Consider the following 57,671-nt stretch of genomic DNA (forward strand, 5'->3'; position numbering starts at 1 on the left):
AATTGCCAAACGCGTACTTAGCGATTTGCCAGCCGTCAATTCGCTAGGCGACCAGGTGCCTTTCAATTGCCCGGGCTGTGGTGGCGTGCTATGGAAAGTGGACAAAGGCCCCTTGACACGCTACCGCTGTCACACAGGTCATGCCTATACTGCGCAAGCCTTGATCGCCGAGCAGACCTTAAAGATCGAAGAGACGATGTGGACAGCCCTTCGGATGTTTGAAGAAAGGAGAAATCTTTTGACCACGTTTGCTAAGGAACAGTCCGGGGCAATCAAGAGATCGGCGCTCGAAAGGGCAGAACTGTCCCAGGTACATATTGACCGGATTAAAGCAATCCTGCTTGCTGATGACAAGGGAACTGCTCAGGGCACACCCACTTAACTAATCTCAAAAACGTCGGGTAATTCTTGAGACTTACTTCTGTTCCCGAGCAAATCAATTTGCATGGGAACCCTGTGCGTAGAATGAAACCAGGAGCTTGAAATGTTGACGGACCTTAACAGAAAGTTGTTTTCTCATGCACTCTGGCAGGATTTTACAATTGATTAGTAAACGCTAAATGGAAAACGGACCAATTCTATATGTAGGGGGAGATGAAGATGACCGGTACCTGGTCAAAGATGCGCTCGAATCAATTGGTCGAACTAGCAAAGTGATCAACTTTGACAATGGACAGGCGCTAATTGATTATCTTAATAGCTGCAAGGAAAGGCCCTTTATAATACTATGCGATTTGTACCTTCCGCAAATGACCGGTCTAGAATTAAAGGAAGTTATTAATGCTGATGACAATTTGAAGCGAAGGACAATCCCATTTATATTTCTTTCTGAATCAGTAAATCCTAAGGATGTCGATGATGCATACATGTCACTGGTTCAAGGCTTTTATGTAAAAGCCACTACTTACGAAGCCTTGAAAAATCAGCTTCGGGCTATATGCGAATACTGGGAACTTGCTACTTTACCTGGTGAAAAGGTGTAGTTTTCTTGAATACAAGATTAAATCTTTCTATCAGGTTTAATCTATACTTTGTTTTTATAATCAAAGGACGAAAGTACAGTTCTTGACTTTTTGTTTACGATGGCAAAGTTGTAATCAGTACATGACAGAAACAGATGTATTCTGGAAAGCAATACAACTTGGCGCAGTGAATTATTTTGCAAACAATCACTTTGGATGGTTTGCTGGACAATCCCGCAATTTACTGTTTGGTACATCAATTTATTAAAATAAAGATAGTTGGCACAAAAATTTAAGATCACTTTAATCATTTAACAATCACGTCGGTAGACAACATGGGCTACTTTATGAGTAATAAACCATTTGCTATTATGCCTGCCATGTAGGATAATTGTTTTGGTGCCAGTTTCTTGTTCAGTCCCCGCCTTTACAACAGCGACTTTATGGGAAATGTTGCCAACAATGATTCAGATAAGCTTTTTCAAGGACCAGGCGAAATGCGCGCCGTTTGTCGGGCGTTTGACTGGTCACATACTGTTTTAAGGGCCAGCAGGCATTGGCCACAATTCCTTCGAGCATCGGTTCAATTAGTATTAGCTTCCCCTTTTCCCGCCGTCATTCTCTGGGGAAAAGAGCTAATTCAAATATATAATGATGGCTACCGAGAGCTGATGGACGATAAACACCCATTAGGACTTGGCCAGCCCACCCAGCAGTGCTGGCCTGAGGTATGGCATATCAATGAGCCCATTTACAAGCGGGTGTGGCAGGGTGAATCCTTTCGTTTTGATGACGCACTATACCCGATTAATCGTTCCGGTCACTTGCAAGACGCTCTGTTCACCCTCGCATATAGCCCGATATTTTTAGATTCAGGTGAAGTTGGTGGTATCTTGGTGACGGTACTGGAAACAACACGCCAGGTACAAGAGAAGAAAGATGATAAGCAGGCATATGCAGATAGTGAACAGCGGTTTGCCCACTTAGTTGCAGCTACCTCAGAAATCGTTTACATGATGAGCCCTGACTGGCGGCAGATGGTCCAGTTGATAGGAAAAGATTACTTGACCAACACCGCTTCGCCCAAAGGAAACTGGCTGGAAGAATACATTCCGCAGACTGAGCGCGAGCGCGTCCAGGCAATCATTCAACAGTCCATCGAGGGAAAGACGCCCTTCGAAGCTGAACACCAGGTTTTTCGTCGGGACGGATCTGTGGGCTGGATTTTTTCCCGGGCTATCCCCATTTTTAATGATGCAGGCGACATCCATCAATGGTTGGGGGCAGCTAGTGATGTTACTGAGCGAAGACAGGCAGAACAGCGGTACCGTACGCTATTTAACTCAATTGATGAAGGTTTCTGCTTATTAGAACGTGTTGACACCAATCAAATAGATTTTCGCTACATGGAAGCCAACCAGGCCTTTTCCAAACATACAGGGGTGGGAGCAGTAGTTGGTAAAACGATCAGGGAAGCCTTCCCAAAAGCTCCCCATGAAGCTTATGCCCTTTACGAGGAGGTCTGGCAAACTGGCCAATCGGTACGTACCATCCTGGATATAAAAAGTATTGACCGCATTATTGAGCTATTTGCATTTCGTGTTGAGCAAGGTGCAAACAGGCAGTTAGCGGTCATATTCAAAGATGTTACTGAAAATAGGCGTCATCAAATGCATCAGACCCTCTTAGCCGATGTAAGCCAAGAGCTGGCCAATTTAGATAATGCCGACAAAACGATGGAAGTACTTGGTAGCAAAATTGCTAACCATTTCGGGAATTCTAGAATCGCCTTCAGCCAGGTAGGCAAGCAGGGCATTACCGTAGAATATGATTGGCATCAGCCAAACTTATTGAGTATGCGGGGCATATACCCGGTCGAACTTTTTTTGACAAAAGATTTCCACCAGGCTTGTGGTGAAGGTAAGATGCATGTTATTGGTAATACTGATTTGGATTCTGGCGCCAATGAACAATTAATGACAGAGATGAATGTCGTCTCACTTGTTAACATTCCATTACCGCGGCAGGGACGTTGTCACTTTTGTATGACAGTGATGGATAAAGCACCCCGTCACTGGCGTGAGGATGAAATTAATTTGATGCGTGAGCTTGCCGAACGCATCTGGGCACGACTCGAACGCATGCAGGATGAAGAAGCCTTGCGACAGGCGGAGAAGCGTCTAAGGCTTGCCACGGAAGCTGCCGATATGGCGACCTGGGAGTGGCAATTGGATACCAACCAGATTTATTGGAACGAAGAGCATTTCAGGATATTTGGTCTCGAACCCCAAAGCGGGCCAGTCAAACCCGAGCTGTTCTTTGGGCACGTTCACCCTGATGACCGTGAGCGCATAGGTGCCCAGCTGCAAGCAGCCCTTGATAAGGACGAGTTATTTGATGCGGAGTTTTGCGCCGTGCTACAAGATGGTTCTACCCACTGGATGAGTGGCTACGGGCGTGTGATGGAGAAAGTGGATGACCAGCCTGTCCTAATGAGTGGGGTCATGTATGACATTACTGCCCGCCGCCAGGCAGAACAAGCCCTTAGTGAATCCGAAGAACGCTTTCGTGCTTTTGTGACGTCAACCTCGGATGCAGTATACCAGATGAGCCCTGACTGGCAGCAGATACACCATTTGGTAGATAAGTCATTTCTTTTGGATACAGCAACAAAGAGCTCCAGCTGGTTGCAAAAATATATACCAGTAGAAGACCATCCCTTTGTACAGGAGGCTATCAACAAAGCGATCGATAGCAAGGCACCTTTTGAGTTAGAGCACCGTGTCATTTTGGCTGGAGGGGACATAGGCTGGACATTCTCGCGCGCGATCCCCAAGCTTGACCACCGGGGTCAGATCATTGGATGGTTTGGAACTGCCAGTGATATAACCGGTATCAAGCACTCCCAGCAGGCTCAGCGCGAATCTGAATTGCAATACCAAATTTTGTTCGATTCAATTGACGAAGGCTTTTGTGTCATTGAAGTACTCTTTGATCAGCAAGGAAAGGCGATCGATTACATTGTTTTGCAAGCCAACCCTGCACTTGTCCGGCAGACCGGGCTCGTTGGTGTTGTCGGGAAGACGATGCGAGAGCTGGCCCCAGCCCATGAAGAGTTCTGGTATGAAACCTATGGGCGTATTGCCAAGACAGGCCAGCCGGCCCGTTTCGAGCATGAGGCGGCCGCCTTAGGGTACTTCTATGATGTTTATGCATTCCCTATTGGCCCGGCTGGTCAAAACCAGGTTGCTGTTTTGTTTAATGACATCATGGATAGAAAGAAAACCCAGCAAACCCTGCAGGCAAGCCAGGCCCGCCTGGCTGCTATTTTCCAAAGTTTGCCTGTGGCGGTTGGAGAATTTGACCATGACGGCAAGGTTGTAATTGCCAACAAGGTGATGGACCGCTATCTACCCAATGGACTTATGCCCTCCATGGATGAAACCCGTCATGATCGCTGGCTTGCGTATAATGCAGATGGTACCCGCCTAGAGCGTAGTAATTTCCCTGGTGCCCGGGCCCTTCGTGGAGAGCGGGTACTTCCACCCGTTGAAATGCAATATCGACAGGAGGATGGCAGTGTGATATGGACGCATGTGGCAGCAGTGCCTCTGGTTAACAACCACGGCAAGGTTACCGGTCAAGTCACCATCATTACGGATATAGATGAACTGAAATCGGCTGAAAGTGCACTGCAGCAGGCTGACCGGCGCAAGGACGAGTTCCTGGCCATGTTGGCCCATGAGCTAAGAAACCCCATGTCTACAATACGAAACGGGTTGTCGGTGCTGTCCCTGACGGGCGTAGGTACAGATCCCGTTACAGAGCAGACCGTTACTTTAATGGAGCGCCAGGTAAACCACCTGGTGCGATTAGTGGATGATCTGCTTGATGTAAGCCGCATTACCCAAAATAAAATAGAGCTTAAAAAGGAGTATATTGAACTGGGGAGGCTGGTATCTGATGCGGTTATGGCGATTGGTGGCCAGTATGCATCGGTGGGCAAGCAATTGCACCTGACACCTTTTACAGAACGTCTATACGTCCAAGGCGATATCACACGGTTAAGCCAGGTAGTCACTAATCTTTTGACAAATGGCCTTCGCTATACAGGTGAGCAGGGACAGGTTTGGATAAGTTTGACCAAGCAAGAGGGTCATGCATTGATCCGGGTTGCAGATAACGGAATTGGACTTACAAAAGAGCAGCTTAGCTCGATTTTTGATCTATTTGTACAAGCTGACAATTCGCTGGCCCGTTCGCAGGGGGGATTAGGCATCGGTCTTACCCTGGTGCAGCGCCTGGTAAAGATGCACGGCGGGCATGTAGAGGCGCGCAGCAATGGATTAGCCCAGGGAAGCGAGTTTTTGATCTACTTGCCGATGGAAGATAGACCATCAAGCGCCAAAGGTATAACTGGTATTAGCAGTGGCCAGCAGCTGCGCGGGCAGCGGGTCCTGGTTATTGATGATAACGTCGATGCTACCATACTGGTTACACTACTTTTACAGTTAAAAGGGTTTGAGGTAGAGAGTCGTAAAAGTGGCTTGGAAGGGATTAGAGCGGCCGAAACAATAATGCCAGCCGTAATCCTATGCGACATTGGCATGCCAGAGATGGATGGCTATCAAACAGCAAAAATGATCCGCCAGCAGCCCTGGGGCAAAAACATTCCGCTGATTGCCCTGACAGGCTATGGTCAGCAGGAAGACAAGCAGCTAGCCCAAAATGCGGGCTTTGATAGCCACCTTATTAAGCCGGTTGATGTGAAAGAACTTATCTTATTGATCGATGAACTTACAAGCAAAAATGGTTAGAGTTCTTTGTTACCAGCAATATTATATCAGTTGAGAAAGTGTTAGGTAGGTATGATTGAAGCTTATGGCGATTAATAGATGTAATATTTGCTAGAACGTTGATTATGTCATAAACGAATGTAACCCACTTTGCTTAGTGCCATGGTAGATCAAAAATTACTAGGTTATACACACTTTTTTCCAGTATTTAATCAAACATCAGAATAGTAAGGGGTTATGAATAAAAAAGGACCTATTGTAATTATAGAAGATGACATGGACGATCAGGATATCCTGTCGGAAATCTTCAACGAATTGAATTATAAGAATGAGCTGGTCTTCTTTGGGGATGGTGTACAAGCCTTGGAGTACCTGACAAATATAGATATTGAACCTTTTCTTGTCCTTTCTGACATAAACATGCCCAAATTAAATGGGATGGAATTATATGAGAAAATTCATAATAATGAAGACTTGAGATTAAAATCCATCCCATATCTTTTCTTTTCTACAAGTGCCGAACAAAAGTATGTCATCGATGCGTATTCCAGGTCGATTCAAGGATTCTTTATCAAACCCAGTAATTATGATAGATTAAAAAAAATGATAGTAAAAATTGTAGAGTACTGGCACGAATGTGAATCACCCAACTATATCAAAAATGCTCAATAGTGAAAAAATGTAGGGAAGGTACTGGAATGAATATTACAACAATGGAAACAATGAATGGCACCGAATGGCTACCAGGCGATACCGGGACTGAAATACAGAAATTTTGGAAGGAATTTTAGGAAAATCCTGCTGAAATGACCGGCCTGCAATTACTTATCGATTTGCAACCTGCTATTAAAAATGGCTCCCACTCTTGGCGTCCGATCTCTGAGAACGGGATAACATTCACACAAGAAAGTAGTGATATTAGCGGTGTAAAATTGGTTACAAGTCTAGCTTGTTTCCCCTGTCAAGTGAAGCACACATATGGTTTGAACATGCCATGGGTGAGCAACGTAATTTGGTTTAAAGGTGCTTCAATCTCGCGTGCAGCTTTTTTGCTGCCTGTCTGGGAAATCAATAAAAGTTTGCTGTAAGAAGTGCTGATGGATCGATAATTGCTAGGTAAGCCTACTTTCAACAGATCCGGCACTAATTACTAATTTATGGCATTTATAGACAACGTATTACAAGCCCCATCATACGGGTGGTCTGACCAAGCGGGTGAGCTAATCAAACCAAAGGCAAGTCAGATCTTCGAGGAGTTTTTTAGAAGGCTGAATGTCTTCACAGACCGCCGAAACTGGCTCCCGCTAATGAGTTGGGTAAAAGTACTGTGCATGGTGCCCCTGTTGATGCTATTTATATTTGAGTTTTTTAGCTTGCCTTTACTAGCCGCAGCATTCATATACAGTATGATCATTATGGGAACGCATGGCACAATCTGGCATCACAGATATTGTACCCATGGGGCGTATAAGTTTAGCAGCAAGTTCTGGCGCTTTGCTACGCAGAACTTAACCGTGAGCATGATTCCCGAAGAGATCTATGTGGTCTCCCATCACGTTCACCATGCCAAATCAGACCAGCCTGGCGATCCTTATAATGCGCAGGCTGGGTTTCTATATTGTTTTCTGGCCGATGTCAACCATCAGCCTATTGCCAAAGATTTGAGCTCGGCAGACTACAACCGTGTTAAACTGTTGATGAAACATACAGGTGTAAAAGCCAACAGCTACGCACAATACCTCAAATGGGGATCTTATGTTAATCCTGGGCGTGCGCTGGCAGCATGGGCGATCAATTGGTCGTTTTGGTACGGAGCTTTTTATCTGGCAGGGGGGCATGCACTGGCATGCTGTCTTTTTGGTGCCGCAGGTTTCTGGGCTGTAGGGGTGCGGACCTTTAACTATGAGGGACATGGAAAAGGCAAAAAGGTGCAAGTGGATGGTGTAGACTTTAACAAAAAAGACAATTCTATTAATCAAATCTGGCCGGGCATCGTCGCTGGTGAATGGCATAACAACCATCACTTGTACCCTAAGAGTGCACGCAGCGGCTTTCAACCGCATCAGATTGATTTGGCCTGGTACTATATTAAGTTTATGCACCGGATTGGTGCTGTAAGTACTTACAGAGATTCAAAAAAGGATTTTCTCAAACAGCACCATGGGCCTTACCAGGAAAGTCAACAACAAATTTGACAAGAACTGGCAGGTGCGATAGGCTGACAACATCGATTACTCCGCCATAAACTTACCGAAGCATTGCCTCTATAAATCTCTCACTGTGACCAACACAAATGTGGTAGTTAACGAATGCTTGATCTCAACCGGCCATTTCGGCCAAAACAATAAAGATTATGAAAAGCCTTGCTGATACAACAGAATTAATGGAAAATACGATTAGTATGTTGATGGGTAGCGATGCGACGGTTATGACCGGGCCTGCAATAGCAATCACTGATCAGTGGATTCTGCTACTTTCCGAAAGTGAAACTACGGCTGATATTGCCGCACAACTGCAAGAGCTGAAAAATTTGATTCAAACGGATCCTGATAATTCGGAAAGCATTACTGGTCAATTGACCGCAATCGCTGAAAATGTTTTATTGATCGCGCCGGAAATCGGCGCAGAAGGAGAAATGCCGTCACTGCTGGCAGCTTTGGCAACCGCATTGCGGTCAGTTTCCGGCACGATTGACGAAGAATGAATACTCGCATTTAATACTCTAAAAACAGATTTGAATATGGACAATAATAAGGTAAAACAAATACATGATTTTGGCCAGAGCATCTGGTTGGATTTCATTGACCGCTGGCATTATTGCCATCGGGACAGCCATCAGCGAGGGAATTAATGTGAATGTTACCTTGCTTTTCAGCCTTAAACGTTATGAAGCAGTCGTGGAAGCATTATATTTCAGGACTGGAAAAAAGGGATCAACAGGGCCTGCCCATTAACCAAATTTCTTCTGTTGCCAGCTTCTTTTTGAGCCGTATCGACATCTTAGTAGATCCGTTTTTAGAAAAAAATGCGCTGAGCGATCTGTGCGGGCAAGTTGCCATTGCATCTGCGAAAACAGCCTACCAGATCTACAAAAGACTGTTCAGCTCTGAGCGTTGGAAAAAGTTAGCTGAAAAAGGTGCAGTCGCGCAGCGGTTGCTGTGGGCGAGTACCAGCAGTAAGGATCCTGCTTTCAAAGACACCCGGTATGTGGAAGCACTCATCGGACCAGACACGGTCAATACCATTCCGCTGCAAACGTTGGAAGCATTTCGCGACCACGGCAATCCGGCAAGCCGCCTGGAAGAAAACTTGGACAAAGCAGCATCTATTTTGGAAAAAATAAAGGTCGGCGGGATTGATATGGAAGCTGTGGCTGTCCAGCTCGAAAATGAGGGAATAGACAAGTTCACCGAGCCTTTCCAGAAACTGCTGGATGCAATTGATAACCAGAAAGAACAAGCAGGAGTTTAATCTAAGATTAATCTCCGTCGCAGTATGCCTGCTCATTCCTGAATGTCGGGTTATGATCAGGCATATTTATAGAATCGCTTCCTAAAACCTGTGTTCCAAAACGTTTCAGACCAACTATATGGGCCTCTAAGGCAATCAGTAGTATCAGCTTTTCAAGGTAAGCCAACCCAAATTTAGCAGCGGTCTGTTTTACCGTCCGAGCAATGTCAGAATAATTTACATAGCAGATCTTAGTAAACCAATGGTGCTCGATCTGATAATTTAACCACCGATATACTAGTCTAGCCATTTATTATCAGGGATCAAAGAATGTGACAAATTGACAATGCGCTTTGTATTATCGCAATCTATGTTGAGTTATAAATTATATCTGTGGAGCATATCACAAGAATGTTCAATCGCCAAGCTGCGATATCTTAGCTCGATCCATTGCTTTCTGTCGTGCAATGCGGAGTGCCCAATTAAAAACCGACCCGCTCTTACTATCATACGAACGTATATTTTGCCAGAATTCGATGAAAGTCTCATGCAGAACTTGTTGGGCTATTATTTGGTCCGGGATTATGTTGCAAATAATACCATACAGCCCAGGGGAGGAATAATCATAAAAATACTCAAATGCAGTTCGCTGATTGGCTTTAAGCGCGAACACCAACTGCTGCTGGGTGAAGTTAATTTCATCGCGCATATTAATTTTGAATGTCCTTGTATTTACTAAAACAACTATGCCATTGTTTGTAATGTATTGAAATACAAATATTTGTGTTAAACTTGGTTTGTTGCTTTACACACTAAGTGTTGAACGCCATGGCGTAAAAAGGGATGATTATAAATTCACTGGTATCAATTGCCAGGTGCATGTTTCTAAAAAGGGCGATGGGCTGATACAATCACTTGATAAGCTCTATCCAGCACAGCCCACTATGGTTTTCCTGAACATGAATATGCCTTTGAAAAACGGCTTGGAATCGCTGCAAAAAATCCGTCAATCCTTTGCCTATCAATCCCCAGTCTTTCTGCTTTCCACATCAACGAGCACAAGCGCAATTGATACGGTGTGTAAATTACGAGCAATCGGATTCTGTGAAACGGCACAGTTTTCGAAAATTCAATATTCTTTTTTGTGAAAGCTGACTTTGCAATGCTCCTTACTCTGACAGGTGCGGAGCATTTGTTTTCCAAATAGGCCTACATTGCTCAAACGGTAGTGTTCTTTGCCAATCAAAGCGATTTTTTATAGCCAATAATTTTTCAATAGAAACTTATAAATTAACTGGGCAGCGCACATCTTTTCCAGTATTGCATAATTATTATGATAGTGTCAAATAATTCATCAAGAGAATTCCGCTTCACAAAAAACCATTTACAGATGAGCTGTATGCATTGATCACATTTCTTTGATCGATAGCGAATTTTGCTACACCGAAAGTGACTAAAATGGATAGTGTCAGTAAACGATTGCGAGAATAATAATTTAGACAGCTTGTCTGAAAACTAAATTAGCAAAGGGCGTATATCAACGTCCGTTTATTTAAGAGAATGAGGTGAATTGTTAATCTGGAGTATAGCAAATTATTATAAGATGTCCTGTCATCTAGTATAAGTAGCTGGTTTGTAATTTGCGCTTATCAGCAGATCACGTCCGGCTGTCTTACACTTATGGTTAATAAGTGGTAGCTACAATATAGATGTCCCGTCCGGAATGTTTTTGGTTTTGCCGGAAATCTTCTTGATTGCGTCGTCAAGTTCGTTTGCTGCAATAAGCAGATAATCAAGCAACGTTTGCCGTTCGTCAATGTAGGTGTCTGCGTCTGTGATCATCGGAACAAGCCCCATAATCCTGGCAAGGGGAGCCCTTACAACATGTGATTGTATCTGTGCTATTTCTTGAAGTTTTGCATTTTGCTCTTCAATCGCATGGATGTAATTGTACCTTTCGGTCATATCTGTTGCGATGACAATTTTTGTAGCTTTACCGTGATAGCTGAGCATGTTACTGCGGGTTTCAACCCACATCAGCGAGCCATCTTTTTTCCTATGTGTGAACATTTCATGGATAAACAAACCCGGCACATTTGCCTTTTCATTTTCCATGACCATCTGCATGCTTCCAGAGTCTTGGCGAAAGAAGATATCCTTAATTGTCATGTTCCGGAACTCAATCAGGCTATATCCGTAAACGCTTATTGCAGCTTCATTCACGTCCAGGAATTGCAGTGTTTCCGAATCGAAAACCCACATGGGCAATGGGCTCAAATTAAAGAGCTCACCGTAATTCCGCTCTGATTCTTCTAGGGCTAATACCGTCTGCTTTCGTTCTGTAATGTCCTTGAAATAGACTGAAAGTACGTTTGTCGACGGATAAGCGCTTACTTCGTACCATTTTCCCAATGGTAAATAAAAATCTTCGAAATGAACGGCCCTTTGGGTGTCAATGGCTTGCTGATACATGATGTTCGACTGAGAGCCAATAGCATCAGAAAATACATCCCATAGGTGGTAGCCCACGGTTTGGGCTTTTGTTTTGCCTAATACTTTTTCCGCCGTTTTGTTCCAGTAACTGATAGTCCAGTTCTGGTCTATCGCAAAAAACGCATCGCCGATACTTTCAAGAATAATATTCTTTTCTTCGTACAATCTCCGTACTTCAAGTTCGGCGGTTTTAATATTGGTTATATCCTGTAAACTTCCGTAAATACGGAGACATACACCCTGAATGCACTCCGACTGTCCGATGATGCGGATCCACCGAGATTCCCTTCGGCAGTGACCATCTGCACTTCAAGATCAAAGGCTGTGCTATCTTCCCTGGCCTGCTGGTAAGCTTCGGTAACGGCGTTGCGTGAGAACCCTTCCTTGAAAAAACTCAGTGCGTGATCAACAGTGGGAATATAGTCTGGCCCTACGTCGTGGATCTGCCTGGTCATATTGGACCAAAATATCCGGTTGTTCACCAGATCGGTATCATATATCCCAATCTTAGCAAGTATTGATGTACTGTCCAGCCGTTCTTCAAGCGCCTTTTTATCCGTAATATCAGAGGAAATGCCAATGATACCTGTTATTTTCTGGTGCTGATCATAAATAGGCGAATTGGTAATTGCAGCAGGAAAATGCCTTCCGTTTTTATGCTGGGCCTTGAATTCACCCGTCCATGCCCGACCTGCTTTCAGGACAGCCATTATTTCTCTGGCGTTATCCCGGGATTCGATAGAGGGGATTAGGTTCATGATATTGGCATGCATTGCTTCATGAGCAGTCCACCCATAAATTTGCTCGGCAGCCTTGTTCCAAAAAATGACTTGACCTTTCAGGTCCGTGGCAATGGCGGCCTGTCCGATGGTATCTAACAAGTTAGCCTGAAAAGCCTTCTCCCTGAGTGCTGTGCCGTTTTGATTCGATAAAAGGTCCGCCGCTTTTTTTTCGCTAACGGCCAACCCATCTATAAAGGCCTGCTTCTCTTGCTCGTGTTGAGAGTTCTTCAATGCCAGGCGGATAGCAATAGGGAGCCTGCCTAGCCGATCTTTAAGAATATAGTCATCCGCGCCTTTGCTGACCAGCTCAATGGCCGACTCCTCGGACAACTCCGATGCAATTATTATCATTGGAATCCTTTTACTATACTTACCACAAGCATGTAATGCTTCTTGGCAACTAAAAGAGGAAATTGGATGGCCTGCGAGGATAATGTTTACAGATAAGTCTTCTAACGCAGTTTTGAACCCCGCCTGTGAAACAACCACCAACAGTTGATAGTTAATGCTATCATATGTTAAAATCTCCCTGATACGTTGCGCATCCGTTGGATCGGTTTCAAAATATAAAATTTGTACAGGGTCATCCATTTCTTACACCAACTTGCCGCGTTAACGTAGTTTATCAACCTGGGGGCATTTAAAATTTCTAAACACTCAGGTTGTAATATAGCATTATTATTTGGTGTTTGAACGGATTATGGCTCGTGCCATAATTTGAAGAATTACTGAACATTATCATAAATTTTTCATCCAACTTCAAAACATAAAAAACACATGTAGGGAGAAAGTGGACAACTTTATAAAAATGAAATTATTGCAAAATGCGGATTGCTATTTAATACAGTAGTATACTTTATAGATTTTGTTTATGCCAAAATCCTATGAAATTAATCGGTGGTTTTTCCGTACTCCGGCATTCGACTGCCATGCCGTTACAAGTTGACCAAAAACACCAGACAATTGGTACAGATTAGTAGTTCATGAAATCTAATTACTGTATACTAGGCGAATTGACCTTAAACTGTACTATCAGTGATTTGTAGGTATCTCGATTACGAACGAATGGCAGACAAACTTGTAGTTTTGATGCTTCGAGAAATCTGAGCTTTGAAACTGAATTCCATGGGAAGATGTTGGATGCACGCCCGGATTAACATAAAGAAACGAAAGATTTGGACTGATGAACTTACCAACACGGGTCTGACATATTATTCAAACAGGCATTTTCATACTTAACTTTACGGTCCTTTGTAACGATTAGCCAGCAAGAACGAATTCATGGATGTGATGAGTTGTTTGCTAATCTCCAATGCAGCATTATATCTCACGTAGATACCTGTATTTTGACTGAGGTAATATTTGGAGTGTAACTGTACCGACATTTGCTGGAAACGCTTGAAGATCGTATCTTTGAACAAGAGAAAAGATGTTCTAAATGTAACTTTCAAATTGAGAGGCAAATTCGGGACTGCTGCATTTCATGGGATTGTAAGTATTTGAAAATAAATCGGTTACTGTTAGGGTTCGACTCCCTGCATCTCCACTTCAACAAGTTTCAAAACATCAAAACGCCCGTAGATAAATGATTTACGGGTGTTTTATGTGATGCTAAATCTCTCAAATCTTTCAACGTCTAACAAAAGCAAAGGGACGAATTCAAGCCCGAAGGCCCGGGAGCGCAGGAGAGCGGGCTCATCATTAAACCTCCTTCCACAACTCCTCTAGCCCTACAGCACTGAGGTTGATGAAGCCACATTTTGCAGATTCCGAAGTGGTCATATTGTTGATCGCCTCACGGAACGGCGTGCCTTTGACGGCAGAAAAATCTTTGATCAATATTTGGATCAGGAAAATCAGATCCCGCTTTTCGTAACCTTTTTGGTATGCTTCTCTGATGCTGGTTCTCAGCTGAGAGCTGAGCTCTTCCACCTTGGCAAACAAGGCTTCATTTTGACAGGGTTGCTTTTTTACTTCAACAGGTTCAGCGGTTTCTTCCGGCTGACTTGCATGTGGTTTGCTTATTGGCGGCGGCTTTTCTGGCCGCTCCCAGAACCGGGATTTTGAATTGAGCAGTGCCCTGATGTCCCGCCGGTAATATCGGATGCTGATGGTTACATAGTAGATCACCACTGCGGCACCCACTGCAAGAAAGTAGCCTGTCCAGGATAAATGCGTTGCCATAACTCGTGTTGTTTTAAGGTTGCTGCTGCATCGATTACCTGACAAAACAACACTCAAAACCAAGGCTCTTCAAGTACAACTTTTTCTTGTACCCATGCCGCTACCATTGTACCCCAATGATTATCAATCATATATAAAACGAAATTGTGACAAGCCTCACCAAAATTCATGAAGAATGCTCAAATGTCCGACAGAGTTTCTTGTATCAATGATGCCACAAAGTTAGGCACGGGGGCTGCGGGGCGTAGTGGAAATTCCGGCATAAACACCGGGGCGCGTAGCCCGGCATGAATGCCTGTCTGCCCACCGGCCTTCCTTTATTCCGTTGCTTCCACTACTAACTTGACCAGTGCCAGAATGAAGCGCCATAATTCATTCAATCACTTCAAAATCAAGATAATTATGGAAAGCTTCGCGAATGTCTCAAACTTGTATCAGGTAGCAGAAATTGAGCTGATCTACAAAACCAAAGTGCAGGCACTCAGCATCCTAAAATAGCATCGTCGACAGATGCATACAATGTGCTGATGCAAAGCTGGAACCCTGACAGACTTGAATTTATTGAAGAGTTCAAGATATTGCTATTGAACAATGCCAGCCGCGTGCCAGGTATTTTTGAAGTTTCCAAAGGTGGGATTTCAGGCGCAAATGCTGATGTAAGGATTGTTTTTGCAGCAGCTTTGAAAGCCAGTGGAACAGGGATTATCCTGGCATATAAAATCATCGCTGTGTGTAACTTGTCAGGTTAGGCTACTGAGAATTTGAGATTAGCGAGTGAGTTTAACCTCACTGGCAGTCATTAGTTAAACTGATCTATTTCATATTAACTCATAGCATACTTTTATCCTTGTCGCGTAAGTGTCGACTTTGTGCTTGATTAAATATTGTGTTATGCTTTTTCAACTGATCTTTGATTGCCGGTTCATCAAGAATTAAACTTGCTTTATTGATGTAGGAAAAATAGTTAGTATTATGCTCCTTGTCTTGTTCATACTTTACAAATGAGAAGGAGGAGTCAATATCCTTTCTTAGTCTAGTTCCTCGTATAGTTTCGTCAGCTTTCCGAAGATTTAGTTGGCTATATTTTCGTCGAAGCCGACGACGGAAAATTACTGGCTTTTCACTATCACTCGAAATTTGTATCTTCTTAGCTCTTCGACATTTCCTTTTAACTGAAAAGATCATTCTTCGATAAAACTTAGCCAAATTAGCAGATTTTACAAGTGTCATGTATCCATAGAATTCAAAGCCCAAATAGGCCAACGGTTTGTCTATTGTACATTTATCTTCACTAATATGTATACAGGATATCCTTTCTTTGGTAGGACTGATTGTAATTTTTCTAAATAGGTATTCCTCGGTTTTTGCCGTACTAATTTCAACTAGGCTCGCCATGATAGAATTTGTTACAAAATCCGTAACCTCTTTCTTGTGTTCTGGCTGGCAAATTATCATTATATCATCAGAATATCGACGATAAAATCCGTTAAGCTTTGTAACGATGTTTTGTAGAATGCTTTTGTCGAAGTTGAGTAAATAGAGATTTGCTAAAACAGCACTTATTGGCAACCCTTGCGGAATTCCAACGGTTTTTCCGTCCTTTCTAAATGGATTTTTGTACACTCTAATTTCTTTTCGACGTATTGCGTCTTTCAACGCGCTGGTTGATTCATAAAAAGCTTCTCGTCCAGTATTCTTTCTAATGCTTGCTAGTTTTTTTTCATCAAATCCAGTCTTCTTTTTTCCTCTTGTCCAACTTTCGCGTAACTCGTCCTTCAATATATATCGTATGTCAGTTGATGCTTTGAAAACATTATAATGAGCAGCGTTAAGCCTAGGCACGTCTAATAAGTTGCGCCAGCTTTTCTTTAATTCATCATGGTCGATTTCGTTAAAAAAGCTTTTGATGTCAAACATCAAGACAGAACACCCGTTATTTGCTCTCTCCGTGATTTCTTTGAATGCCTCGTTTGCAAAGTGGATAGTACTTTTTCCTTTGCTTAACAGATCAGATGGGTCAATTGGAATTTTTCGGTAGGCGGTTATACACTCACTCAATCCCGGAAATTTTGTTAATTCATTTTCGTAAAGTTCCTGGAGAACCGAGGCGTAGTAACCGAATATTAAAGAGTCAATGTGTGTGGAATAATGAAGTGGCCTTAATTTGGCGCTTCGCTTTACTTCACCTTTAATTAAGTGAGCATGTCCCCGGATTTTTGGAAAAATTGGAGATTTTTTAAACTTTCTCTCTTTTATGACGGAATGAACAAGGGGAAAGAACGCATGTTTTTCAACATACAGAGGACTGGTAACTTGCGAGTATATTTTGTAAATATTTTTGCCAACATTAAGCTTTGGCGTAATATGTATGTATCCTCTACTTCGTAACCAAGACGGTCTATCTTTATAAAGATCTATCATAAAAAGGCTCTGCATGCCCGGCGTAACGGACTTTGCTTGACAAACATACTTGCTTTCGCAATGGTCAGTACCCAATAACTGAGTCACGCAATATATTTCAATTCAATACTTAAATTAACAAGTAAACTCACAACAACATTTACCATGATATTGCTTATTCAAATAATAATTCGTATATTAGAAGTGTGCATGAATTGCATCCTTGAAGAGATAATAGCTCACTCACTGTTTATCCTACAATCGATTGTAGGAGGAATGGTGAAGCTCTTAACGGGTCAAGAAGAGCAAATTCAATACAATCTCCCGCCTGTTATTCTATTTCAAATAATCAGTGAGTCCAATTCTAAATAGAAGTTGGCACTTTTCGACCAATTCCAAATGTCTGTCGTCCTCAGGCAGCAGAGCCTTTACAAATCTACATCATTTTGTACTAAATCAATAATCATATATTTGATATCGGAATATTTGATAGTAGTTGCAATGCTTTTAATTATAATAATAGTTATGTTAGCGTATATTCTTGCTGGACCAGGAATTCGTACGTCATAACTATTGTACAATGTCGTTTAATAAATATGCTCTTGGTGACATAATTTCCCTAAATGCACATCCCTACACTACTACACTTTTAAACTCGATCATAAGTGGCGATGCAACAATGCTACCACCTCTCATGGTTATAGTTGAAGCTTTTATATCACGCAAAAAGGTTGAAAATTCCATAAAGTATAAATGTCTTTGGTTCTCATCGAAATCTCAGAAGTTCTCTGACGGTCTGTTTTTTGAGGATGAACTTCATTTAATAGAAGCACGTGGTAATTCTGTATGTCCCGCATTCTTGCAACGAGGTGATTCTGTGTTTTTTAGAACTCTAACTCTTGAAACATTTAAAAAGAAGTCGTCTCAGAGTTTTGATGATTATAATTTACGTGATGGAAGTGGTTCAGTACATGTGTCTGCTCTCCTGTCTTTTACATCGCCGATTTTGCAAGTTACTGAAGTAGTCGGCTCCAAGGAGCCTCGTCCTTCAATTGACAAGAAATCTGGTGAAATTTTGAGTGTTGCTTCCAAGTCACTTGTGAAATGTCGATTCTATGATTCGTCCGGCGATCGATTTGCTGTGGCAGATATTCCAATTGAGGCATTGGAGGTAGTGGACATTGTCCCTACCCAAGCCCTAGAGGAGGTTAGCAGAGCAATCATTGAATCTTATTCAATGTATTATAAATCTCACTATGTGAAAACGATCATTCGGCCTATTGCTCTTATTTATCGGAATGGACGCTACTATGTAAGAGCGGAAGATTATGTAAAATCTAAAATTTTGGAATTTGATGTCGATTCTGTTACAACCTTTGTTACTATTAGAAATCCATATTCTCAGGAGTTACCATCATTTAATTTAGCGGCGCAGCCACTCTCCGGTAATCCAGATTACATTCAAAAAGAATATGTTGATGCTATAAAACAAGCAACCGATGCAGGTTTATACCTGAGAATTAAGTACAAGAATAGAAATGAAGAGATTACTGAAAGGGCAATTAGGGAATGTCAGGTATTAAGTGTCAGGGTTGGGGAGCAAGATGTATTATATCTGACTGCTTATTGCTGTCTTAGAAATGCAATGAGATCCTTTCGACTGGCTCGAGTCCAATCTGTGAAAATTATCAAACTAGATTTAAGCCTCAACGCTGTTGTTTGACATAATTCCACGGCACATAGCGGTGGAATCGCATATAGTACGACTTTGGGAGCTCAATCAGCATGAATCGAGTTAGATCAACTTAGTCTCTTGCTGCATTTAATTGTTACGAAATTTGGCATATCCTTACTTCCCCCCAATCAACCTCTCCAACCGCCCCATCATCTCATCCTTCTCCTTCAACATCCGCTCATATAAAGCAATCTTCTCATCATGAAGCTGAATCATTTTGTCGATCGGGTGAATTGTAGAATTATTGAAAACCGAGGCTGGTTGAACACAATTATCGAAAGTGTTATTTGATATAATGTTGATAGCCTGTTGTTCATCAAAATTCCGAATCGCTTCTGCTGGAATTTTCAAAATTGCCGCAACCTGTTCCAAAATATCCGAATCGATCTGTTCCTTTTGTTCTAGGAGAGAAACTTTTTGCTGGTTCCAGTCTTCGCCTAGCTCGATAGCGAGCGCTTCCTGTTTTACGGCCAGCATCTCCCTGAAACGCTTCAAGTTACGGCCTTCATGTATCTTCGGATCGGAGGTAGTATGTGCCATGTGGAAAGGGTGTTTGGTTAAAAAAGGCAATTTATATAAATCTCCCGGGAAGTGCTCGGATATCTTACATGCATTGCAATGTATGTTACCGCGGCGATGGTGTTGCGTACTGTCCGAAAGAGTGAGTGTTTTGCAAAGAACTAAAATGCAAGATTTTTACCACACTCTTAACATTAACAAAATGGACACACAACTGCTGACGCATAGTCCACACTCAGACATTGATTCCGAAGACTCGGTGTCGGCCGACCGTCTCTATCGCGCCTGCGGCCGGAAAGTTAAAGATCTTCTCAGCCAAAGTGACGCCGAGACTTGGATCGAAGACCTTTGGGATGTGTATACGAGCTTCACCTTTTTCAGCCAGGAAGCCGGTTATGCTCCGAGAGGTCACAACAGGTTTGTTTCTTTCAAAGGGCTGGTATTTTTCTTCCAGGATGTTGGAAAGATGAAAGCTTAACTTTTTATGGAAAGGCAATCGGCTCTAAGCCGGTTGCCTTCCTTTTAAATCCTCAGTTGGCAGCCAATACGTAGTTGTACAAGGTATTTTTGTCTTCGTAGACAATCGTGAAAGAGTCATTATCATACCTTGTAACACGATATCGTATCTCTTTGCCTTTGTTTAGTTTGCCAATAACATAGAACAGTTTCCCATCCACAGCGACGTCACTAAGCTCAAAATTTCCTCGGAATGAAATTTCAGAAGCGTCTTTTGCATTACTGTAAAGTGTGATTTTTTCTCGGCCTTCAAACTTCTTCTTTCCGGAAATGAGTTTATCAAATCCGGACTTTTCTGGCAAAATATTTGAATAAGCTACGCCTGAAAGGCTGGTTTCCGCCGCTTTACTTACCCAATACCCATGTTGGGCACCTGCCGAATTTAGCTGCGTCATATATACGATGTTCGCACCCATCATAGCGGCTTGAATTTTTAGTTTCTTGAAGGCCCGGTCTTTTATGCGTTCCATCCCAGTCATTGTAGTGCCGCCCTGTGCCTTAGCGCTAACATCACCAAGTTTATACAAACCTTTAACTTCACCTTCAACTTGGGATATGGACACCAATTCCCAATCTTTAATACTATTGACTTTTTTGAAATTGGTGGTTTCGGAAAAGACTTGAACCCTTCCTGATTTGAACACAATCTTTTGGATCGAGTTCTTAAAGATGCTGTTAGCAATATCTTCTTTTGGGTAGGTGAACTTTACCGCGTCGACACCGACTTCTTTGATTTCAACCGCTAGCTTCTCATTAGCGAGGTAAATAGTGTCTAGTTGAGCGAGACAAACTGATGTGATGAAGGAAAGAAGGATGGTAAATCTGATTTTCATAAAGATTAAAACTGATGGATAGGTTATAAGTGGTAACAAAGATAGATAGTTACTGGAATTAGTGAGAAAATCCGAACACATTCAGCGCGGCAAACAAATCCTCGTCAAAAACCACTTCCGGCCCGGCACTTTTCTTTTTCATATTCATAGCCTTCTCCACCTTTCGCCCGTACATTTCAAATGCCGAGGCAGGGTTCCGCACGTCGCATATAACCAGGTAATGAAGCTTTGCGGTCACTAAGTCGGCGGCAATGCCTCGTACATTTCAATAATCTGTGCCAGCTTCTTCCGCGAATACTTGTAAGACTCTTCAGTGGAATAGAATGCGGCACCCGTGTTGAACATTCCTGGACTGGATGGAAACCTGCTTCTCCGGCAGCTTGACGTAAATGGTGGGCTTCTCCGGTCCGGCCGGCGTGAAAAAGGGCACAGAGTCGCAGAATCTTCAAGTCAAGAATCTACAAAACAAAAAACAGTAATATGCCTGGTCTATCGCTATTTAGGCTATAATGTTAGTTTTGTGTTTTCTTTTTTATTGGCAAATTTGTACTAGACATTGCTTTATGCCGATTAGGTCCACCTCACTTTTTCACTACACTACTGGCGGTCTTCCTGCCATTAAGGGAATTTTGGAAACGGGTTTCCGAATATCTTACAACAAAGAAATAAACCCCCAAATTATTGGCCATTTTGGCAACAGCGATGGCTTGGGAATGGTGTTCGCGCCGGGAAATGTGGGTGTAAATTATCAGGGCATCAGGTATCAACATATTCCAATGGTATGCTTCTGTGATATAAGATTATCGGCTATTTCCGATCATTTAAAAACTTATGGGTTTGATGCAGGAGATAATATAAAACGTGCTTATGCTATTGGACTTACAAAAACATGGGGTCAGAAAAATGGCCTTAATCCAATACTGTACTTGGTGCCAGGAAGCGATTTGTCAACACAGATGGCTTCTGCTATTCAATATGCACCGGGAAATTATGATCAATTTGAGAATGGTAGACAGGCAGAAATTTATTCACCACCGAGGAGCATGGGAGATGGTTACATCAAGGAGGATAACAACGGGAATAAATTTCCTTTAACTTACTTGTATTCCAAGGTCATTGAGAGAGTTCAACTACAAGGATTCGGCCCTAGTGAAAAATTTACCAATAACTATCAGGATGAGAAGGAATGGCGATACATTCCCAAGGATGCTTCAATTATTGATCATTATGAATGGAATGCTTCAACCAGTAACAGATTTTTATACGATACCATGCGCACGAATGCATTGAAAGCAATTGGTGAAGCTAAATACCCGAATCTGACTTTTAATCACAGCGATATTGCCCACATAATTGTATCAAATGACGATGAAGTACTCGAAGTACATGAAGTTCTTGATAAGAAGTTTTCAAATTTAAGTCCAAAGGAAAGATCATTACTTTTCTCAAAGGTTAATTCGTTTGAAAGTATGTCCAGAGATTGGTGATAACAATTAGTGACAGTCGCCTATAACAGTGGGAAACCCGCCGAGCTGCTGAGTGGAAGATTTGATCACATCATAATGGGGATTCGGCTGTAATGCAGATGATTCTCGCGGAATACCGACCAGCCCCAAATCTTTTTCAAAATGACCGAGATAGAAATACTGGTAAATCAAACTTTAGATGCCTACGAATGGGTAAACAAGCTTTTCGCCGAAATACCACTCAACAAGTGGGAAATCATTCCTGATGTTATCGAATCGAATGTTAACTGGCAAGTTGGACATCTGATAGTCAGTCATTACTTCCATTCCGTGATGGTAATCAAAGGACATCAAATGGATATATTGCAAACGATACCTATGAGGGAATACAGCGATTTGTTTACTACGTCGGCCCCCATGCTCGCAATTGGAAAAATTAGTTCAGAAACACTTTTGGCAAACCTAAAAATGATGCAGCAAAAGTCGATAGAGATCCTGCGATCAGTTTCGATTTCGGAACTTAACAGTCCTTTGGAGCCAACTCCTACACCACACCCAATCGCAAAAACTAAGTTTGAGGCAATCGACTGGAATATCAAACACACCATGTATCACTGCGGGCAGATTGGCATTCTGAGTCGGGTAGTTGAGAAACGTTTTGATTTTGGGCTGAGGGTAGCAGAGTGAATTACTTCTTCGTCAGCTTGTACCTCAAATGCGTGGTAAGTTCGGACGGTATCACTTCCATGAATCCAGGGCTCGCGCTTTTCGTGCGTAAGCACATATACGTCGGCTTCATACAGGTCTTCCGCCCAGGCCACTTCGCCTTCCTCGAACATGCGCTTTCCCATAATGTACGAGCCTGTCCGGGCAAACACATCGTCGATTAATGTGCCATCGGTACCATCCTCCTGGCCGCCTTCCACCTTGATGTGTTTCCAGAATGCCTTTTGTTTGAACATCCATTGATGAAGTTTGCCCGAAGCGCCTCCCATCGGGTTTTGCGGACTTCTGTTGTCACCGGCGAAATAGCCATCGAGAGAAATCCCGCTGTCAAAGATTATTTTGCTCATGCTAACGCTGAATTATGGTTTGGAATGCTAACTGCTTTTGTCTACTTGAGCAATCCTAAAAGGTCGGCGGAGCTGTATTCAGGTCGGAATCCAGGAAGTTTTTAACCATTGGGATCAGTATGTCTGGTTGGGAGATCAAACCAATATGGGTTTTCCCGGGCAAAATGGCGAGCCGTGATTTGGGCAGTCCATTGATATCACCCATTTTTCCACCGCCTTTCGCCCGAAACAATTCCAGCGCATGTTCGTAACGTATGCCATCAGAATCGCCTATCGCCATGAAGATGGGAGCCTTGATATTTTTGACCTCTTTCGACCAATCATAGGCTTTGCGGTCAATACTCATGACTTTATCTATGAAATCTGAAAATTTAGCCGGATCGTTTCCTAGGCTATCATATTGCTGCTGGATGGGGCTGCCTTTAAACATCTCCGCATTCATGGTTTCAAAGCTTTTTTCAACCTCGGGCAGCCATCCATCATTTTTATAGACACCTGATAAAATAACCAGTCGCCGCACTTGCTCCGGGTGCCGGACGCCCATCTGAAAACCGACGCCCGCGCCCATGCTGTAACCCAGTACATCGACGCTATCCAGCTTTAAATGTGAAATTAACCCCGATACATCGTCGGCCATATTCTCATATGTAAAAGCGCGCTGAATATCTTTGGTCCGTCCGTGCGCCTGCATCTCTGCCACAATCACCTTCCGATCCTTTGCCAGCATCGGGATAATTTGTGCCCAATTCATCGGAATTGTCATAAACGAACCGTGTACCATAATCAGCGGCTTGCCTTCTCCGTAGACTTCGTAATACATTTTGAGTCCGTTCACATCGGCAAAGCCACGTTCATTTGGTTTTATAGGCAGGCTTTCGGTCGTGTCCATTTTTTCTTTGTTTGTGTTGAAATGTTCTTCGCTTTTCCGTTCGCATGAAATGGCTACTAATAAGACCATCAAAGCGGTAAAGCTGCCAAAAATTTGACGTTTCATGATTTTGTCTATTTGTTGAAGCACAAAATTCGCCAATGACACTACAATTACTGCTGTGCGTTTGCGACAGATATGCTGGTAGATAGCGACACCGTATTCAGAAACCTTGCAGCAGCTATAAATTCCGTTTTTTGCTTTCAATCGCTATAAACTCTGGCAGATAATCCGGAGTACAGCCTTTTGAGACCATTTCTTCTTTATAAAGACCGGTGTTCTCGCCGACGGCAATACAGCGATCCCGATATTGTTTTTCAAAGATGCCTATCCAGCCAGCAGTGAAATTCATCGCCCATTGCACTTCCGGTTCTTCTTTGGTAATGTTGGTTTCTATTTTGGCCAGCAATTCCGCCGTGTTATTAGGGGGCATTTGTCCCATCCATCTCAAACGCGCCTGATGGTACCAGAATACTCTTCTTTGAAGAGCAGACGGGCTATTTTCCCAAAGTTCTATTAAGGCAGCGATCTTCTTGTCTTTGAGAAGTTGATTGGCCATTAACCAGTCTATCAATTGATTCCGCTCGATTGATGGATGGGTTTGCATATCACGATCAAGGTCATTGATCAATTCTTGTGAAATGCGCTTATTGTCCATAATTAAAATGGCCAATTGCCTGGGCAAAAATTTCCCGGTCGACCATAGTTCAAGAGCCAGTTGATGATCTTTCTTAATATCCTTGGCAATTTTCCGTAAGTCTCCCAGCTTGGTATTACCATTGATTTGTTCCAGAATGTTGTCCGCTTTTGAAGAAAGTTTCATTGCTATGTTCTGATTACTGGTCCCTAATATCAAGCAGTTTCAACGGATTACTCTCTGTTCTTAACAATATAGACTGAGCCTGCGGGATCGGTGATCCAATGCATATTGTCGGGAAGTTCTTCCAGTTCGTCACAGGTCGAAATACCGTGAGATTTCAGGTATTCAGTTGCTGCCGGAACATTCTCCACATTGAGCTCCAACCAGGTTTCGGAATGTGTATAATTATCGACGCAATCCAGCCACATGACATTGTTACCGAAGCGAACCTCGTGTGTTCGCGAAACCGTCGGATTTGTGATTGGCTTTTCTTCCACGATGAGTTTGAGAATGTCGCGATAGAAATGAACTGTCGCTTCGTATTTAGCCTTCGGAATCTTTACAGCAATGTTTATGCCGCCTTCGAATTTGATATCCATTTCAATTACTGTTTTTCATTTGTTCAACCGCCTTCCACCCTTCGGGAGTAATTCCCATGATCTCGGTGACTGCCCCAATTGTTTCATAAGTATCGAAAAATGCCATTCTCGCAATTGGATGACCCACTTCACTGATGATTTCATATCCTTTTGCCTGAAATTTTCCGACGACCTCTTCGAAATCGCTGACCGAAAGCCTGTATGCGAAATGCTGTGCTCCGCCTGCTGGATATTGATTCAAATAATCATGAAACATGCTTTGCCCCGATAAGGGCTGAACGAGTTCTACGAAATTAAGACCATTGTATGCCTGCGTGGTAAGCCATTCTGCGGCTACCACTTCGCCTAGGTAAGTCATGCCTAGGTCCTGCGCACGAACTAGCTCAGGTGCAGGAAATGTGGGGGTGCCAAGGCTTTTAGAAAAGAAATCCGCAGCCGCGTGAATATCTTTCACGACCCAGCAAATCTGGGCAAATTCAAGTTTTGAGATAATATCGTCAATGCCTTCCATATAAGTACATTCTTGGATTGATGGTTTACAAAACTATCATCTGCGGCATTGACAATTGTGGGGGATTTAAGACAACAGCGAGGGTAGATCGGGACGTTGTTGTTAATGCCTTAACTGATTTGGGTTTCTGATTTTTCTTATGAACGGTAAAGCCCGTAGATGACTAAGGCTACCAGTATTGATTCAATGATCCAGATTGTGCGCGTGTTGGAATGCGAGATCCGGCTAATTAGCCAGTGGCCTCCTAAGCAGACAGCCATGATTAGCAGTCCAAGAACAATTTCGAGTGGATAGTCTCGCTTCTGGTCTGGTGTTCCATAAAGCACATAAAACAAGCCATGCAGAATTTCATATAACCCTACCAATGCTCCCAGCACAAGTGGCGTGATCCAGATTAGCAATTTCCTAATACTCATACCAGTTATGATAACTTCCTTATTGCGGCCATGATCTTTTGTTCCTGCCTGCTTTCATTCGGTTGCGACAAAATCGTATTGATATGTTGCAATATTCAAATTTTGGATCAGCCTAATTTGCTTTTCCATTCCTTTTTCATTTGCGCATACTGTTCATTGCTTTCTGCCTGTTTCCATTTTTCATAAAATACTGCAGCAGCTTCCGCCTTCTCTTGTTGTCCAGTTCCTTTTTCAAGAAGTGCATAATCGTTGTCTTTATCGTATTTCTTTCCCCCCTTATAATTGGCATAACGCCGCGCCCTAGTAAACCCCATTTGCAAATACTTGCGGGCTATATCTGCTCCCACAAAGTCGTCTAGTTTCAGATAAGCCAAAAACAGTTCATAAATTTTGTTGCTGCTTTCCTCAGCAATTGCCTTTGTTTTGAATCGCCAATATTGTCCAATTTCGGATTTGTATGGTTCACATATCAAAACACCTTGTTCACCTTTCCCAACCCGATAAAGTTCCGGGCGTTTTTTGTAATCGATATCAGGCTTCCACTCGTAAGCTTGATTATTGAAATCCAGGTAAGACGGTTTATCTGCCATTCGCTTTTTTAATGAAGAGGATATCCAATTTCCCAAATGTGCCCAAACGGATCTTTGAGCTTTCCAATTTTCCAATCTTCTTCAACCGTGACTGGACAAATTTGGGTAGCTCCGGCCGTCAATGCATTGACGAATATTGTGTCTGGATCCGAAGTTGTCAAAATCATTCGAACAGGCGATCCTCCTATTGTTGCTGGACTAAGATTGTCAAATTCCGGTTCCTCATCCCCAATCAAGATGTCCGCATTTCCTATTCCAATTCTCGCATTTGTTCTACCATCATTGGTATATTTTTCCAATATCGTTGCACCAAATGCCGCTTCGTAGAAAGCGGCTGCGCCGGAAGCATTGGAGACTACCAGGAACGGTGTAATGTTCAGTTTTATGTGCTCGCTCATCGTTGAATTCAGAGATTTATTTCTAATAATCACAGCCGTGGTACCGCAATTGTTCACTTTTGGGAGGTTAATTGAACGTGGTCAAGCCGCCAGATCCGGAAGCGCTTGACTACTAACAGTAATAAGGAATACTTAGCTTGTATCCCTTTTAGACACGGTTTGCCAATGACATTCAGTAAGGGTAAGTAACCTTAAATTTTCAATCTGATTCTTCCAATTCAAACAAATCTTCCACCCTCTTCCCCAGTGCCTTCGCTATTTTAAGGGATAGGAGTATGGATGGCATATAGCGGTTGCTTTCGATAGAAATTATGGACTGCCTCGAGACATTCACCAGTTCAGCTAATTCTATCTGAGTGAGTCCTTTATGGTTTCGTTCAATCCTTAGATAATTTTTCATTATCTAAATCTGACGTGAAGAATGTAGTTAAACCTAACTATAAAACAAAGCCAGAAAAGGGTTATGGTAGTCAGAAAGAAAAGCAATAACCCTCCATCATCCTCTGGTTCTCCTAAAAGCAGCATCGACAAAAATCCAAAGATCATGCATACGATTTGTGCAAGTGCTGCGAACTGAAAACTATCCAATCTTACCCTTTGAACCATCTCATCTTCGATCTTCTCCTTTGAAAAAGTTATAAAGTAGAGGCCGCCTAGAAAGGAAAAAAACGATAGAATAGCCACTACTGCATATGCGGTACCATTGCTATCAAAAACATGAGAAAACAGCTCGTTAAAAAGCCCCTTTTGTAAACAGAGCCAGATTAGGATGCCGGCGGGAGCGGTAACAACCCCTACTTTTTTGAACCGATGCGGTAATAAAAGCTTCATAGTAATTTGGAGTTAAATAAAAGTAAATGTAAAGCTTACTTTACATTTATGCAAATGCGGCATTCGCACAACCTTTAAGGTCTGTAAGTTGAGTCCATACTAATTTATCCTTTGCTATTGCTTTCAGCCATGTTTCCCTGCTTTTTAATTGATCCAGGGAAATACCCATTATTGTGAAATTTTGATCTTTGTACTTGTCAAATACTTTGGTCAGCTCGGGATGCTCTGCACGGCAAGGACCACACCAACTTGCCCAGAAATCGACAAACACATATTTGCCTCGAAAATTGCTAGATCGTATTTGCCCCGCCCTGTATCCTGATATCTTTCCCACTTCTTTGATTTTCCATTAAAGATCAGACAAATCATTTATACGACGCATCTCATAGAAAACCAAAATGAGAAAATTAGGAAGTAAATAAAAAAGAAGCTGGCATTTCCTACTGATGAAGCAGTGATGAAATCCGTATATTTAGCCCTCAGAAAGGCTTCAAAGAAATGGACTATGCCCTAGCCAAGCAGCAGGCTGAATTTTTCGTACTTGATAGAGCTGTCAGCTCTGATTTCGAAAATGGCTCATTATGCTCGTTTCTGAACAAATATGTTAGCCCTAGGCGTGTGCAAGGATATAGCTTGAAACATAACCCTTTGGATTCAGGTGCAATTTATACCGTTCTCTACTATTTGTTTACTAGTAATTACTAAGTTCAGCCTGTTGATTCTGAGGAAAGTTTCTTATTTATGCAGATGGACGGGCAAAATTAAGGGGATTTAGCCAATTAAAAACTGCCTGGCGTAAGCATCGGGCAAGATGATCTGTTTAATTTCGGAATCCTGACATTTACATATATATGGGATACCCTGGATTATTGACCAGTTAATTTTTTATGACGATCCCCCCAATTTTCCAGCTCTTTGATGATGGGTTTCAAGTCATATCCTATTTGAGTTAATTCATATTCGACGCGGGGTGGCACTTCTGCATAAACGGTTCTTCTAACTATCATATTTTCTTCGAGCTTACGGAGTTGTAAGGTCAACATACGTTCGGTAATGTTTGGCAACTTCTTTTTCAGTTCCCCAAACCGAAGCTTACCGCCCAATAACCAGGAGCAGATGACCAGTGTCCACTGTCCGCCAATAATAGTTGAAGCATAAGCCTCTGGGCATTCGTCACTTAATGCACTCTTATTGGAAAAATTTGTCGATGTCTGCTTGATCTCACTCATTACTTACATTTTTTATAGTACCTAACAATCGGTGGGTAATATACGACTTCGATGTAGTGCATGCTACCTTTGTGTAGATTATTATTGATATTACTATGAAGACTTTAATCATTATTACGCATCCCACCATAGGCGAGTCTACCATCAATAAAAGGTGGATGGAGGAGCTGCTTAAATTTCCAGAAGAGTACACTGTTCACCAGTTGTACGATGCATATCCAGACGAAAAGATAGATGTCCAGGCTGAACAGCGCCTAGTTGAGCAATACGATAAGATTATATTTCAATTTCCCTACTACTGGTTTAATATTCCATCATTGCTAAAAAAATGGTTCGACCAGGTTATGACACACGGCTGGGCGTATGGTAGTAAAAGTGGATACTGCATGAAAGGAAAAAAAATAGCACTGGCCATATCATTGGGAGTGGAAAAGGAGGAGTTGAGTAACGCAGGGATATATAAATATCCGCTCAACGAACTCACACGGCCATTCGAGCTGAGTTTTGAATATGTCAAAGCGGATTACCAACCGGCATTCGCTTTTTACGGTATGGAATTCAATGTTTCTGATAGCCATATCGAATTGGGTGTAAGATCCTATATGAAATACTTATCAGAATTTTAATAACGCTGCTATTGATTGTAAAGTGACGTAATTGAATTGAACTGGTTTTTAAAAAATAACATGGAATTAAAAAGAAAACGGATCTTGATTATTGGCGGTTACGCGTATCTTTCACTTCATCACTTCCTTAGTATACTTCTATTGTTCTCAGGCTTTACTTAATTATTGCTACCTTTGTATTTTACAAAAACTTAGTCATGTCTAAGCGCTCTTTTGAAGATCTTTGTTACCACCTTTCCAGCGGCTCGTCGGTGGATCTGAGTGCGCTGTTGCCGGAAGGCATACAACAGGAAGTTGGACATTTCAATGTCTTCAATTTGACCGATATTGTGCAGGAAGCGCGGGAAAAAAGGACAATGTCCTGCGCTTCACGCGCATATTATAAAATAAGCTTTCTCACCGGTAATTCGCTGGCTGAGTATCCGGACGGCACGGTTGAAATCACAAGGCCAACATTGATTTTCACTACACCCAAAAGTCCCTATTACTGGTCGCCCATAGGCAGGCAAACCGGACAATTCTGCGTGTTTACAGCTGAATTTTTTCATCCTGCAATGAGCGGCGTGACATTGGACGAATTACCCATTTTTAAATCTCCTGAGCATCCTGTGTATGCACTTTCGGATTCGGACATTTCCCGGGTGCAAGGCATATTTGACAATATGGAGGCTGAAATAAGCTCGAACTATGCCTATAAATATGACCTGCTTCGCGCTTATACGCTCGAATTGATCCACATTGGCCAGAAGCTACAATCTACCGTGATGCTTCATCCCAATCACAGCGCTTCGGCCCGAACTACATCCTTGTTTTTAGAGCTGCTGGAAAGACAGTTTCCTTTGGAGAGCCCGCAGCAAAAGGTAGCGCTGCGCACAGCCAAACAGTATGCTGATCACCTTGCAGTGCACATCAACCATTTAAACAAAATACTAAAGGATACCACGGGTCTAACAACGACCGAACTCATTGCCGGCAGAATCCTTCAGGAAGCGCGGGCACTGTTAAGGCTTACGGATTGGAGTATTGCCGAGATAGCTGATAGTCTTGGCTTTTCAGATTTTTCGCATTTTGCCAAATTCTTTAAAAATGAAACCTCCTTATCTCCCGGAGCATTTCGTAGTCAGACTAAAAGTTTGAATTATACATAAAATTGATTGGCTCTCACTAACCAGCACCTGGTCATTTGACGGACTTTTGTACAGTTTTTAATCCGTACAAATATAATCTGATGACAACTCAAAAAATCGCTTTGGTAACCGGCGGAAGCCGTGGAATTGGTAGAGAAATTGCAATAAAACTTGCACAAAAGGGAATCGATGTCTTGCTTACATACAACAGCAATGTGGCTGAGGCAGAAAAAACCGTGGACGCGATTACATCTCTTGGAAGAAAGGCCGTAGCCTTACAGCTCAATACGGCCAATTCAGGCGGCTTTGAAGATTTTTTTCTAAAAGTCAACTCGGCATTAAAAACGGTATTCGGCACAGATCGTTTTGATTTCCTGATTAACAATGCGGGAACCAGCCTTACGGCACCCGTCTGGGAAACCACTGAGGCGCAATTCGATGAAATGTTTAACATTCATCTCAAAGGAGTCTATTTTCTTACCCAAAAATCGCTTGACCATCTTCAAGACGGGGGACGTATCATTAACATTTCCTCCGCTGTATCCCGCGTGAGCTTTCAGGGCGTTTCTGCTTACGGAATGATGAAGGGCGGAGTCGATGTGTATACCAGATTTCTGGCACTTGAACTGGGCCAGCGTGGCATTACCGCAAATGTTGTTGCGCCCGGGGCAATTTTTGGAGGTGGAGCAATGGAGGATACACCGCAAATCCGTGCGCATGTAGCGGGCGCAACTGCATTGGGACGTGTAGGTTTGCCAGACGACGTCGGTGGAGTGGTAGCATTCCTGTGCAGCGAGGACGCCAAGTGGGTCAATGGCCAGCGGATTGAGCTGACCGGCGGTATGAATTTATGATTTAATAATGCAGTTGAAAGCGTATATAGCCTGCCGTTTAAATTACGATATGCTATATACGCTATTGCTTGTTGTTATTAGCCTGACCAAATTCTACAGGATAACCACGTTGTGCCCACACCAGGATTCCTTCATCGAGGATGGCAGTGTGTTTATAGCCAAAACGCCTGAGTGTGTTTACTACTTTCATCGATGCCGCATGGGGGCAGGCACAATAAACAACAATCATGGTGCTGTCATTAGGTATATCCTTGATGAATTTATCAGGTTCTTCATAGTAAGGCACAGGCACGGATCCCGGGATATGCGTCTGATGCCATGCTGCCTTTGAACGCGCGTCCAGAATAATCATTCTTGAATTTTGTTTTAATGCTTTTTCAACCTGACTGGCAGCGACATACAAGTTCTCTTTCAGCGCAAACTTTGGTGCCTTCTTTGTTGGATTCAATACATAATCTTTTGGCAATGGTTCTTTTATTGAAACTGCTTCCGGCGCATTCCAGCCAGATGCCCTGCTTCTGAGATAGGCCGTAAGCGCATTTATTTCAATTTTGCTCAGGCTGTCTTTAAATGCCGGCATAGGCGTGTGGTCACGGCCTTCTGTTATGGTGTATCGTAAGAAGGCGTCGCTTGCCGTGGCCAGTAACATCGGATGTCCCAAAGCTGGTGCTTTTATTCCTTCGCCTTTTGCGCCATGGCACGATGCACAGTGTTTTACATACAATCCTTTTCCTAATGCAACATTGCCACTTACCGGCTCTGCCGACATTTCTATCGCCTTCTTGACACCACTTTTCTCATGGAGCCATTTTAGCAATAATTCTATTTCCGCCGGATTAAGCGGGCCGCCCTGGCTCTTTGCATATGGCGCCATGGCAGTTCCTGCTCGCCCATAGGAAATGGTGTGCTCCAAGTAATTATAGCTTGATTTTGGCTTTTGCGTAGTTGCCATTAGTGCATGCGAGCGTAAGGAAGGCGCATTATCTGCCGCATAACCTTCGCGGTCTTTGCCATGGCAGAGGGCACAGTATTTTGCATAAATACGGGAAGCATGCTGCGATGAAATACTGTTAAGCTTAGTGTCTTCTTTAAAATCGTATGTTTTAGCCAATGTTGCCTGCATTTTCGACTCTTGAATGAAGTCAAGCTGGACACCAAAAGCATATTCCTTTAATACAGTCAACCGTTTGCTGGCTGTATCGGCTTGCAAGGCTTTGACTGGCAACTTCTTTTTAAGGAAATCTTGGGTATTTTTTAGGTTCTTTACTTCTAAGCGCACGGCATATACGCCCTGTCCCCGTTGTTTCAGGAATCTGCTGAATTCGTCGCCGGAAGATTTGGGCGCCCTCAAATGTAGCTCCTGCTTATGTGCCACTTTAAAACGGGCAAGTGTGTCGTTAACTTCGAGTTCTGTAAAACCAATTTTATTGAATTCTTTACGGGCAGCATTCAGGTCGCTTACCACGATCAGCAGGGAAGATATTCCTACCACACCATTCGGATTGGGTTTGTAATATCGACGCCACAGAACCGGATTCCATCCTTCATCTTCCAGTTCCTGGTATGGAAACCCCACATATTCGATGAAATTTGGAAGGTAAGGCGGTGGGTTAGTCGTATCAAAATCTACACTGCGCCATTGCGCGCCCCCATCGTCAAAGCTCCATCCTTTTGCTTTCCTTGTTGAGTAACGGCCAGACTTAATGGAATCTGTTTTCATTTCCTTCGCGGCAAGCCAGCGGAATGATGTGTCGGTTGAGGAAGTAGACAGCGAGTATAACCGTATGCCCTGGTTGTGCTTTCGGAAAGATGTAATGAATGAATCCTCAACTGCTACCTTGCCCGTATCGTTTACCGCCAGAAGTTCCAGGTACGATTGATCCGGTAAATTAACCACAGCAGCGAGTGTGCCTTTATAAAGGCCTGGTTCAACGTTTTCAGCCTTGGGCATGTCAAATCCAAGCACGTCGGAATAATACTTTCGGGCGCTGTCTAACTTTTGAACTACTAATGTTGCCCCGCTGATGCCAAATCCTGCACCAAGCAATTGCTTATTGTCAATGTCTTTCTTCTGCTTTGAGGTACAGGATGAAATAAATCCGAAAAGGACAATGAACGCTGATTGAACGATAACTTTCATATGAAGACGGGATGACATTGGTTAGAGGCAATGATTTGCTATTGAGGCCGTTAGCGAAACAATATATCGATCATTCCGGTCAAAATTGTACCGTTGAATAAATGGGGCTGGATTGATGTTAGTTACGATTCACGGTTTGCACTGCCTACGAAGTGATGATGCGTAAAAAAGTTGGCAGCATGAAGTCAGCTGATCTTGCCCAAGCCATTCATCATTACAAACTCGGAACGATGGTAGGAAAGGTGACGAGTGGATTAAAGGTAGTGTGTGCCATGTGTAATCGGTGTCTGATCATAGGTCAGATAGGTGATCAGCTATTAAAGAATTCTCCGAAATGCCATAAAACGCCGGAAGGATCGTGAACGAAGCATTCGCGGCCCCAATGCTCAACGCGAATGGGCGTGAGGCGCACACCATTGTATTTGTCCGCAAGATTGAGCGACACAAGATTGTCCCACGTCTCTTGTACATTGTGTACTTCGAGGAAAATCATTGTGTTATCGATCCAATCCTGCACAAAAGCATCTTGCAGGTAAAAACCAACATTGTCTGTTCGGAATAGCGACATATCCGGTGAGATTACGACTTCCTCAAAACCCAGATCGCGATAGAAATTCCGGGATAGTTCAAAATTCCGGCACCCAATAAATGGCCGGATAGATCGTGATGATTGCTGCATGTTCCTGAGTTTTAAATCAAAAATAACGCTTTGGTTTGATTTGTCCTATTGATTTTCCTGACCTTTCTCAGCGCTGTAAATCCCATTTGTAAATCTCACAAATCAGCACACCGTGCGCTGGAAGCCGTATCACAAAATTTTTTTTCAAAACCACTAGGTAAGTTTAACCGCTGATCTGTCATACCTTGGAAAGCAAAACAGGGTTACATATGATCGGGATCACCAGTCTGGATTCTTCTGATAATGGAGGGGAAGAGCGCGCCTTGAAGGCAGCAGGAGCGGAAGCTACGCCGGACGAGGGACTGAATGGTTTGGCGGATACAGAGTTTTTTATCCGTCGAACTTTTGAAACCGACGTACAAAAGGGCTGTGAGCTGCTTTTTCAGCGATATTATAAGCCGATGTGCAGCCATGCAGTGCGGTTTGTGTATTCCAAAGACATTGCCGAAGATATCGTAGCCGACATTTTCTGTAATTTCTGGGACAACCAGATTCACCGCGCCGTGAATGTGTCTTACGGCGCTTACCTTTTCCGGTCGGTAAGAAACCGTTGTTTCAATTATTTACAAAAGGAGCAGAACAAGACACTCCCGCTCGACGCCACCGTAGAGAATGATCCGCTTGTCTCGCATTTACCCGAAAAAATGATGCAATACGAAGAGCTTTACCAGCAGGTGAACACCCTCGTTCAGGGACTTCCACCACAATGTCAGAAGGTTTTTGTAATGAACCGGTTTGAAGGCAAAGCAGGTAAGGAAATTGCTATGGAACTGAACCTGTCCACCCGAACCGTGGAAGCACATATCTCAAAGGCGCTGAATGTGATCAGGCACGGGCTGCGGCACTATTGGGTGGAGTCGGTCCTGCTATTCATTATTCCGTTCTGTCAAAATCTCAAATAAGCTATTAAAGTCGATTATGCCATTGATAAGCAAACCTTTACTATTTGAACATTTCGCCGGCCGCACTTCGGTGCTTCAAAAAAAGCTGATCGAAGAGTGGCTCCAGACGGATACGAACCAGGAGCAATTTTATGCCTGGCTGGCCGAGTGGGAGATGACATTCCCGGCATACGATCCCGAGATGGGGGAGCCGCTGGCGCGTTTTAACCATCATATGAATCAGCCTCGAAAGCTGCTTCCAACCATGCCTGTTTATGGGCATAAAAATACGTTTAACCGTTACCGTTACATTGCCGCGGCTGTCTTGCTTGCATTGGTTTCTTTCGCAGTTTTTATCAATAGGGATCAGATCCGCTACCAGCGCTACAGTGCCGATTTTGGGAAAATGAAAGAAATAACCCTTTCGGACGGAAGCAGGGTTACGCTCAATGCAAACTCTGTTCTGCGGGTTCCGCGCTGGACTTTTGGCGTTTCCGACCGGAACGTATTCCTGGAAGGCGAAGCGGAATTTGCGATCAAGCACTTACCGGATCACCAGTTGTTTCAGGTTCACACCATGGACAACTCACTGATCACCGTCCTTGGAACGGAGTTTACCGTTTATACCCGAGAGCAGCTCACCAACGTGGTTTTGAACAAAGGAATAGTAAGATTGTCTTCCACGGCCGCCGAAGAACCGCATACCATGCAGCCTGGGGAACGCGCGACGATCGTGAAAAGTGGCGCGATCAAAGTCGAAATGCTGTCGGAAAAAGAGCTGGCCGCTGAAATGGCCTGGAAAGAACATCGTTTTGTTTTTGATAATACACCGCTGAGCGCTGTGGCCCGGAAGATCCGCGAAGTTTTCGGTGTGGACGTGCATATCGCTGATAAAGGGCTCGCGGTCAGAACTGCAACTGGTTCATTTCCTGCCGAGAGTGCCGAAGAATTATTGACCAATATGTCGGTCATGTACGGTTTTGAGATCGTCAAGACCAGAAAGCAATTCCTGATTAATCCTATCCCTTAATTTTTTCTTTTACTTCCTAAACCTAACCAACTGATTATGCAGAAACGACTATTATCAGTCCGACGGCTATTCCTATTGCTTGCAATCAGTGCTTTACCCACGCTCGTTTCCGGCCAGCTGCTTGCGAAGCTCAAAAGTCAGCCCGTTCAGCAGCGCGCGGAGCCGCAACGCGCCATGAAGCTCAAAGAAATGCTGCTTTTGCTGAAAGCGAAATACCAGGTTGACCTTTTATTTGAAGAAAAAATCCTGCCCGAAGTACTAGTGCCGGGCAATGCGATACGCTCGGGCTCGTCATTTGAAACCAACCTGAAAGCCTTGCTCGAATCGACTGGTATTCAGTTCAGGAAGGTGAAAAAGGGGACTTATGTATTGCTGGACCAGAAAAGGACCCGCGAGTTTATGAGGCCCGAAGCACTCGTTCCGGGGCAGCCGGAAGAACACAAACAGGAATTCCCTACGATTCCTTCCAAGACAGAAGCAGGGAAAGAAACGCTGAAAACGACCCGTCTTATACCCAATGAAATCACGATCAAGGGAAAAGTGTTCGATACGCACGAACCGCCGCGCGAGCTCCCCGGCGTAACGATCGCGATTAAAGGAACGAACGAAGGCGCGTCGACGGACGAAAACGGATATTTTGCGCTCGATGTGCCGCGTGATGCGGTTCTCGTATTCACGATGGTGGGTCATAAAAGCATGGAGTATGTTGCCAAATCAGCGAATTCAAACTTGATCATCGCCTTACAGGAAGAAATCGCGAGCCTGGATGAAGCGGTGGTAGTAGGGCAGACGGAGCAAAAGAAAAAGCACATTGCGGGTTCGATCGCAACAATGAATGTTGCTTCGCAGATCAGCGGAAAGCCGATCACAACCTTGTCGCAATCGCTGCAAGGCGGCGTTACCGGCTTACAGGTGCAGCAAAGCTCGGGTATGCCGGGCGGCGATGCGGCGGCGATCAAGATTCGGGGTATCAGTACGCTGGGCAATTCCAACCCGCTTATTCTGGTTGACGGTATTCCGATGGATATGAACCACATTGATCCTGTAACCGTGGAAAGCGTGACGGTTTTGAAAGATGCGGCTGCATCAGCCATGTATGGTGCCAGGGCGGCCAACGGTGTGATCCTGGTCACGACAAGGCGCGGTACGCCCGGTAAAATTTCGGTGACTTATGATGGTTATGTCGGTTCGCAATCGCCCACATATTTACAGAAGCTCGTGGATGCGCCGCAGTATATGCGGATGTACAATGAAGCGCGCGTCAACTCGGGTAACCAGCCTTTCTACACGGATGAGGTCATTCAGAAAACAGCGGATGGATCAGACCCGATCATGTACCCGAATACGGATTGGGTAGACCTGATCGTGCGGGAGAACTCACCAATCACCAGCCACTCCATTTCACTTGATGGGGGCAATAACCTCGCGAGATTTGCGGTAACAGCCAACTATCTTTATCAGGATGGAATGATCCCGCTCAGCAAAATGGACCGCTTCAACATCCGGGCGAATACTTCCATCACGGTAAATAAAAGCTTTGTTTTCGACGTCGATCTATTAGCCATAAAAAGAAATACGCGTAACAATACACGTCCGGATGCCAACCAGGGCAACCGGATGCTGGAAGATGTGTATCGGGTGCCTCCTACCATTTTACCCAAATACCCGGAAAAGAACGGGCGCACTATGTATGGCAGGTATGCGGACATTGTGAACCCGCTTGCGTACGCTGAAAAAGGCGGTTACCGGGATTTCGAAAGTGGGCAGGCTTTGATTAATATCCAGCCCAAATGGGAGGTTTTTCCGGATTTTAACCTGAAAGGGCAGTTCAGTTTTCGCCTGAACAGCGATCAGGAGCGGACCGTGGCGGACGCTTACAATTTCTTTGATTACGGTACAAACCAGTTGGTGCAGAGCTGGGGCGTGCAGCGCGGAGCCACTTTTGCGCGCGGCACCTACATGTACATGGCTGCCAATGCGGATTATACTTTCACCAAAAATGATCACCGCCTATATGCATTCGGTGGTTTTTCAACAGAAAAGAATAATTCGGGTTACTGGGATGTGAATACGATGGTGTCGGGTTATACCAAACTCAACTATTCATTCAAGGACAAATATTTGCTGGAAGCGACCGCGCGAATGGACGGTTCTTCCAAATTCGGGCCGGGACATCAGTGGGGTTTCTTTCCTTCTGCAGCGGTAGGATGGAATATGCACCAGGAGGAATTTTTGAAAAATGTGCGCGGCATTAATAACCTGAAACTGCGCGCTTCCTATGGTTTGCTGGGAAATGAAAATATCGGACTATACAGGTTCCAGACATTGGTAGAAGGGACAAACGGGTATGAGAACATTTGGGGTAACCCCGATATTACCTGGGAAACCGTAGGGCTTTTTGATGTCGGAATTGACGTCGGGCTTTTCAACAACAGCTTTGAACTGATATTTGACTATTATGATAAAGTGACCAAGGACATTATCCTGCAACCACAGGTTTCCTATGTAGGGGGAATGGGTAATGTGCCTATCAATGCAGGAAAGGTAAGGAACCGGGGATGGGAGTTATCTCTCAATTATTTTAAGGAGTTGGGCAAAAACTGGAACCTCTCGGTGAAGCCGGGGATCTCTTACAACCAGAACCGCATTTTGGAACTGCAAAACGGACCTTATCTGACGAGTACGAGTATCAACCAGGAGGGTAAGCCAATCGGCAGCATATACGGCTACCGCACCGGCGGACTGTTGCAGCAAAGTGATTTTGAATCAAGTGGAACTGCACTTGTTCCGGCGGTGGTAGGGGCCAAGCCGGGTGATATCCGCTACCTTGATCTGAATGGAAACGGACAGATCGACGCGCAGGACCAGGAGGCAATCGGTAACCCTGTCCCGATGGTCAACTACTTTACCAATGTTCGCCTGGCGCACAAAAAGTTTGACATCGAACTGCTGATACAGGGAACCGGACAAAGCGACCAGCGATTGACGGGTATGCTGGCTTACCCGCTGGATCAGACAGCCGACGGAGGCGTGCCAACTACTTACTACGCAGATCGTTACTGGACGCCGGAACGAACCGGTGCGCGGTTTCCAAGACTTTCCAATACACCTGCGAATAATAAACTCTCGTCCGATTTCTGGATCCAGAACGGAGCGTATTGCCGTGTGAAATACATTCAGCTGGGGTACAATCTGCCGGTTAATGCCGTCAGGAAAGTAGGTGCAATGGGGGCGAGGCTGTATGTGAACGCACAGAATCCTTTTGTATTTACCCCGATGAAATTAATGGATCCTGAAAGTCTCGGAAACCAGTGGACCTACGGGATCATGAAAGTGTACACAGTTGGTATTAATGTCAAATTTTAGTGGCTGCAACGATGAAAAAGCTATTTCAAATAACAATTACCGTTTTGATGCTAACTGTTTTTACGGGGTGTGAAGACTTTTTAACCCAAAACCACCCGACCGGCATCACCGACGACAAATTCTGGGAAACCGAAACGCACGCCCGCGATGCTTTGAGAATTGTATACGACGCACTGCCAGGCGGGACCAATGGTCGGGATATGCCATTGAATACCAGTAATATAATGATCATCTCCGGTCTGAGCGACGAGGCTGTGCACCGGGCAGATTACATTGGCGCCTACGAGGAATTTACCCGCGGCGTGCACAACAGCAATTGGAGTACATCACTTTGGTTTTGGAGTTCCGACTTTTCGGGCACGCGCCAGGCAAGCCGCTTCCTGGAACACGTCGACAAATGCTTTATGGACGAAGCGCTTAAAACCCGCATGAAATATGAGGCCCGTGCATTGCGCGCCTACTATCACATGGAATTGTTTCAGTTTTTTGGAGGAATCCCAATTGTGACCAAGTCGCTGACGCCTAATGAGAATAACGTGAGCCGGAATTCCGAGGAAGAGGTTTATAACTTTATCATTTCCGAACTCACCGAATGTGCGCAAAACCTGCCCGATACTTACACCAACGATGAATTCTGGCGGGTAAACAGTGCAGCCTGCTGGACACTGATATCCCGGCTGGCGCTATACAAAAAGGATTTCGCGCTTGCACGTGATGCTTCCCAAAAGGTCATCGACAAGCGGATTTACGAGTTGTATACCAGCAAAACGTCCGGAGCCAATAATCTTGCAGAATTATTTACCTATTCCGGAATGCTTAATAATGAGCGCATTATGATACGTCCGAGTGGTGCTGCTGTGGCATGGACGCGTTTTGCACCTTTCGGGATTGGTGGCGAAACGTACACTTCGCCTACCAGCACGGTGGTCGACAACTGGGAAACGAAGCAGGGAAAAACGATTTTTGAGTTGGGGCCAGATTCTCTGGCAGCTTACCGGAAAAACCCAAACCATCGGAACAACCGCGATCCCAGGCTGCTTGCCTCGGTATTGTTTTCGGGTGAAAAGTTCGTTGATAACACCTACACCGTCGATCCGTTTAATGCATCGCCCAGTAACCCCGACCGGATTGGGCTGGAAAAGTCTACGGCGACAGGCTACTGGATCAAAAAATACCTGGATCCGCGCGACCGCCAGCCAAGAGGGGGCACACTCGATTTCATGATCATTCGCTATGCAGAAGTGCTGCTTAATTATGCGGAAGCGATGATCGAGCTGGGCGAATGGAGTAACCCGGAAGTATTGAAAAATATCAATATGGTGCGAAACCGGTCAAAAATGCCGAATGTGGATGTAAAAGTTTACAATTCACAGGCGAAGCTTCGGGAGCTGATCCGTCGTGAGCGGCAGGCGGAACTGGCTTTCGAGGGACAGCGCTACTATGATATCCGCAGGTGGGGCATTGTGAATGAGGTCATGAACGGTCAGGTTTTCGGCGCTACCAATCCGGAAACGGGTGTGGCAGTACGCGTAGAGGAACGATCTTATAATCCGGGCCGCGATTACCTCTGGCCAATCCCGCAAAATGAACTACTAGCCAACCCGAATATGGAGCAGAATCCTAATTATTGACAATCAAGCAGGGGCGAAAAATCAATTTTGTCCCTGTTTTTTTGCCTAACACATCGATGACCTGATCGTTTCCAGATAGGCCTCGTTGTTGGATTTCTTAAAAACGATTTCGTCACATTGATTAAACCTGACGAATGCATTCAGCGCTTGGATCAACTTTTCGATTGTATTTTCGCTGATATCAACAGGCTCGAAATGAATGTTATGGACAATCAGCACTTTTGCTTTTCGGTCTGCCTTCGCGTCCATTCTTGCAATAAATTTATCCCCGGCTAGGATCGGCAATGAAAAGTAGCCATACTTTCGTTTGGGTGCCGGCACAAAACACTCGATCTGGTAATCAAAATCAAAGAAATCTTTCAACCGGTGACGGAACACATTCAGAATATCAAATGGTGAAAGGATAAAAACCTCATCGGATAAGTCTATGTCAACCTTCTGATCGGGAAGCATAAAAAGCGGTCCTTTTAAACCTTCGACGGTAACCGTTTTCAACTCGCCCGCCCGGGCCATTTTTTCCAACTCCTTTTTGACCATATTCCCTCTTACATATCGCGCGCGCCATGCGATTTCTTTGGTATAGGCAACACCCAGCGCCCCGAGCGTCCGGCGGATGACGAAACGTGCATATTCCTCATCCGTAGGCATCGTCAGATCCGTTTCCGAAGGCACCAGGTTCACAGGAAGCCCGTACACTTTCTGGAAGGCGCTGGTTCGGCTGACCATCAGGTCGCCCGCAAAGTATAGTCTTTCCAGTGCAACCTTTGCAGGACGCCAGTCCCACCAGCCCGAGCTTGCTTCCACGCGGTCATTGTCAAAATCACCCACCATGAGCGATTCCTCGCGTTCGGCCCGGTCCATAATCTGTTGCATCAGCTTTGTCTCTGCCTGGGTAAGTGGTTGACGCTGCGCTTTGAATGCTTTTTTGACCGGCAACGTGAAGCGGAAATCATGCATGGGAAGATAACCGGAGTCCGAAGTAAAATACTCAAAAACGGTTCCATCCTCGCAAAGTTCAGCCAGCCATTCCGTCCTGTAATCCGGAATTCGGGCAGCCATCACGTGATGATGCGCCCGCTCCACAACATAATTCGTATCAAGTTGCACAAACCCCAAATGATCAATAACCCGATAAACAGCCTCAATCCCAGTCCCAAACTGCGCCCTACGAGCAAGTCCGGCAGCTTCCAGGATAATTTTTCTTAGTTGTGGTTTGGTTAGGGAGAGAGATTCCATGATGTGGTTAAATTGCGAATAGATTGAGGAGGTTTCGGGAGTGGATTAATTGGGGTTAGGATGAGATGACTATTTACAGAATATCTGCCCATATGTTTTTCAGATCGCGGATGGAATTCCTTTGTCGTCCGACAAAGGAAAAGCCTTTTCCTAATTCGAGTAAAAAATGCTGCAAGTTTCCGATTAAGGCTTTTTCAATGTCTTGCTCTAATGCATTTATTGGTTCAGGGATATTTAGGAATTCGAAAACATATGGATCTTTAATAAAATCGTTGGCTTGAATCTTATCGGACTCTTGATCAGGAATAGAAATGTCTTGCTTGGTTTGAGAGGAAAGTAAACGCTGATAATAATGGGAATTGATATTACGCTCCAACGTCCGAGTACTCCACATTTGATGTGCACATTCTTTAAGATAATAAGATCTTGTATCGGGGCTTTCTATCCGCATAATCAGCCGGTTATGGCTCCAAGACAATTTGCTACACACTGCGTAGCAAATCTCCTCGTCAGGATAGGTAAGATAAAATTGTCTGAAATTTCGAATGTTAGCATAGGAAAAACCCTTGCCAAATTCAGTTGTTAGCGAGATGGACAACGTTTTTAAAATCGCTTCGCCATAAGCGGCCTTTTGTTCTCCATGTTGTTCTTCCTCTACAATTCTCCTCCCCATCTGCCAATAGGCAATTACCATTTCGCTATTTACCGCACTGTAAGCTTTTTGCCTGGCGAGCTGTAAGATATGCCTTACGTCTTTTATTAAAGACGTTGCAGGAATGTCAAACTCGTTCATAGTGTGATGTTTTAATTCATACTGGATATGATTTACTATCTATTTCCAATCAACCGCTCCAACCTCCCCATCATCTCATCCTTCTCCCTCAACATCCGCTCATAGAGTTCCATTTTTTCATCATGCAGCTTCCTAATTTCCTCAATTGGGCTGATGTTAAATGTTGGGGTATTACCGACATTTACGAAGGAACTATCTTGGAATGTATTTGAAATGATATTCACCGCTTTCTCCTCATCAAAATTCCGAATCGCTTCGACAGGGATTTTCAAAATTGCCGCAACCTGCTCCAAAATATCCGAGTCGATCTTTTCTTTTTGTTCGAGTAGGGAGACCTTTTGTTGGTTCCAGTCTTCGCCGAGCTCGAAGGCAAGATAATCTTGTTTGATCGAAAGCATCTCGCGGAATCGCTTTAAGTTGCGTCCTTCGTGGATCTTTGGATTGGTGGTAGCATGTGCCATGGGGAATGGGTGTTTCGTTTAAAAAAGCAATTTATATAAATCTCCTGTTAACTGTCCGGATATCTTACACGCATTACCATGTATGTTACACGGCTGTTGGGAGTTGTTTCATCAATGTTATTTCAGGTTGAGATATTTTCCAGTTTGACTTGCTGGTTCACCGGCGACAGTTGCTGCCGAACCACAAACTACGATTTTACCGCCTTCATCTCCGGCACCTGGCCCAACGTCGATCACCCAATCGCTGTTGGCGACAACGTGCATATCGTGTTCGATGACAATGACCGTATTTCCCTGATCAACCAGCTTATTGAGCTGGACAAGTAAATTGTCGACATCGGAAGGATGCAGTCCGGTCGTCGGCTCATCAAGAATATATAATGTATTGCCATGCTGGGCCCGTTGCAATTCGGTGGCCAGCTTTATGCGCTGCGCCTCGCCACCTGAAAGCTCGGTAGCCGGTTGCCCGAGCCGGAGATATCCCAGACCAACCTGACGAACAACATCCAGTGCCCGATTAATCTGCGGTTCAGACTCAAAAAACTCAAATGCCTCATCCACCGTCATGGCAAGCACCTGGGCAATGTTTTTTTCATTGTATGTAATTTCCAGCGTCTTCTCATTGTAACGACTTCCATGACAAGCCGGGCAGGGCGTATATACACTGGGCAGAAACAAAAGCTCGACCATTACAAAGCCTTCGCCTTCGCAGTTCGGGCAGCGTCCTTTTGCGACATTAAAAGAAAAACGACCCGCATCATATTTTCGACTCTTTGCCATTTTGGTATTTGCAAACAATTTACGGACATGATCAAAAAGGCCCGTGTAAGTTGCCAGGTTTGAACGGGGCGTGCGTCCGATGGGTTTCTGATCTACTGGTATTAGCCTGCGAATCTGACTTATGCCTTCCGAAATATACCCGGTCGTTGTTTTTGGGTTTTCTGCTTGAAGAAGATTGTCTTCCTGATCATCGGTGCCCGGTATTTGCTGTCCTAATTTCTCCAAAACAAGCTCTACAAGCGCCTGACTGACCAGACTGCTTTTCCCCGATCCCGATATGCCGGTAACGCTGGTCAGTACGCCTAATGGAAAGTCGGCATCCACATGCTTCAAATTATTTCGGCTTACATCCCTTAATCGCAAATATCCTTTCGCCTCTCTTGCAGGCATTTGACTTTGGTCTACATTGAATAAATATCGCCTTGTAACGGACTTGGGAATCTTTTCCAATCCCTGTAACGGACCGCTGTAAAGTATTTCGCCGCCCTTTTCACCCGCGCCTGGCCCTACATCGACAACCCAATCAGCATGGCGGATGATTTCGACCTCGTGTTCGACTACAAAAAGCGAATTTCCAGCTGCTTTTAAACGGTCCAGGGCCCGGAGCAATGACTGTGTGTCGGCGGGATGAAGACCTGCCGATGGCTCGTCAAGTACGTAAACGACGCCAAAAAGATTGGAGTGTATCTGAGTTCCCAGCCGCAGGCGTTGCAATTCTCCCGGCGAAAGGGTGGGGGTGCTTCTTTCAAGGGTCAGATACCCAAGCCCCAGATCGATAAGTACGTCCAGGCGGGACAAAAGATCGTGACCTATACGTTGAATAACCAATGCCTTTTCGGGATGTTCCTGGTCTGGGTTAGCACTTTTGGATTTTAGGGATGAAGAAATAATGTCACCTAAATACTTGATATTGAGCTGATAAAACTCTGCAATGTCCATCCCGGCAAATTTTACAGATAATGGCTCAGGTCGCAGGCGCTTTCCATGGCAGACTGGACATTGCGCGCTCAGCATAAATTTTGACACGCGCTTTTTCATCGCCTGGCTCTGCGAATTCGCAAATGTTTGCATTACATATCGCTTTACTCCGGTAAAGGTGCCCATATAGCTGGGTTCCATTTTCCGCGCCAGGGCTTGTTGAACTTGCGCCATATTAAGTCCGGAGTAAACCGGAACAACCGGCTGCTCCTCCGTAAACAAGATCCAATCCCTGTCTTTCTTCGGCAGGTCGCGCCATGGAATGTCCACATTGTAACCAAGCGTCATCAATATTTCCCGCAGGTTCTGCCCTTGCCAGGCTGTGGGCCAGGCCGCGATGGCTTTTTCCCTGATCGAGAGTGAATCATCGGGCACCATAGAATGCTCTGTCACTTCATATACAACCCCCAGGCCATGGCATTCCGGACAGGCGCCTTCCGGGGTGTTGGGTGAAAACGATTCCGCGTATACGATGGACTGCCCGGCCGGATAATCTCCCGCCCTCGAATAAAGCATCCTGATCAGATTTGAAATCGTTGTGACGCTGCCTACAGAGGAACGCGTGCTTGTGGCTCCCCGCTGCTGCTGCAAGGCGATAGCCGGAGGAAGGCCATCGATACTATCGACCTGCGGAATGGACATTTGATTAAAAAGTCGCCTCGCGTACGGAGAGACCGACTCCAAATAACGACGCTGCGCTTCGGCATACAATGTCCCGAATGCAAGTGAAGACTTACCAGAACCCGAGACACCTGTAAATACCACTAATGCATCCCGGGGAATTTCCAGATCAACATTTTTCAGGTTATTCTCTTTGGCTCCCTGTATTTTTACAAAATTGGAGACAGGTTTCGATGTTGCTTTTTCTGACATTAGATCTCGGATAAAATATTCCTGAATATGCTGCCGGGCGTTCTGACCGGTTAATTTACGCAACATATCACTTATATATATCCGGGCGAAATTTTTGGCTACCAGCTGTTTGGAAAAAACGGCTGCATGAGGTTCTTTATCATGGCGTAATGATCTTGAACTTTTTATGGGCGGAACTTTAAAATTTCTAACGAAATCTGTGGTTGTCTTGTGAGTTTATCGGGATGCCTTTATCTTTGTACATTACACATTAGTCAATTTTACAGTATTACCTTCTTTTAACAAGGTCAAAAAGAAGTTAAACTTTGAAAGGGGCGCATTGAGGACTCGTGAGTTTAGCGGGAATATAACGATCTGTCTTTTAATAATATAGGTGCTGGTTTTAACTTAATGCATCTTCATAAGTATTAAAATCAAAAAGCCCGCAAATGGTAATTTGTGGGCTTTTTGATTTTAATAAAATTTCACCTCAACTCTATTATGAAAAAAATATTTCAATGGACTTACATAGCACCTGCGATTGCTTGGATCTTTTATTTGGTGGCACCAGATGATGGCGGTTTTTTGGGTAGTGCGTTAGCAATCGCTGCGCTCATTGGTGGTGTACTTTCGGCGGTGCACCATGCCGAGGTGATAGCACATAAAGTGGGCGAGCCATATGGGACTATCATACTGGCAATTGCAGTCACCCTGCTGGAAGCCTCTATTATTGTATCGCTTATGTTGACAGGAGGCCTGGGCGCCGACACTTATGCGCGGGATACGCTGTTTGCAGCCGTGATGTTGATCCTGAATGGTATACTGGGCATCAGCATGTTGGTAGGAGCAATAAAATATAAGGAACAGGGATTTGAAACAAAAAGCGTTACAATTGCTCTGGTAAGCCTGGTGTCAATCCTGGTGCTGACGCTGGTACTGCCCAATTTCACAACAAGTATAGCGGGCCCTTCTTACAGCGCTCCCCAGCTCATTGCCATTGGCATTTGCTGTGTGGTTATTTATGGTTTTTTCCTGTTTACACAAACAATCAGGCACCGCAGATATTTTGCGACAGGGCCCACCGGGGAAGAAAAAGCGGTGTCGTCGGCGGAGGCTGGTATTAGTTTTGGGCTTTTACTGGCTTGTCTGGGAGTCGTTATATTATTGGCAAAAAACCTCTCTCCCGTCATTGAAGGATGGATTGTAGCAGCAGGCCTGCCCACAGCGTTAGTAGGTGTAGCCATTGCCTCGGTGATCCTCTTACCGGAAGGCATTGCCGCAATTCGCGCAGCCAGGCGGAACCAATATCAGACCAGCATCAACCTTGCACTGGGTTCGGCATTGGCTAGTATAGGCCTTAGTATACCTACTGTCGTGATCGTTTGCACTATTATGGATCTGCCCCTTGTACTGGGCCTGGATGCTAAATCAATGGTGTTGCTCGGTCTTTCCATTTTTACGGTAATGCTTTCATTGAACAAGGGCCGGACGAATGGTTTGTATGCGGTCGTTCTTTTGGTCAATCTGATGATGTACATATTTACCATCATATTTGCTTAATGAATTCTGGTTTGGTTTCAGTAACATTCTCGGGAAAGGTGAGGGTTACTTTTGTAATGTTATCGGTGGATTCCATCAGCAGTTGGATACCCAGCAATGAGGTGATTTCTTTGACAAGAATCAATCCAATACCATAAGTTTCTGTCTTGCTGAGCTCGGGGTAAGTGTTGTGCGATTTCATATTTACCCATTCCAATGTCTCATGTGACACGGAACCGGAATTTTCGAGCGATAACTTAACCGCAAGCGGATCGGCATAGGCCGCAATTTTTATCAGACCATCGCGGGTATTTTTGTTTGAATTGTCAAGGAGGTTATGAATAACTATCCCCAAAAAGTTTGAATTACTGGTCACAGAAATGAATGGATCGATGTCTAAATGGACTTGGTTACCATTTGTATTGATAATGCCTTCAAATAATTCGACTTTATCTTTTACAAGCTGCGCCAGGTTTATGCTTTCGGACCTGTCCAATTTCTGGTGAACAGGCAGCTTGGTGAACTCCAAAATATTATTGACGAATCCGTACATCGTCTCCAGTGATTTGCTGAGCTCCAACGTATAATTGCCGATTTGGTCGTAGTCCTTGTTCTGAGCCAGCCGGTAAATTTCTTCTGAAACAATAATCAAAAACTTAAATGGCCCACGGATGTCATGGGTTATGGATGCAACAAGGCGTGATTGAATGTATAATTGATGTTCAAGGATTTCCTGCGACACTTCCAGGGCGCTCAGGGTTTGCTGTAAAGCCTCTGTGCGCTCGGTTACTGCCTGGTCCAAAAGCCTGTTTTCTATTTTTACTTTCTCGATGGCGAGCCGCTCATTTTCTTTACGCTGATTTCGCGCATCGCGGTCGCGCTTCAAAAAATAAGCAGCAGGGATAAGTATCATGCTAATAAGGATACCCCGGCTGCAAAGCATTAAAATCTTTATCCCGATCGGATTCTGCGCTGTTCTGAACGGAAAATCTTTAAAAATGGGATTGAATGTGAAGTAGAACACATTGGAAAATAGACAACAGCACAAAACAGACAACAGCAAGCCTGGCCAGCCCCTGTATTTCTGTTGGACCATGTTGGTCGCATACCAGCAAGTCAGGCACATCAGAAAAATGACTATTTCTGAGCCGATCAGATTCACGGGATCTTTCAATTGACCTTCGGAAATGCGGGCTGGTAGCACAAACAAGGGAATGCTGGCAGCCACAATAAGGCCTGCCTTGTGAAGATATTTGTTCATTAAGTGGCGGTAGGTTATTTCATACCGATAGTTCTAAGTAAATATCGGTGACACAAAGTTACGGAGAATACCCGCGCAATTCATCCACGCTATGTTCGTAGGAAAGAAAATGACCAGGAAGCAATTTTTGGAACATTTCGCTTAACCTGACCATTAATTAGAACTGTTTTATTGTCAATTGTAGAAGTATTTCACAACGCTTGTTGATATACGACGAGATCATCTTTTATCTGTTCAACGCAGACTTTCGCCAGAAAAATTCCGTGTAGTTTTGCCGTGTAGCAATAGTTTAATGGGGCCACCAAGTAATTATGCATGCATTAAAAAAATAAATATCAATCTCCACAAATAATTAAAATCATGAAAAAAAATTATACTCGAACACATCTATTTAGTGCCCTGATCGCTCTCTTGAGTGTGGGCGCTATTGATACGGCTGTTTCGCAAACGCTTCCGATATTGCCTTCACCAAATCACGATACGAACCACGATGCCCTGATCACCGGTTCGATCACTGTGAATGCAAGTGATCAAAAAATTGCTGGTGCGATCGCGAAACTTTCCCGTGTAATGCCAGGGCCTCCGCAGACTTTTGTTCCGGTTTCCTATGCAATCAGCGATGCGAATGGAAATTTCGTCCTGTCAGGCCAAGCCGGAGTGGAGTATCACATTGATTATGAGTTTCCTACTGCTGGCTTCACGGCCGTTGCCGGAAACCCTTCGGCCAACTTTATCGCATCTGCCGGCAGTAACCCTGCGCCAAACGGTGGCCTGGAACTAACGCGGATTGCGAACACGATAACAAATTGCAATATGCGCCCCAGCGAAGCAACGGACTGGACTGGAACAATCAACGTTGAAAAGGCGATTCAGCTGAATCCTGATGCTTCACTGAACAATATATCTGTTTTTGGATCTGTGATCACGTCACATCCCGTGATTGAAATTACTGCAACTACGGCTTCAAATGTTAGGGCATTGCGCATTGGATCCGATGTAAGCCTGGCGGGCCCGGGCGGATATTCCGAGCTCCTCGAATCCGTGAAAAGTTTTGCCGGAAACCCTGTTGCGCAAAACATCGTCCTGGCAGGTGGCGAAACCTTAACTTACTATGACATCACCTCTGCAAAGTCTTCAACTCAGGCGCTGGGCTCCGTACCTATAGAGTATACCGGTACAGGCAATGTAACCTTTGACTCACAAGCATTTGGATCAAAAACAATCACGACAACCGGTGGAAATACTTCCAGCCTTGAAGAAACTTTTGCTGCGGCCGGTGTCTGTCTAACATATACCTACGACATCGATCCGCTACCAGTGACATTGGCGCATTTCAGTGTGAAAGCAGAAGCTACCAAAGAGAGAAGCATTGCTAATCTAACCTGGACAACAACAGCGGAAACCAACAGTATGCAGTTTGACATTGAGCGCAGCAGCAATGCCAAATCCTGGACCAAAATAGGGACCGTAGAAGCGAAAGGCGAAAGCAGCACTATCACACACTATAATTTTTCAGATCTGCTTCCTGCGAACGGAGACAACTTTTACAGACTGAAAATGATAGATGCGGACCAGACTTTTGCGTTCAGCGGCATTAAGAACATTAAAGTTGAAAACAACCTGGTAAAAATTTATCCGAATCCGGCTATAAGCTATCTGCAAATTGAGCCAACAATTGTTGAGAAAATAAGCAAGATGGAGATTCTGAGCCAGAGTGGAAGAGTTCTGCAAACTTTAAGCAGCGCTACACAAATCGAAGGGCAGATTGATTTAAAAAGATATTCGCCAGGATTATATTTCGTGCGGTTTAAATTTAATAATGGCACCAGTACAATTCAAAAAGTTGCCATAGCACAATGAGAACCAATCTCTTATATGTGCGCTGTTTCAATAACTGAACTAGTATTTGATATTGTGTTCACACTAAGATAAAATACCAATAATAATTAGAGTAATTTTAATGTGAAGGGTTCAGAGTTAATAATGGATCTGGCTTGTTACTTTCCATTATTTCAATAAACAGACGATCAAAAATCAAAACACCTTCCGGCATTTTCGAGAAGGTGTTTTGATCATATTGATACGTCCACTATTAGTTATGAAAATATTACACATTGATGATCATCCATTAATCCGGATGGGCTTAGAGCTTTTAATAAAAGAAATTTACCCAGATTCCGAAGTAGTCCAGGCCATTGACTTTACCAAAGGAATGGAAGCCATTAAAAGTCAGTCTTTTAGTTTGATTATTTTGGATATTGGTATACCGGGAGGTAAGAACTTAGAAATGATCAAAAAGATCCGAGGTTATCAACCAAATGTTTCAATTCTTATTTATTCCGGTTACGATGAACAGCTTTATGGCCTGAGCTTTATCAGGGCCGGCGCCGATGGATTTCTTTCCAAAAATTCTACATCCGCGCAGATAAAAACAGCTATCAAAATGGTCGCTGAAAAGGAAAAATATTTCAGCCCGGAACTGCGTGAATCTTTGATTGAAAAACTTTTAAACAAAGAAACCGGAACAAAAAGTATTTTGCAAACCCTGTCACCCGTCGAATTACGCGTTACGCAGCTATTGGTTGAGGGATATTGGAACAGGGATATTGCACGTTTACTCGACTTAAAAAGCTCCACCGTCAGCACTTTCAAGCAAAGGATTTTTGCAAAACTCGGTGTCAAAGATGTTATCCAGCTCGCTGCATTGGTTAATGCGACCCGGGAGTAATAGTTGGTTAGGTGAGGTAGAATATTTTAATAATTTATTGTGCTTGCAGTTTATTTATTTCGTTTAATTTTCGCATTTATTCTTGCTATTGCATTAGTTATTACTTCTGTTGTAATATATCCGCTTTGGTGCGTTCATCGTATCTTTCAACTGTTTGCAAGTAATCCTTTATATTCTCCAAAAAGATAATATTTTATAAAAAAAACAGCCCATAAAAATGATTTATGGGCTGTAAGGATTATTACTCAACGTTATGCACAGTGAAGTGCGATATTTACCTCAAATGTACGACTAAAATTTATTTTTTAATAGCATTTTCTTAAATTGCTGGTACAAAACAAAACATTGAAACACACAAGAAACCCGTGGCTAATAATATCATATTACTTCTGGTTGACGACGATCCGATTGTGTTATCAATTCATCAAATCCTGCTTAAAAAAATCGGCATAACCTGTAATATTTTTTGCTCACCGAATGGCGAACATGCGCTTAATTTCATGAACTCCTGCGTTGAGGAAACCATATTTTTTGTACTGCTTGATATCAACATGCCGGTCATGAATGGCTGGGAATTCCTCGACGCATTACAACGACATCCTCGTTTGCCAAACACGACTGTTTACATGGTTAGCTCAGCCGACGGATCCGAAATGCAGCGCGCGGCCAGCTTCGCTTATGTGGCTGCCACACTATCCAAGCCCTTGACAATCAATGACTGTCAGCATATCCTGGCCCGGTTACAGCGCGGCTAGGTCGTAGCCGGTTACGCTATAAATTACTGGCTTGCATCAAATATTTTCGAGAAAATTTGTGCAACTCAAAAGTTGCGCTTACATTTGCAACTCGTAGGTTGCAAATGTAAGTATAGAGCATGAGACAAGACATATTCCAGGCCATAGCGGACCCCACGCGCAGGGCTATTTTATCTTTAATTGCTATTCAGGCATTGACGCCAAATGCAATGGCTGAAAAATTTGATATGACCCGGCAGGCCGTTTCGAAGCACATTAAAGTATTAAATGAATGCGGACTGATCAGACCGGAGCAGTCGGGAAGAGAAATTTATTACCACTTTAATGCGAAAAAAATGCAGGAGCTGGATCATTGGCTGGCGCAATTCAGGCAAAATTGGGAAACGCAATTCAATCAATTGGACGAAGTATTATCAACCATTAAAAAGCAAAAAAATGAGCAGTAATTTACTATTTGATTTTACCGTCGACAAAGCGGCAAAAACGGTTATTATAACCAGGGAATTTAATGCTGGTCTTTCTTTGGTATGGGATGCTTTTACCCAAAAGGAATTACTAGATCAATGGTCAGCGCCTGCGCCGATGCGTGCCAGAACCAAATACATGAATTTTGAGGTTGGAGGAGCAAGGTTTTATGCAATGGTGAGTCCCGAAGGGCAGGAGCGTTGGGCATTGCAGCGATATACTTCCATAACACCAAAAACCAATTTAAAATCTATAATGCTTTTTCAGACAAAGATGAAAATCTCGAATTGCCGGGATCGGAATGGGATTATAATTTTAGTGAAGAAAATGGTACAACAAAGGTGAATATTACAATTTTTAATGAATCGTTTGAGCGAATGGAGAAACTTTTGGATGGATTCACGATCGGCTTCAAAATGACATTGGCAAACCTGGAAGATCTCCTTGTAAAATTGTCGCAGGAATCATAAATGAAAATGTTAGCGTACTAAAATATTTTTAATTAAAATTTTGATTCAATAATAAACATTCGAAAAAAAAATCATGAAAGCAATTTATCCGTGGATCAATTTTAATGGAAATGCTGAGGAAGCATTTAATTTTTACAAATCGGTTTTTGGTGGTGAATTCTCGAAAGTAATTCGTTTTAAAGACATAGCAAGCGATGAATTTCCCGTGTCAGAAAACGAAGCAGACAAGCTCATGTATATTTCTCTGCCCATTGGGAAAAATAATATTTTAATAGCAAATGATGTTCCTGAGATAATGGGTCGGACGAATGAAAATGAAAACCGGTCAAAAATATTAGTGAATGCAGAAAGTCGTGAAGAAGCGGACCAAGTTTTCAATGGGCTGTCGGCAGGCGGGGAAACAGAAGGGCCCATTGGCGACAGTCCCTGGGGATCCTACGGCGGAATGTTCAGAGATAAATATGGCATCGAATGGATCGTAGAATTTGACCCAAATGACAATGCGCAGATTTGACCATATTTCATTCAGTTCACGTCGCCTTCAAAAAAAGCCGCTTCGGATTCCCGGAGCGGCTTTTTTACGTATTGATGCTTATTGATTTCCTTAGGGTCAATTCGGATCGGAAGCGTTTTTCTTATCCTTCCGTTTCTTCTTCGATTTGTTATCCGACATATCGGATTTTCCTGTTTCGGTGCTGCCGGAGCTTTGGGTCATGGTGCTTTTTGTTGAATCCATTTCGCTCGTAGTAGCCGAACTTCCGGCGGTGCCGGTTCCCTGCGTATTGCTGTTGCTTTGCGTCGCCGGATTGGTGCTGAATGGGCTACCATTCTGCTGTCCCGTAGGATTAATAGCGTTATTCGTGGTGCTGTTATTCACCGTATCCGCTGTTGTGCTACCCTGCGTGTTGCTGCTTTGCGTTGCCGGAGTGGTGTTGCCCTGGTTGGTGTCACGCTGTCCGGTTGGATTAATCGAATTGTTCGTAGTGCTGTTATTCTGCGTCCCGGAAGTGGTGCTACCCTGTTGGGTCGTCGTGTTCGTTCCCTGTTTCGGGGTCGTCTGATTGGTCGTGCTCTGCGCATAGATCGTCGCACTCGCAAGCAGCATCAATGCCACAATAGATGTCGTTATTTTTTTCATGATCTGGTTAATGTTGATGAATGTGGGGAGTATATAAAATTCCGTTCCAGCAGTGCGTGTGGTCTGGCATTTCAGCGGATAGGCCAGTATTCTTAAATCAAAATAGTCCAGCAGGCATCGCGAAGGCATTCATAACAAAAAATACGGATCGCTTTAATTTGAGATCATTGTAGAAGGCAAAGCAGGAAAGACTGTTCGTACTGCCGTTGGCAAACTGGATATGGCGCCCTTGCTGGTATAATGACGGAGTTGTATGCCATCCGCATTGGGTCGTGCTCGTTTTAAAGATGAGCGCGTAAAAGGCGGGCTTTCGGTAAAATGGACAAGCCCATGCTCGGCGTCTATAACGTATACAGCGTACTGTCAGGCAAGCTCACACTGCCATACAAAGTGAAGTAATCTATTTTAGTCGCAGTGTTTGTGAATGGTCCGCCGCGAATGATCGATTTGTGTCGAACATTCGCGGCACTTTCGGAACATTAGATTTTGTTTTATATTGTGTTTTTGTAATGAATAACCAAAAGCATATTATGTTAAAATTTTACACTAAACTCGTCCTGGGTGCCGTAAGTCTGGTTACCTTTTCATGTAATCTTCAAGATCACGTAATACCAACCACACCGGATGTGTACGTGGCTGGCTACCAGTATGATGGCGCTATTAACACGGCAAAATATTGGAAAAACGGGAAGGCAGTGGATCTGTTGTCGAATAGGAATGCTATCGTAACTACTTCCATTGCGGTATCCGGCGAGGATGTGCACGTGGTTGGCTGGGATGGAGACAGTTCCATGAAGGCACAAGCCAGATATTGGAAAAATGGTGTTTTGCAATCGTTTTCGGGACAGTATGCTCCGACAGTATTAAGCAAGGTGCTGTTGCCAGGCAGCGATGTGTATGTGGCAGGCTCAGGCGAAGATGCAGCTGGATACTATGCCATGTATTGGAAAAACGGAGCGCCGGTAAACCTGAACAATTCCCGTAACGGATGGGCGAGGGACATGGCGATTGTAAATGGTGATGTATATGTCACTGGTTTTGCCTCCGGCGGAGCAGGTGCGCAGACAGTTGCTAAATACTGGAAAAATGGCGTAGATGTTAATTTGACAAACGGGGATGAACAGCATTTTCCCAATGGCATAGCCGTATCAGGCAATGATGTTCATGTGGTTGGTACCATGGGCGGAACATTCAGGACAATTGCAAAGTATTGGAAAAATGGTGTTGAAACGATTCTGAGTCCTTCATCATATTATTCAAATGCAGAGGACGTTGCCGTTGTAGGAAACGACGTCTACATTGTTGGTAATGTTGGAGACAGCCTTAACTACTACACCGCAAAAGTCTGGAAAAATGGTGTCGAGACAACCCTTCCGGGAGGCGTTACGGCTACTGGAATTACCATCATCGGTCATGACGTATATGTTTCCGGTGCTGGTTTGAATGGAGTGACAAGCATTGCCAAATACTGGAAAAATGGCATTCCCGTAGAACTTTCCGATGGTACCAGGAACGCCGCGGCAACATCTATTTTTGTGACGGCTCCTTGATTAGTGCATGAAGTCCCGATTTCAGTTATTTCTTGCCAGGCACCTGTTTGCAGTCGGTTTTGGCTAATGTGACACCGGTGTACTGCACTTTGGACTTGTCTGCGAAGACAAACTTTCCGTCTTTCAGTATTCTGTCGCCTCGGCCTTCTGTTAGTAATGTGTCTTTGCGCAGGAATGTGACTTCGTTGACATATTCGGAATCGGACGACATGAATGTGTACAGGCCCCAGATTGTATCACCATGCATTTTTCCCATAAGCAGCCCGTTATCCTGCTGTTTCTCATAGAGTTTGTATCCCAGACTGCCTTTAATGCTGTCTCCGTAAACCAGCGCATTTAACAGCACCGTGTCTTGTTTGACGAAGGAGGCATAGCAGGAATTAAATACGCTGTCAGAGTCGGATGTTTTTCTGTTGAGACCTGTATTTTCAGTAGGTCCTGAGTTGCATGAGGTGAGGAAAATTACAATGAGGGAAATCAGAACAATACAGGTTTTCATAGATCCTTTTTGGCTTTACAGGTTGAAGTACCGCAGGAGCAACCCTGCTTTCCGGCAAAGCTAAATCAGTCTTGGGGGGATAAAAGTGATGATCGTCAGTTTACAACACGATAATGGTCATGATGGACAATTATCGTGTTGAGGAATAATCCAAATTCCGCTATTCGCTGCGCAATGACTTGACCGGTTCATCAGCGCAGTAGCAACAGTTTTGCTGTGGCCAGGCCTACGACGTTAATGAGCGAAAACGTATTGTCCTTTCTGATTATCCGAAGGGCGATTTTAAGGTAGTTTGTAAGCATGATTATGAGTCGTTCAATGTCTAATGACTTTTTAAAACCTCCACCGGATTACTTCCGGCGGCCTTCATCGTCTGCGAACCGATCATAATACACGCGATCAACAAAACTGCCAGCAACCCGGCGACTAACTCGCCGATCTGAACAGGTGTATGGTACGGGAAGTTGGTGAGCACAAACCT

General features: G+C 44.0%; 59 protein-coding genes and 2 pseudogenes (1 of these 61 running past the window's edge). 29 read left to right on the forward strand and 32 right to left on the reverse strand.

The features are described 5' to 3' along the window. The 8 genes and pseudogenes from L0659_RS07835 to L0659_RS07865 form a co-directional block, all read left to right on the forward strand. Window positions 1–382: pseudogene (locus L0659_RS07835) on the forward strand (hypothetical protein); the annotation flags it as partial. Window positions 383–560: 178 nt separating this feature from the next. Further along, complete coding sequence (locus L0659_RS07840; RefSeq protein ID WP_235125267.1) at window positions 561–983, forward strand: response regulator; 423 nt, start codon at window positions 561–563, stop codon at window positions 981–983. Between the two features lie 422 nt (window positions 984–1,405). Continuing rightward, window positions 1,406–5,779 carry a PAS domain S-box protein gene (locus L0659_RS07845; RefSeq protein WP_235125269.1) on the forward strand — a complete coding sequence of 1,458 codons (4,374 nt, stop codon included), beginning with the start codon at window positions 1,406–1,408 and terminating at the stop codon, window positions 5,777–5,779. Window positions 5,780–5,995: 216 nt separating this feature from the next. Further along, window positions 5,996–6,430, forward strand: a complete 435-nt coding sequence (locus tag L0659_RS07850) for a response regulator (RefSeq protein WP_235125271.1) — start codon at window positions 5,996–5,998, stop codon at window positions 6,428–6,430. Between the two features lie 485 nt (window positions 6,431–6,915). Beyond that, window positions 6,916–7,953 (forward strand): fatty acid desaturase, encoded by a 1,038-nt coding sequence (locus tag L0659_RS07855; RefSeq protein WP_235125272.1) that lies wholly within the window; start codon window positions 6,916–6,918, stop codon window positions 7,951–7,953. A 158-nt stretch (window positions 7,954–8,111) separates the two neighbouring features. Beyond that, complete coding sequence (locus tag L0659_RS07860) at window positions 8,112–8,462, forward strand: hypothetical protein (RefSeq protein WP_235125273.1); 351 nt, start codon at window positions 8,112–8,114, stop codon at window positions 8,460–8,462. 64 nt (window positions 8,463–8,526) lie between these two features. Then, window positions 8,527–8,712: a transaldolase family protein gene (locus L0659_RS26305; protein ID WP_255727066.1), complete on the forward strand. Its 186-nt coding sequence runs from the start codon at window positions 8,527–8,529 to the stop codon at window positions 8,710–8,712. Next, a complete protein-coding gene (locus L0659_RS07865) occupies window positions 8,645–9,229 on the forward strand; it encodes a transaldolase family protein (protein ID WP_255727067.1) in 585 nt (194 codons plus the stop codon). The genes L0659_RS26305 and L0659_RS07865 overlap by 68 nt, the downstream gene beginning before the upstream one ends. Before the next feature lie 7 nt (window positions 9,230–9,236). Here the strand turns inward: L0659_RS07865 and L0659_RS07870 are convergent, their stop codons facing one another. The 5 genes from L0659_RS07870 to L0659_RS07885 all read right to left on the reverse strand — a co-directional run bounded on the left by L0659_RS07870 (window position 9,237) and on the right by L0659_RS07885 (window position 14,667). Then, window positions 9,237–9,518, reverse strand: a complete 282-nt coding sequence (locus L0659_RS07870) for a hypothetical protein (protein WP_235125274.1) — start codon at window positions 9,516–9,518, stop codon at window positions 9,237–9,239. Between the two features lie 105 nt (window positions 9,519–9,623). After that, a complete protein-coding gene (locus tag L0659_RS26510) occupies window positions 9,624–9,917 on the reverse strand; it encodes an RNA polymerase sigma factor (protein ID WP_409018839.1) in 294 nt (97 codons plus the stop codon). Window positions 9,918–10,906: 989 nt separating this feature from the next. Continuing rightward, a complete protein-coding gene (locus L0659_RS07875; RefSeq protein WP_235125275.1) occupies window positions 10,907–11,866 on the reverse strand; it encodes a PAS domain-containing protein in 960 nt (319 codons plus the stop codon). A 35-nt stretch (window positions 11,867–11,901) separates the two neighbouring features. After that, complete coding sequence (locus tag L0659_RS07880; RefSeq protein WP_235125276.1) at window positions 11,902–13,074, reverse strand: PAS domain S-box protein; 1,173 nt, start codon at window positions 13,072–13,074, stop codon at window positions 11,902–11,904. Between the two features lie 1,110 nt (window positions 13,075–14,184). Continuing rightward, window positions 14,185–14,667, reverse strand: coding sequence for a hypothetical protein (locus L0659_RS07885; RefSeq protein ID WP_235125277.1), 483 nt, complete (start codon window positions 14,665–14,667; stop codon window positions 14,185–14,187). A gap of 527 nt (window positions 14,668–15,194) precedes the next feature. On the opposite strand from L0659_RS07885, the gene L0659_RS07890 reads away from it, so the two are divergent. Next, the gene (locus L0659_RS07890; protein ID WP_235125278.1) at window positions 15,195–15,416 is read left to right on the forward strand and encodes a JAB domain-containing protein; all 222 of its coding nucleotides are present in this window, start codon (window positions 15,195–15,197) and stop codon (window positions 15,414–15,416) included. Between the two features lie 79 nt (window positions 15,417–15,495). On the opposite strand, the gene L0659_RS07895 is transcribed toward L0659_RS07890, so the two are convergent. After that, window positions 15,496–17,103, reverse strand: coding sequence for a reverse transcriptase domain-containing protein (locus L0659_RS07895; protein WP_235125279.1), 1,608 nt, complete (start codon window positions 17,101–17,103; stop codon window positions 15,496–15,498). A 544-nt stretch (window positions 17,104–17,647) separates the two neighbouring features. Here L0659_RS07895 and L0659_RS07900 point away from each other — a divergent pair. Beyond that, window positions 17,648–18,790, forward strand: coding sequence for a WYL domain-containing protein (locus L0659_RS07900; protein WP_235125280.1), 1,143 nt, complete (start codon window positions 17,648–17,650; stop codon window positions 18,788–18,790). A gap of 126 nt (window positions 18,791–18,916) precedes the next feature. Here the strand turns inward: L0659_RS07900 and L0659_RS07905 are convergent, their stop codons facing one another. After that, window positions 18,917–19,342, reverse strand: coding sequence for a helix-turn-helix transcriptional regulator (locus L0659_RS07905; RefSeq protein ID WP_235125281.1), 426 nt, complete (start codon window positions 19,340–19,342; stop codon window positions 18,917–18,919). Window positions 19,343–19,523: 181 nt separating this feature from the next. Here L0659_RS07905 and L0659_RS07910 point away from each other — a divergent pair, with 181 nt between their 5' ends. After that, the gene (locus tag L0659_RS07910; protein WP_235125282.1) at window positions 19,524–19,799 is read left to right on the forward strand and encodes a hypothetical protein; all 276 of its coding nucleotides are present in this window, start codon (window positions 19,524–19,526) and stop codon (window positions 19,797–19,799) included. Window positions 19,800–19,851: 52 nt separating this feature from the next. On the opposite strand, the gene L0659_RS07915 is transcribed toward L0659_RS07910, so the two are convergent. Next, window positions 19,852–20,670: a hypothetical protein gene (locus tag L0659_RS07915; protein WP_235125283.1), complete on the reverse strand. Its 819-nt coding sequence runs from the start codon at window positions 20,668–20,670 to the stop codon at window positions 19,852–19,854. Window positions 20,671–20,728: 58 nt separating this feature from the next. Further along, entirely contained in the window at window positions 20,729–20,908 is a 180-nt protein-coding gene (locus L0659_RS07920; RefSeq protein WP_235125284.1) for a hypothetical protein, read from the reverse strand. Between the two features lie 325 nt (window positions 20,909–21,233). Between L0659_RS07920 and L0659_RS07925 the strand changes: the two genes are divergently transcribed. After that, window positions 21,234–22,157 (forward strand): abortive infection system antitoxin AbiGi family protein, encoded by a 924-nt coding sequence (locus L0659_RS07925; RefSeq protein ID WP_235125286.1) that lies wholly within the window; start codon window positions 21,234–21,236, stop codon window positions 22,155–22,157. Between the two features lie 141 nt (window positions 22,158–22,298). Continuing rightward, window positions 22,299–22,823: a DinB family protein gene (locus L0659_RS07930; RefSeq protein ID WP_235125287.1), complete on the forward strand. Its 525-nt coding sequence runs from the start codon at window positions 22,299–22,301 to the stop codon at window positions 22,821–22,823. On the opposite strand, the gene L0659_RS07935 is transcribed toward L0659_RS07930, so the two are convergent. The 12 genes from L0659_RS07935 to L0659_RS07990 all read right to left on the reverse strand — a co-directional run bounded on the left by L0659_RS07935 (window position 22,748) and on the right by L0659_RS07990 (window position 29,351). Beyond that, window positions 22,748–23,209 carry a hypothetical protein gene (locus L0659_RS07935; protein ID WP_235125288.1) on the reverse strand — a complete coding sequence of 154 codons (462 nt, stop codon included), beginning with the start codon at window positions 23,207–23,209 and terminating at the stop codon, window positions 22,748–22,750. The two genes, L0659_RS07930 and L0659_RS07935, sit on opposite strands and share 76 nt — an antisense overlap. Before the next feature lie 55 nt (window positions 23,210–23,264). Beyond that, on the reverse strand, window positions 23,265–24,344 hold the full coding sequence (locus tag L0659_RS07940; RefSeq protein WP_235125289.1) for an alpha/beta fold hydrolase: 1,080 nt from the start codon (window positions 24,342–24,344) through the stop codon (window positions 23,265–23,267). Beyond that, window positions 24,319–24,960 carry a DNA alkylation repair protein gene (locus L0659_RS07945; RefSeq protein ID WP_235125290.1) on the reverse strand — a complete coding sequence of 214 codons (642 nt, stop codon included), beginning with the start codon at window positions 24,958–24,960 and terminating at the stop codon, window positions 24,319–24,321. Before L0659_RS07945 ends, L0659_RS07940 begins: the two co-directional genes overlap by 26 nt. 47 nt (window positions 24,961–25,007) lie before the next feature. Beyond that, complete coding sequence (locus tag L0659_RS07950) at window positions 25,008–25,376, reverse strand: hypothetical protein (RefSeq protein WP_235125291.1); 369 nt, start codon at window positions 25,374–25,376, stop codon at window positions 25,008–25,010. A 1-nt stretch (window position 25,377) separates the two neighbouring features. Beyond that, window positions 25,378–25,887 (reverse strand): VOC family protein, encoded by a 510-nt coding sequence (locus L0659_RS07955; RefSeq protein WP_235125292.1) that lies wholly within the window; start codon window positions 25,885–25,887, stop codon window positions 25,378–25,380. A 137-nt stretch (window positions 25,888–26,024) separates the two neighbouring features. Next, the gene (locus tag L0659_RS07960) at window positions 26,025–26,303 is read right to left on the reverse strand and encodes a hypothetical protein (protein WP_235125293.1); all 279 of its coding nucleotides are present in this window, start codon (window positions 26,301–26,303) and stop codon (window positions 26,025–26,027) included. A gap of 107 nt (window positions 26,304–26,410) precedes the next feature. Next, window positions 26,411–26,893: a DUF4385 domain-containing protein gene (locus tag L0659_RS07965; protein WP_235125341.1), complete on the reverse strand. Its 483-nt coding sequence runs from the start codon at window positions 26,891–26,893 to the stop codon at window positions 26,411–26,413. Between the two features lie 8 nt (window positions 26,894–26,901). Next, entirely contained in the window at window positions 26,902–27,291 is a 390-nt protein-coding gene (locus L0659_RS07970; RefSeq protein ID WP_235125295.1) for a VOC family protein, read from the reverse strand. Between the two features lie 199 nt (window positions 27,292–27,490). Beyond that, window positions 27,491–27,691, reverse strand: coding sequence for a helix-turn-helix transcriptional regulator (locus L0659_RS07975; protein WP_235125296.1), 201 nt, complete (start codon window positions 27,689–27,691; stop codon window positions 27,491–27,493). Further along, on the reverse strand, window positions 27,691–28,122 hold the full coding sequence (locus L0659_RS07980) for a hypothetical protein (RefSeq protein ID WP_235125297.1): 432 nt from the start codon (window positions 28,120–28,122) through the stop codon (window positions 27,691–27,693). The genes L0659_RS07975 and L0659_RS07980 overlap by 1 nt, the downstream gene beginning before the upstream one ends. A 46-nt stretch (window positions 28,123–28,168) precedes the next feature. Then, on the reverse strand, window positions 28,169–28,456 hold the full coding sequence (locus L0659_RS07985) for a TlpA disulfide reductase family protein (protein WP_235125298.1): 288 nt from the start codon (window positions 28,454–28,456) through the stop codon (window positions 28,169–28,171). Between the two features lie 532 nt (window positions 28,457–28,988). Further along, entirely contained in the window at window positions 28,989–29,351 is a 363-nt protein-coding gene (locus L0659_RS07990; RefSeq protein ID WP_235125299.1) for a helix-turn-helix domain-containing protein, read from the reverse strand. Between the two features lie 95 nt (window positions 29,352–29,446). Here L0659_RS07990 and L0659_RS07995 point away from each other — a divergent pair, with 95 nt between their 5' ends. The 3 genes from L0659_RS07995 (at window position 29,447) to L0659_RS08005 (ending at window position 31,958) form a co-directional block, all read left to right on the forward strand. Then, window positions 29,447–29,977 (forward strand): NAD(P)H-dependent oxidoreductase, encoded by a 531-nt coding sequence (locus L0659_RS07995; protein WP_235125300.1) that lies wholly within the window; start codon window positions 29,447–29,449, stop codon window positions 29,975–29,977. A 197-nt stretch (window positions 29,978–30,174) separates the two neighbouring features. After that, complete coding sequence (locus L0659_RS08000) at window positions 30,175–31,125, forward strand: AraC family transcriptional regulator (protein WP_235125301.1); 951 nt, start codon at window positions 30,175–30,177, stop codon at window positions 31,123–31,125. 80 nt (window positions 31,126–31,205) lie between these two features. Continuing rightward, entirely contained in the window at window positions 31,206–31,958 is a 753-nt protein-coding gene (locus tag L0659_RS08005) for an SDR family NAD(P)-dependent oxidoreductase (RefSeq protein ID WP_235125302.1), read from the forward strand. Window positions 31,959–32,019: 61 nt separating this feature from the next. On the opposite strand, the gene L0659_RS08010 is transcribed toward L0659_RS08005, so the two are convergent. Both L0659_RS08010 and L0659_RS08015 read right to left on the reverse strand, forming a co-directional pair. Beyond that, window positions 32,020–34,098 carry a c-type cytochrome gene (locus L0659_RS08010; protein ID WP_235125304.1) on the reverse strand — a complete coding sequence of 693 codons (2,079 nt, stop codon included), beginning with the start codon at window positions 34,096–34,098 and terminating at the stop codon, window positions 32,020–32,022. Window positions 34,099–34,408: 310 nt separating this feature from the next. Then, entirely contained in the window at window positions 34,409–34,777 is a 369-nt protein-coding gene (locus tag L0659_RS08015) for a glyoxalase (RefSeq protein ID WP_235125306.1), read from the reverse strand. A gap of 185 nt (window positions 34,778–34,962) precedes the next feature. On the opposite strand from L0659_RS08015, the gene L0659_RS08020 reads away from it, so the two are divergent. From L0659_RS08020 to L0659_RS08035, 4 genes are read left to right on the forward strand one after another with little or no spacing between them, the layout of a single operon-like run. Further along, window positions 34,963–35,679, forward strand: a complete 717-nt coding sequence (locus L0659_RS08020) for an RNA polymerase sigma-70 factor (protein WP_235125307.1) — start codon at window positions 34,963–34,965, stop codon at window positions 35,677–35,679. A 16-nt stretch (window positions 35,680–35,695) separates the two neighbouring features. After that, window positions 35,696–36,688 carry a FecR family protein gene (locus tag L0659_RS08025; RefSeq protein ID WP_235125308.1) on the forward strand — a complete coding sequence of 331 codons (993 nt, stop codon included), beginning with the start codon at window positions 35,696–35,698 and terminating at the stop codon, window positions 36,686–36,688. A 36-nt stretch (window positions 36,689–36,724) separates the two neighbouring features. Next, window positions 36,725–40,054, forward strand: coding sequence for a TonB-dependent receptor (locus L0659_RS08030; RefSeq protein ID WP_235125309.1), 3,330 nt, complete (start codon window positions 36,725–36,727; stop codon window positions 40,052–40,054). A 47-nt stretch (window positions 40,055–40,101) separates the two neighbouring features. Beyond that, complete coding sequence (locus tag L0659_RS08035) at window positions 40,102–41,685, forward strand: RagB/SusD family nutrient uptake outer membrane protein (protein ID WP_235125310.1); 1,584 nt, start codon at window positions 40,102–40,104, stop codon at window positions 41,683–41,685. 45 nt (window positions 41,686–41,730) lie between these two features. Here L0659_RS08035 and L0659_RS08040 read toward each other — a convergent pair whose 3' ends face one another. From L0659_RS08040 to uvrA, 4 genes are all read right to left on the reverse strand, one after another. Continuing rightward, window positions 41,731–42,921, reverse strand: coding sequence for a winged helix-turn-helix domain-containing protein (locus tag L0659_RS08040; RefSeq protein WP_235125311.1), 1,191 nt, complete (start codon window positions 42,919–42,921; stop codon window positions 41,731–41,733). A 73-nt stretch (window positions 42,922–42,994) separates the two neighbouring features. After that, complete coding sequence (locus L0659_RS08045; protein ID WP_235125312.1) at window positions 42,995–43,714, reverse strand: PDDEXK nuclease domain-containing protein; 720 nt, start codon at window positions 43,712–43,714, stop codon at window positions 42,995–42,997. Window positions 43,715–43,749: 35 nt separating this feature from the next. Next, window positions 43,750–44,175: a helix-turn-helix transcriptional regulator gene (locus L0659_RS08050; RefSeq protein WP_235125313.1), complete on the reverse strand. Its 426-nt coding sequence runs from the start codon at window positions 44,173–44,175 to the stop codon at window positions 43,750–43,752. 117 nt (window positions 44,176–44,292) lie between these two features. Continuing rightward, window positions 44,293–46,806, reverse strand: a complete 2,514-nt coding sequence (gene uvrA, locus L0659_RS08055; protein WP_235125314.1) for an excinuclease ABC subunit UvrA — start codon at window positions 46,804–46,806, stop codon at window positions 44,293–44,295. A 480-nt stretch (window positions 46,807–47,286) separates the two neighbouring features. Here uvrA and L0659_RS08060 point away from each other — a divergent pair, with 480 nt between their 5' ends. Continuing rightward, on the forward strand, window positions 47,287–48,345 hold the full coding sequence (locus L0659_RS08060) for a calcium:proton antiporter (RefSeq protein WP_235125315.1): 1,059 nt from the start codon (window positions 47,287–47,289) through the stop codon (window positions 48,343–48,345). On the opposite strand, the gene L0659_RS08065 is transcribed toward L0659_RS08060, so the two are convergent. Then, window positions 48,332–49,585, reverse strand: coding sequence for a HAMP domain-containing sensor histidine kinase (locus tag L0659_RS08065; protein ID WP_235125316.1), 1,254 nt, complete (start codon window positions 49,583–49,585; stop codon window positions 48,332–48,334). The genes L0659_RS08060 and L0659_RS08065 overlap by 14 nt on opposite strands. A gap of 813 nt (window positions 49,586–50,398) precedes the next feature. On the opposite strand from L0659_RS08065, the pseudogene L0659_RS26515 reads away from it, so the two are divergent. Beyond that, window positions 50,399–50,872, forward strand: a pseudogene (locus tag L0659_RS26515) (choice-of-anchor E domain-containing protein); the annotation flags it as partial. Window positions 50,873–51,097: 225 nt separating this feature from the next. On the opposite strand, the gene L0659_RS26520 reads toward L0659_RS26515, so the two are convergent. After that, window positions 51,098–51,316 carry a DUF3986 family protein gene (locus L0659_RS26520; protein WP_409018852.1) on the reverse strand — a complete coding sequence of 73 codons (219 nt, stop codon included), beginning with the start codon at window positions 51,314–51,316 and terminating at the stop codon, window positions 51,098–51,100. Between L0659_RS26520 and L0659_RS26525 the strand changes: the two genes are divergently transcribed. From L0659_RS26525 to L0659_RS08095, 6 genes are all read left to right on the forward strand, one after another. Beyond that, window positions 51,215–51,445, forward strand: coding sequence for a T9SS type A sorting domain-containing protein (locus L0659_RS26525; protein WP_409018854.1), 231 nt, complete (start codon window positions 51,215–51,217; stop codon window positions 51,443–51,445). The two genes, L0659_RS26520 and L0659_RS26525, sit on opposite strands and share 102 nt — an antisense overlap. Before the next feature lie 238 nt (window positions 51,446–51,683). Then, window positions 51,684–52,313, forward strand: a complete 630-nt coding sequence (locus L0659_RS08075; protein WP_235125318.1) for a response regulator transcription factor — start codon at window positions 51,684–51,686, stop codon at window positions 52,311–52,313. 365 nt (window positions 52,314–52,678) lie between these two features. Further along, complete coding sequence (locus L0659_RS08080) at window positions 52,679–53,068, forward strand: response regulator (RefSeq protein WP_235125319.1); 390 nt, start codon at window positions 52,679–52,681, stop codon at window positions 53,066–53,068. A gap of 119 nt (window positions 53,069–53,187) precedes the next feature. After that, complete coding sequence (locus L0659_RS08085; protein ID WP_235125320.1) at window positions 53,188–53,514, forward strand: helix-turn-helix transcriptional regulator; 327 nt, start codon at window positions 53,188–53,190, stop codon at window positions 53,512–53,514. Continuing rightward, window positions 53,504–53,878 (forward strand): SRPBCC domain-containing protein, encoded by a 375-nt coding sequence (locus L0659_RS08090; RefSeq protein WP_235125321.1) that lies wholly within the window; start codon window positions 53,504–53,506, stop codon window positions 53,876–53,878. The genes L0659_RS08085 and L0659_RS08090 overlap by 11 nt, the downstream gene beginning before the upstream one ends. A 198-nt stretch (window positions 53,879–54,076) precedes the next feature. After that, window positions 54,077–54,517: a VOC family protein gene (locus L0659_RS08095; protein WP_235125322.1), complete on the forward strand. Its 441-nt coding sequence runs from the start codon at window positions 54,077–54,079 to the stop codon at window positions 54,515–54,517. Window positions 54,518–54,613: 96 nt separating this feature from the next. Here the strand turns inward: L0659_RS08095 and L0659_RS08100 are convergent, their stop codons facing one another. Next, the gene (locus tag L0659_RS08100) at window positions 54,614–55,270 is read right to left on the reverse strand and encodes a hypothetical protein (RefSeq protein WP_235125323.1); all 657 of its coding nucleotides are present in this window, start codon (window positions 55,268–55,270) and stop codon (window positions 54,614–54,616) included. Between the two features lie 401 nt (window positions 55,271–55,671). Here L0659_RS08100 and L0659_RS08105 point away from each other — a divergent pair, with 401 nt between their 5' ends. After that, window positions 55,672–56,691 (forward strand): hypothetical protein, encoded by a 1,020-nt coding sequence (locus L0659_RS08105; RefSeq protein ID WP_235125324.1) that lies wholly within the window; start codon window positions 55,672–55,674, stop codon window positions 56,689–56,691. Between the two features lie 25 nt (window positions 56,692–56,716). Here the strand turns inward: L0659_RS08105 and L0659_RS08110 are convergent, their stop codons facing one another. Together L0659_RS08110 and L0659_RS08115 are read right to left on the reverse strand one after the other, a co-directional pair. After that, window positions 56,717–57,190, reverse strand: coding sequence for a hypothetical protein (locus L0659_RS08110; RefSeq protein WP_235125325.1), 474 nt, complete (start codon window positions 57,188–57,190; stop codon window positions 56,717–56,719). Between the two features lie 322 nt (window positions 57,191–57,512). Then, a protein-coding gene (locus L0659_RS08115) for an ABC transporter permease (protein WP_235125326.1) crosses the window boundary here: on the reverse strand, window positions 57,513–57,671 show its final stretch. It continues 2,262 nt past the right edge of the window; 159 of the gene's 2,421 nt are visible here — the last part of the coding sequence; its start codon lies beyond the right edge, outside the window; it ends in the stop codon at window positions 57,513–57,515.

Origin of the sequence: Dyadobacter sp. CY347, from assembly GCF_021502655.1 — a bacterium.
Taxonomy (GTDB): Bacteria; Bacteroidota; Bacteroidia; order Cytophagales; family Spirosomataceae; genus Dyadobacter.

What these genes read in the sequence shown, in the direction of transcription:
- L0659_RS07840 (WP_235125267.1), top strand. Translation starts at nt 561, where the DNA reads ATGGAAAACGGACCAATTCTATATGTAGGGGGAGATGAAGATGACCGG.
- L0659_RS07845 (WP_235125269.1), top strand. Translation starts at nt 1,406, where the DNA reads ATGGGAAATGTTGCCAACAATGATTCAGATAAGCTTTTTCAAGGACCA.
- L0659_RS07850 (WP_235125271.1), top strand. Translation starts at nt 5,996, where the DNA reads ATGAATAAAAAAGGACCTATTGTAATTATAGAAGATGACATGGACGAT.
- L0659_RS07855 (WP_235125272.1), top strand. Translation starts at nt 6,916, where the DNA reads ATGGCATTTATAGACAACGTATTACAAGCCCCATCATACGGGTGGTCT.
- L0659_RS07860 (WP_235125273.1), top strand. Translation starts at nt 8,112, where the DNA reads ATGAAAAGCCTTGCTGATACAACAGAATTAATGGAAAATACGATTAGT.
- L0659_RS26305 (WP_255727066.1), top strand. Translation starts at nt 8,527, where the DNA reads ATGATTTTGGCCAGAGCATCTGGTTGGATTTCATTGACCGCTGGCATT.
- L0659_RS07865 (WP_255727067.1), top strand. Translation starts at nt 8,645, where the DNA reads ATGAAGCAGTCGTGGAAGCATTATATTTCAGGACTGGAAAAAAGGGAT.
- L0659_RS07870 (WP_235125274.1), bottom strand. Translation starts at nt 9,518, where the DNA reads ATGGCTAGACTAGTATATCGGTGGTTAAATTATCAGATCGAGCACCAT.
- L0659_RS26510 (WP_409018839.1), bottom strand. Translation starts at nt 9,917, where the DNA reads ATGCGCGATGAAATTAACTTCACCCAGCAGCAGTTGGTGTTCGCGCTT.
- L0659_RS07880 (WP_235125276.1), bottom strand. Translation starts at nt 13,074, where the DNA reads ATGGATGACCCTGTACAAATTTTATATTTTGAAACCGATCCAACGGAT.
- L0659_RS07885 (WP_235125277.1), bottom strand. Translation starts at nt 14,667, where the DNA reads ATGGCAACGCATTTATCCTGGACAGGCTACTTTCTTGCAGTGGGTGCC.
- L0659_RS07890 (WP_235125278.1), top strand. Translation starts at nt 15,195, where the DNA reads ATGCAAAGCTGGAACCCTGACAGACTTGAATTTATTGAAGAGTTCAAG.
- L0659_RS07895 (WP_235125279.1), bottom strand. Translation starts at nt 17,103, where the DNA reads ATGCAGAGCCTTTTTATGATAGATCTTTATAAAGATAGACCGTCTTGG.
- L0659_RS07900 (WP_235125280.1), top strand. Translation starts at nt 17,648, where the DNA reads ATGTCGTTTAATAAATATGCTCTTGGTGACATAATTTCCCTAAATGCA.
- L0659_RS07905 (WP_235125281.1), bottom strand. Translation starts at nt 19,342, where the DNA reads ATGGCACATACTACCTCCGATCCGAAGATACATGAAGGCCGTAACTTG.
- L0659_RS07910 (WP_235125282.1), top strand. Translation starts at nt 19,524, where the DNA reads ATGGACACACAACTGCTGACGCATAGTCCACACTCAGACATTGATTCC.
- L0659_RS07915 (WP_235125283.1), bottom strand. Translation starts at nt 20,670, where the DNA reads ATGAAAATCAGATTTACCATCCTTCTTTCCTTCATCACATCAGTTTGT.
- L0659_RS07925 (WP_235125286.1), top strand. Translation starts at nt 21,234, where the DNA reads ATGCCGATTAGGTCCACCTCACTTTTTCACTACACTACTGGCGGTCTT.
- L0659_RS07930 (WP_235125287.1), top strand. Translation starts at nt 22,299, where the DNA reads ATGACCGAGATAGAAATACTGGTAAATCAAACTTTAGATGCCTACGAA.
- L0659_RS07935 (WP_235125288.1), bottom strand. Translation starts at nt 23,209, where the DNA reads ATGAGCAAAATAATCTTTGACAGCGGGATTTCTCTCGATGGCTATTTC.
- L0659_RS07945 (WP_235125290.1), bottom strand. Translation starts at nt 24,960, where the DNA reads ATGAAACTTTCTTCAAAAGCGGACAACATTCTGGAACAAATCAATGGT.
- L0659_RS07950 (WP_235125291.1), bottom strand. Translation starts at nt 25,376, where the DNA reads ATGGATATCAAATTCGAAGGCGGCATAAACATTGCTGTAAAGATTCCG.
- L0659_RS07955 (WP_235125292.1), bottom strand. Translation starts at nt 25,887, where the DNA reads ATGGAAGGCATTGACGATATTATCTCAAAACTTGAATTTGCCCAGATT.
- L0659_RS07960 (WP_235125293.1), bottom strand. Translation starts at nt 26,303, where the DNA reads ATGAGTATTAGGAAATTGCTAATCTGGATCACGCCACTTGTGCTGGGA.
- L0659_RS07965 (WP_235125341.1), bottom strand. Translation starts at nt 26,893, where the DNA reads ATGGCAGATAAACCGTCTTACCTGGATTTCAATAATCAAGCTTACGAG.
- L0659_RS07970 (WP_235125295.1), bottom strand. Translation starts at nt 27,291, where the DNA reads ATGAGCGAGCACATAAAACTGAACATTACACCGTTCCTGGTAGTCTCC.
- L0659_RS07975 (WP_235125296.1), bottom strand. Translation starts at nt 27,691, where the DNA reads ATGAAAAATTATCTAAGGATTGAACGAAACCATAAAGGACTCACTCAG.
- L0659_RS07980 (WP_235125297.1), bottom strand. Translation starts at nt 28,122, where the DNA reads ATGAAGCTTTTATTACCGCATCGGTTCAAAAAAGTAGGGGTTGTTACC.
- L0659_RS07990 (WP_235125299.1), bottom strand. Translation starts at nt 29,351, where the DNA reads ATGAGTGAGATCAAGCAGACATCGACAAATTTTTCCAATAAGAGTGCA.
- L0659_RS07995 (WP_235125300.1), top strand. Translation starts at nt 29,447, where the DNA reads ATGAAGACTTTAATCATTATTACGCATCCCACCATAGGCGAGTCTACC.
- L0659_RS08000 (WP_235125301.1), top strand. Translation starts at nt 30,175, where the DNA reads ATGTCTAAGCGCTCTTTTGAAGATCTTTGTTACCACCTTTCCAGCGGC.
- L0659_RS08005 (WP_235125302.1), top strand. Translation starts at nt 31,206, where the DNA reads ATGACAACTCAAAAAATCGCTTTGGTAACCGGCGGAAGCCGTGGAATT.
- L0659_RS08010 (WP_235125304.1), bottom strand. Translation starts at nt 34,098, where the DNA reads ATGAAAGTTATCGTTCAATCAGCGTTCATTGTCCTTTTCGGATTTATT.
- L0659_RS08015 (WP_235125306.1), bottom strand. Translation starts at nt 34,777, where the DNA reads ATGCAGCAATCATCACGATCTATCCGGCCATTTATTGGGTGCCGGAAT.
- L0659_RS08025 (WP_235125308.1), top strand. Translation starts at nt 35,696, where the DNA reads ATGCCATTGATAAGCAAACCTTTACTATTTGAACATTTCGCCGGCCGC.
- L0659_RS08030 (WP_235125309.1), top strand. Translation starts at nt 36,725, where the DNA reads ATGCAGAAACGACTATTATCAGTCCGACGGCTATTCCTATTGCTTGCA.
- L0659_RS08035 (WP_235125310.1), top strand. Translation starts at nt 40,102, where the DNA reads ATGCTAACTGTTTTTACGGGGTGTGAAGACTTTTTAACCCAAAACCAC.
- L0659_RS08040 (WP_235125311.1), bottom strand. Translation starts at nt 42,921, where the DNA reads ATGGAATCTCTCTCCCTAACCAAACCACAACTAAGAAAAATTATCCTG.
- L0659_RS08045 (WP_235125312.1), bottom strand. Translation starts at nt 43,714, where the DNA reads ATGAACGAGTTTGACATTCCTGCAACGTCTTTAATAAAAGACGTAAGG.
- L0659_RS08050 (WP_235125313.1), bottom strand. Translation starts at nt 44,175, where the DNA reads ATGGCACATGCTACCACCAATCCAAAGATCCACGAAGGACGCAACTTA.
- uvrA (WP_235125314.1), bottom strand. Translation starts at nt 46,806, where the DNA reads ATGTCAGAAAAAGCAACATCGAAACCTGTCTCCAATTTTGTAAAAATA.
- L0659_RS08060 (WP_235125315.1), top strand. Translation starts at nt 47,287, where the DNA reads ATGAAAAAAATATTTCAATGGACTTACATAGCACCTGCGATTGCTTGG.
- L0659_RS08065 (WP_235125316.1), bottom strand. Translation starts at nt 49,585, where the DNA reads ATGAACAAATATCTTCACAAGGCAGGCCTTATTGTGGCTGCCAGCATT.
- L0659_RS08075 (WP_235125318.1), top strand. Translation starts at nt 51,684, where the DNA reads ATGAAAATATTACACATTGATGATCATCCATTAATCCGGATGGGCTTA.
- L0659_RS08085 (WP_235125320.1), top strand. Translation starts at nt 53,188, where the DNA reads ATGAGACAAGACATATTCCAGGCCATAGCGGACCCCACGCGCAGGGCT.
- L0659_RS08090 (WP_235125321.1), top strand. Translation starts at nt 53,504, where the DNA reads ATGAGCAGTAATTTACTATTTGATTTTACCGTCGACAAAGCGGCAAAA.
- L0659_RS08095 (WP_235125322.1), top strand. Translation starts at nt 54,077, where the DNA reads ATGAAAGCAATTTATCCGTGGATCAATTTTAATGGAAATGCTGAGGAA.
- L0659_RS08100 (WP_235125323.1), bottom strand. Translation starts at nt 55,270, where the DNA reads ATGCCTTCGCGATGCCTGCTGGACTATTTTGATTTAAGAATACTGGCC.
- L0659_RS08105 (WP_235125324.1), top strand. Translation starts at nt 55,672, where the DNA reads ATGTTAAAATTTTACACTAAACTCGTCCTGGGTGCCGTAAGTCTGGTT.
- L0659_RS08110 (WP_235125325.1), bottom strand. Translation starts at nt 57,190, where the DNA reads ATGAAAACCTGTATTGTTCTGATTTCCCTCATTGTAATTTTCCTCACC.